We start from the raw sequence: 57333 nt of genomic DNA, 5'->3' as shown, positions 1-57333 counted from the left end.
CGACAGACTCGAGCCGATCACTGGGAATCGGGTCGGACCGGGACATCACCGTCTGGGAGGACGCTGCACCGCCTCGTGGATGACCGCGGTGAGAGCGGCGAGCGAGCGCTCGGGGCTCCAGGACGCCGCGACCACGGGCGCTTGCGCGCGCAGAGCGTCGAGCAGAGCGGGATCGCAGAGGATTCGGCGCAGCGCTTGGGCCAACTGCTCGATATCGCCATCGGGCACGAGGATGCCACCGCCCTCGCCCAGCACGTCGCGGATGCCGTAGCGCACGTCGTACGACACGACGGGCGCGCCGTGCATCAGCGCCTCGACGACCGAGAGCGGCTGCCCCTCGTAGGCCGTCGAGGTCACGACGACGGAGGCTCTGTCGAGGACTCGCCCCGGGTCGTCGGTGTATCCCGCGAGCGTCACCCGCGCCGTGGCGTCGAGATCTCCGATGAGCGCCTCCAGGCGATCCCGCTCGGGCCCGCCGCCCCAGATCTCCATCCGCGCCCCGGGGACGTCCGCAGCAAGGAAAGCCCGGATCGCCTGATCAATGCGCTTACCGGGAGCCATCCGTCCCAGCACCACCACGAGACCCGGCTCCCGCAGGTCGTCGCGGGGCGTGACGGGCGTGACGGGATTCGGCACGACGACGTGGTGCGCCTCAGTGCCGAACCGCGCGACCACGTCGTCGCGCTGCGTCGCCGTCGGCCAGATCACGGCGTCGAATCGGGGGGCCAGGTCGAACCAGCGCGTCCACAGCCCGTTCATCGGGGCATCCGGCGTGTACGGCGCCTCGACATGCATCGTATGGATGGTGTGGAGGGTGCGGACGCGAGGATCGCTCCAGTCGGCGATGAGCTCACCGAGTTGCCGCGACTCGCAGATGACGACGATCGGCCGTTCGTCGAACGCGTCGACCACATGCGCGAGCCAGGCACGGTAGAGGCCCTTGAAGCCGCGCACGGTGCCGACGACGTCACCGTCAGCGCCGTACACGAGGACCGGTGCGTCGCTCAGGTGCCAATCCGGGTTCCCCCCGATCACCGGAAGCCCGGCGAACGGCCTGCCCTCATCGTCGTGAAGCGTGCGGTACTGCGTGTCCGAGCGTGGCACGGTGGCGGCATCCGCAGCGGCAAGCAGCCATCGCGCTGCCCCCCCGCCGTCCGCGACCGCTTCGTCGAAGAGATTGCGCATGCGAGAGGCATCGACGACCGCCCCACGCGCGACGAAGGTCGCACGGTGCTCTGCGTGGGCCTCGGCCGTCCCGGGGTCGAAGGTGAGCAGCTGCGGGCCGGCACCGTCAGCCACCCCCGCTGCGGCCAGCTGCCGCGCGCGCGCGAGCGTCGCGATCGTGTAGCCGCCGTCCAGGTCAGGAATCAGCCGGCTGGACAGCACCAGATACTCGGCGTCAGGCAGAGCAGGCGGCTGCTCGTCCCCTACTCCCACTCGATGGTCCCCGGCGGCTTCGACGTCACATCGAGCACGACGCGGTTGACGTCGCGGACGCCATTCGTGATGCGGTTCGAGATCTTCCCCAGCACGTCGTAGGGCAGACGCGTCCAGTCGGCGGTCATGGCGTCTTCACTCGACACCGGCCGCAACACGATCGGGTGACCGTAGGTGCGGCCGTCGCCCTGGACTCCCACCGATCGCACGTCGGCGAGGAGCACGACCGGGCACTGCCAGATCTCCTGGTCGAGGCCGGCCTTCGTCAGCTCTTCGCGGGCGATGGCGTCGGCCTCACGCAGAATCTCGAGACGGTCAGCGGTGACCTCACCGATGATCCGGATGCCGAGACCGGGCCCCGGAAACGGCTGGCGCCCGACGATCGCCTCCGGGATGCCGAGCTCGCGGCCGATCGCGCGCACCTCGTCCTTGAACAGGGCGCGCAGCGGTTCGATCAGCTCGAAGTCGAGGTCGTCGGGCAGGCCGCCGACGTTGTGGTGCGACTTGATGTTCGCCGTGCCCGCGCCGCCGCCGGACTCGACGACGTCGGGGTACAGGGTGCCCTGCACGAGGAACTTGACGGGCGCGCCGCCCGAGGCCTTCGCCTCGGCGACCAGGTCGAGCTGCACCTTCTCGAACGCGCGGATGAATTCGCGGCCGATGATCTTGCGTTTCTCTTCAGGGTCGGTGACGCCCTTGAGGTGTCCCAGGAACGTCTCGGCGGCGTCGACGGTGATCAGTCGCACTCCGGTGGACTCGACGTAGTCCTTCTCGACCTGCTCGCGCTCGCCCTTGCGGAGCAGGCCATGGTCGACGAAGACCGCGGTGAGCTGATCTCCGATCGCCCGGTGCACGAGGGCGGTCGACACAGCGGAGTCGACACCGCCGGAGAGCGCCGAGATGACCCTCGCGTCGCCGACCTGCTCGCGGATGCGTTCGATCTGCTCGGCGATCACGTTACCGCTGTTCCAGTCGGAGGCGAGCCCCGCGCCCTTGTGCAGGAAGTTCTCGAGCACTCGCTGACCGTGGTCGGAGTGCTTGACTTCGGGGTGCCATTGCACTCCGTAGAACCGGCGGTCCTCGTTCGCGAACGCTGCGACCTTCGTCGCATCCGTCGTCGCGAGCACCTCGAAGCCCTCGGGTGCCTTGGCGACCTGGTCGCCATGACTCATCCACACGTTCTGCGCCGCGGGCTGGCCGCCGAGCAGTGTGCCTCCGTCGCCGGAGATGACGGCATCCGTCGCCCCGTACTCGCGAAGACCCGTGTGCGCGACCTCGCCGCCGAGCGTCTGCGCCATGTACTGGAAGCCGTAGCAGATGCCGAGGGTGGGGACGCCGAGGTCGAACACGCCGGGGTCCAGCCGCGGGGCTCCCTCTTCGTAGACGGAGGAAGGGCCGCCGGAGAGGATGATCGCCACCGGGTTCCTGGCTGCGATCTCCTCGGCGGTGGCGGTGTGCGGCACGATCTCGCTGTAGACGCCGGCTTCGCGCACGCGGCGCGCGATCAGCTGCGCGTACTGTGCTCCGAAGTCGACGACGAGCGCCGGGCGCTGCTGGGTCTCGGGCTGTTCGGTCAACGGATGCCTTCCGTGAGTGAGGACGATGCGGCCGCGGATCCCGTCGGGCCCGGTGTGGCCTCGCGGGCTGCGAGGTAGGACTTCACGTCGCGGGCGACGATCGTCTCCATGAAGAACGACAGCAGCGGGATGACGCCGCCGAGCGCGAGGAGCACGAGCCGCAGGAACGGCCAGCGCATCAGGCTCCACATGCGGAAGCATGCGAAAAGATACACGACGTAGAACCACCCGTGCGCGACCAGGATGAACAGCGACAGATTGAACCCGTCGCCGGTGGATTCGAGCCCCTCGGGTCCTTCGACCACGGGCGCGAACCATAGGGGGCCGCCGGAGCCGCCCGCGAAGAGCTCGAGGTGGATTGGCGTGTACTTGAGCACCATCTCGGCGACCAGCAGGAGCAGCATCACTCCGGTGATGATCGACGCGACCTGGTAGAACTTCAACGCACCGCGGATCGCCGGAAAGCTGGCGACTTTCGGTTCGGGCATGGCTCCAGTCTAGACGCCGCCGCACCACGCGGAATCAGCACTCCGACTGGCCCGGCATCCGCCCGCTCCCCTGACCGGAGATCTTCGCCCCCACTTCTGCGGCCAGTTCGAAGTTCTGCGGACCATACCCGCCGTTCTGGCCGCAGATGTTGCTATCGGCCGCGAAAGTTGCAGGGTTTTGGAACCCCAGACACGACGGAGGCCGCCGGAATCGCTCCCGGCGGCCTCTGTCGTGTCATCCAGCGAGTGGGGTCACCACCAACCGGTGATGAGGTCCCAGATCCAGTGGACGATGTCCTTGATGATGCTGCCGACACCGCCCGATCGGTTGACGGTGACCGTGGCCGTCGCCTCGTCGCCGTCGGCCTGCGACACCGCCACCGTGTACTTGCCCGGCTGCGTGTTCTTCGGCACGGTCACCGAGGTGCTGAACGTTCCATCCTCGGTGACCTGGGCCGTTCCCACCTCGATCGGCTGCCCCTTCTTCGGACGCAGCTCGACCATCACCGTCTCACCGGGCTGATACCCCTCACCGGTGATCGCCAGCTTCTTGCCCGCCGCGACCTTCGACGAGCCGAGGTCGATCGTTCCGGCGAATTCCGCCTCCTCGGCGATGGTGAACGGCACCTGCACGGTCATCCCGGTCCCCGGCACCGCGACGGTGAGCCGCTGCTCGCCGAAGACACCGGAGGGAACAGTGAAGGTCAGGCTCGCGCGGCCGGCTTCATCCGTCGTATCGACGACGGTCGGATCGATCGTCCCCGCGGCGAGTTGAGTGTCACCCAGCGAGAGGGTGACCTCTCCCGGCGCCGGCTCACCCGCGCTGAACGCGAGGGACGACAGCGACACGGTCACCTGATCGCCGGCACTGTAGCCGTCCGAATCCGCAGGGCTGACCGTCACCCCGACGGCGCGCTGCGCGTAGTCGGGAGTCGCCGTCTTGTTCGCATCGAACCAGTCGACCATGGACTGCAGGTCGATCTTGCCGGTGTCGCGCTTGCCCTCGCCCTCCTTGAAGGTGGCGAAGTTGTCGCCGCCCGCTGCGAGGAACGAGTTGGCCGCGACCGTATAGTCGCCGTTCGGGTCGATCGGCGTGCCGTCGAGGGTGATCGACGTGATCCGCGAGCCCTGAGCCGCGGTCGGGTCGTAGGTGTACACCAGACCCTCCGAGACGCCGAGCTTCAGGAACGGACGCGCGGCGCCAGCGGGCTGCCACTGCTCTTCGAGCACGCTCTTCAGCTGCTCGCCGGTGAGCGTCAGCGTCACCAGCGTGTTCGCGAACGGCTGGACCGTCGCCGCCTCACGGTACGTGACGTTGCCGTCGGGGTCGGATGGCCCCGACGAGGCGTACGTGAGGTTCGCACGCAGGCCACCCGGGTTCATCAGAGCGATGTCGGCGTCGGTCGCCCACTTCTGGACGTCGGCGACGAAGTTCCCGATGGTGGACTCACCACCCCGGTTCTCCGTCGTGCCGTCGCTCTGCCGTGCCCGGTTGAAGTCGGCGGTGATGTCGCCGACCTTCACGGCGCCCAGCACATCGGCATCCGCCTTGGCCTGCGCCACGATGGCGGCGACCTCGGGATCGGCCGGGTACAGCGGCTTGCCGGCCGACGTGAGGGGCTTGATCTCGTTGGTGATCGAGATCAGGTCCTTCGTCTCGGGGTCGACCTGGATGTTGAGCAGACCGACGTTCTCGCCGTACTGACCGGCCGAGAAGACCGGGCGCCCGTCGATGACGTGGTTGTACACCACGTGCGTGTGCGCCGACGCGATGGCATCGACGTCGTCATCCACGCCGAACACGACCTCGCCGAGCGGCGAGTCGGGCGTGATGGCGTTCACATCGGTGCTCTCCGAGCCCTCGTGCACCAGAAGAACCACGACATCCGCTTCACCGTTCGAGTCGTCTCCATCGCGGAGTGCGTCTGCCGAGGCGTTCACCGACTCCACGATGTCGCGGATCTCGAGTTCGGAGATGCCGTCAGGTGCGACCAGAGACTCGAGGTCCTCGGTCACGGCGCCGATGAAGCCCACCCGGACGCCCTGCAGCTCCTTGACCCATGTCGGTGCGAGTGCCGGCTCGCCGGTCTCGGCGACGACGACGTTCGAGGCGATGTACTCCCAGTCGGCGCGCTCCTGCACACGGTCGCGGAAATCCGCCCATCCCTGGTCGTACTCGTGGTTTCCGGCCGAGCTGACCTCCATCCCGGCCGCGTTGAGCGCGTCCATCGTGGGGTTGTCGTCGTTGATGAACGACGTGAACGTCGACGCTCCGATCAGGTCGCCGACACCGGCGAAGATCGTGTTCGGGTTCGCCGCCCGGAACTGATCGACGGCTCCGGCGAGCACGGCGGCACCTGCCGCAGCACCGTCGGCCTCGATGCGGCCGTGGAAGTCGTTGACCGTGACGACGTCGATGCTCACCGGCGGGATCTCCGCCGACACACCGACGAGGATCGGGTCGTGATCGCTGGAACGGAACGGCGTGCCCTCTTCGGTGGCTCCGAACGCGTAGCCGCGGTCGCTCCACTCCGGCGAGTTGATGCCCCAGACGCCCGCTCCGGTGATCGACGACACCAGCGACGGCGAGGCGATCACATGATCGAGCGAACCGAGCTCGCCGTCGAAGGTGTAGGTGTACTGACCGTCGGTCTTGTCTGCCACCAGATCACTCCACCCCTGCGAGGTGAAGACGTCGATCGGGTCTTCCTTGCCGTAGGCGTTGAAGTCGCCGATGAGCAGCATGTCGGAGCTTCCGGTGCTCTCCTCGATCTCCTCGGTGAAGGCGAGCAGCGACTGCGACTGCTTCACCCGGTCGGCGTTGAAGAAACCCTGACCGTCGGCGGGCTCGGCACCTGCGCCTTCGGGCGGCGACTTCGACTTGAAGTGGTTCGAGACGACGGTGACCACGCGACCGTCGATGTCGAACGCCTGCGCGATCGGCTCGCGCGCGTTGCCCCAGACCGACTCGTCGACGATGGTCTCGCTGTCACCGACGGTGTCGACGGCATCCTTCTTGTAGATGATCGCGTTGGTGATGAAGTCGGTCGTGGTCGCATCGGCGAGAGCAGCCGGTGTCGGCACATAGTCCCAGACCTCGCTGCCCGCGTCTGCGTTGAGGCCCGCGACCAGGTCCTTGAGCGCGGTGTCGACCGGCTTGCCGAGCTTCACCGAGTTCTCGATCTCCATGAGAGCGACGATCTCAGCGTCGAGTCCGTTGATGGCCGCGACGATCTTCGACTTCTGCACGGCGAACTGCGCGGCGTTCGCCGCACCCCGAGCGTCGGAATCCTCGGACTTCAGGGTGGTGAAGTAGTTGTACACGTTGAACGATGCCACCTGCACATCGCCGCCGACCTCGGGCGCCGACTCGGTGCGGGGGTTCGTCGCCTCGAAGCCGACCTTGAGCCCGGCATCCGACGCGTCGTCGATGGGCACGACCGGCTGCAGACGCCAGTCGTCGAAGCCCCACTGCAGCACATAGCCGTTGTCGCCGAAATCGACCGTGTCGCCGTTTCGGACGACCGCGTCTTCCGTGAAGTACGGCTGCTGGCCGGGGTGGCCGTTGTTGGTGACCTGGATGGACCAGCCGTCGTCGAGCAGGATGCGGTTGGCGCGGTTCGCCGCAGCGATCGCCGATGCGTCCGCGCCGGGACGCGTGGTCTCGGTGCTCTTGACGTTCAGCTCTGCACCTGCGTTCAGCCAGAGCGTGCCGAAGTTGTAAAGCTGGTGGCTGGAGGCGACGCGATACGTGCCCTCCGGCGCGACGTACATGTTCTCGTACTGCTCACGGTCGGCTCCGCGGACGGTGTCGGCGAGCGGGGTGACAGCGGGAACACCGGCGCCGGCGGTGAGCAGCTCGATGTCGGTGAGAGCTGAGGGGTTGATCTGCGTCTGACCGAAGTACTCGCTCACCGATCCCGTGACCGAGACGAGATCGCCGATGGCGAGCGTCGGGGCCAGTGCGTTCAGATAGACGAAGACGCCGTCGGATGCTCCGGGCGTCGCGTCGATCGCACCGCCGGAACCCTGCGTCTGAATGGTGATGCCCTTGTAACCGCCGATGCGGTAATCGCCGGTGACGACACCCTCCACCCGCACGACCTGACCGCTCAGCGGCGAGACGTCGGCGGTGCCCTGCACCTCGGCGATCGCGACCGCTGCGGGTTCGGGATCGGGATCGGGGTCGGGGTCGGGGTCCGGATCGGTTCCGCCGGACCCCTGCGGGGTGATCGTGGCCGACAGCGTGAAGTCGGCACTGTTGTTGTCAGTGTCCGCGCCGTTCGTGCGGTTCAACGACTTCACATCCGTGTTGCCTGCCGGAGGCGTGGCCGCAGCGGTCTCGAACGTGTTCGAGGTGCCGTAGCCGAGGACGTCGATCACGCCGTCGACGCCGACGACGGACCCGGGGGTCAGTGTGATCGCGGTCGTTCCCTCGACGAGCGCGAGCGTGCCGTTGGTGCCGCTGGGTGTCAAGGTGCTGACCACGTCGGGAGAAGGAAGCTCGGCGCCGTTCGCGCCGTTGCTGTTGCCCTGCACGAGGTAGTACCCGCCGGCGGGGATCTCGCCGGTCAGCGGCGCCACGCCGTTGGCGTTGCCGGTGCCGGTCGCCGAGCGGTACTGCAGCGACATGCCGTCGAGGGTGATCGGTGCGTCGGTCGGGTTGTACAGCTCGACGAACTTGTTCTTGAAGGCCGCGCCCGCGCTGCCTCCGGAGAGATACGCCTCGTTGATCACCACCCCCGTTCCGGTGGTGTCTGCGACGGCGGGCAGCGCGGTCAGCGAGCCGAGGCTCAGGGCTGCCACACAGGACACGGCGAGAGCGCCGATGCGCCCTCTGCTTCTGCGGTGCGAGACGGGAGCCATGCGGTCCCCGTACTCGGAAGCGGACATCATCGGTGCTGTCTCCTCGGTCGGTGGTGCGACATCTCTCATGAACTGCATCGGTGCGCCCCGGATGCCCAGCCCGCACACATGTTGCGAGCATACGTAGCGCCCCGGACATCCTCAATGGAGTTTCCCGTTTCGTCACCGACCGCTCACCCGATAGCCGCAGCGACCCCCGACGAAGGTCCATATCGGCGGTACGCTGCCGCGCACATGCGCACCAGGCGGCGCGCGCGTGCGCGTGAGATCAGGCGGATGCCGCTCCCCGCGCGTCCTCGAATTCCTCGACCTCGCGCTCCCAGGCGTCCTTGGCGAGGCGGTACCAGAGGTAGAACGCGAAGCCCGCGAAGATCGCCCATTCGGCGGCGTAGAAGATGTTCAGCCAGTTGATCGGGGATCGCTCCTCCGGCGCCGGCGAAGAGATGTCGACCAGTCCCTGCGGAGCCTCTTGAGAGGCCAGGTACGGCCGGTACACGTCGAGGCTCTCGGTGTCGTGCCAGCGACTCAGCAGTGCCGCCGGTGACATCCGGCTCATCCGGTCGGGCTCGCTCCGCGGGGGGACGGCCGGGCCCTCGTCGGAGATGATCCGGCCGGTGACGGTGACCTCGTCGGCTCCGGCATCCGCGTTCAGCTGCTCGATGGCCGCGTTCGCCGTCTCCCGGTCCGGTGCCCAGCCCAGGGCGACGGCGATCGACGTGCGCTCCGCGACGCGCAGCTGCCCGGTGACCCAGTACCCCTCGACGTCGTCGTTGAAACGCTGCGAGACGACCAGGAAGTCATCCGGCACCCACACGCCCGACGTCTCGACGCGCTGACCCACGAGGGGCTCGGGAAGGTACTCCCCCGGTTCGACGACATCCGTCAGTGAACGCACCTCCTCGGTGGCGCCCGGTGCCGGCGGATCGCTCTCGATCGCACGACCCAGCTGCCACTGCCCGAGCCACGCGAACACGCCCGCGACGATGAGGCAGAGCAGCAGCAGGCCGATCCAGCGACCGCGGAGCATGACCTCGCGGAGGGTGGGCGGGAACGGCAGCGGCGACGTCACGATGGGGTGCGCGAGCCTCAGGCCTCGTAGGGCGCGAGCACGACCTCGACCCGCTGGAACTCCTTGAGGTCGGAATATCCGGTGGTCGCCATGGACTTGCGCAGCGCGCCGATGAGGTTGGCTGTGCCGTCCGCGACCGGCGCGGGGCCGTAGAGGATGTCCTCCAGCGTGCCGATCCCGTCGACCGCCACACGGTGACCGCGCGGGAGCTTGGGGTGGTGCGCTTCGGGACCCCAGTGGAATCCGCGACCGGGGGCGTCGGTGGCCCGCGCGAGCGCCACGCCGAGCATCACGGCATCGGCGCCCATGGCGAGCGCCTTGACGATGTCGCCGGAGGTGCCGACGCCGCCGTCAGCGATGACGTGCACGTAACGCCCGCCGGACTCGTCGAGGTAGTCGCGGCGTGCGGCGGCGACGTCCGACACGGCGGTCGCCATCGGGGCGTGGATGCCGAGGGTCGCGCGCGTCGTGGACGCCGCTCCCCCGCCGAATCCGACGAGGACGCCCGCGGCGCCGGTGCGCATGAGGTGCAGGGCCGCGGTGTAGGTTGCCGCGCCGCCGACGATGACGGGCACGTCGAGGTCGTAGATGAACTTCTTGAGGTTCAGCGGCGAGGCCGTGCTCGAGACGTGCTCGGCGGAGACGGTGGTGCCACGGATGACGAAGAGGTCGACACCGGCGGCGGCGACGATGTCGTAGTACTCCTGCGTGCGCTGCGGCGTGAGGGATCCGGCGACGGTGACGCCGCCCTCGCGGATCTCGGCGAGACGACGGGTGATGAGCTCGGGCTTGATCGGCTCGGAATACAGCTGCTGCATCCGCACGGTCGCCTTGTCGTCGCCGAGCCCGGCGATCTCGGCGAGCAGCGGCTCAGGGTTCTCGTACCGCGTCCACAGCCCCTCGAGATCGAGGACGCCCAGGCCCCCGAGCTGACCGAGCATGATCGCCGTCTGCGGGCTCACGACGGAGTCCATCGGGGCGCCGAGAACCGGGATCTCGAACCCGAACGCGTCGATCGTCCAGGCGGTCGAGACGTCCTCGGGGTTGCGCGTGCGCCGCGAAGGCACCACCGCGATGTCGTCGAACGTGTATGCGCGACGCGCACGCTTTCCTCGGCCGAGCTCGATCTCCATGGTCACCCCTCCAGCCTACCGGGGCGCCGGCGGGGGCAACGGCTGGGAGACTGGGTTTCGACATCGGGAGGAAGCATGAGGGCGGATGCCGTCGACATCGCCGTCGTCGGAGGCGGCGTCATGGGTCTCGCGACGGCGTGGGAGCTCACGCGTCGTGGACACCGGCCGATCGTGCTGGAGCGTTTCGACCGCGGTCACCGGCAGGGCGCCTCCCACGGAGCGACGCGCAACTTCAACAACGCGTACGGCGAAGAGCACTATCTCGACCTGCTCACACGGGCGCGCGAGGGGTGGGATGCCCTCGGATCGGTCGACGGCGAACCTCTGCTGCGGCTGCACGGACTCGTCACCCACGGTGACCTGGACCTGCCGGCCGTGGCGCAGCGGCTCGCCGACCGCGGCATCCACGTCGAACTCCTCGACGGCGGCGAAGCGGCGACGCGGTGGCCGGGAATGCGCTTCGAGGAGACCGTGCTGTACTCCCGCGATGCCGGGGTGGCGCGAGCGTCGGCGGCTCTGGGTGAACTCGAGCGGAGGATCGTCGCGGGCGGCGGCGACGTGCGGTGGAACACCCCGGTCGACAGCATCCGCGAGACCGATTCCGGCGTGGAACTGGCGGTGGCTGGACGCACCGTTCGCGCCGACACGGTCGTGGTGACCGTCGGCGCGTGGACCGAGCGGATGCTGCCGGCGATGCCGCTGCCGCGGATGGTCGTCACCGAGGAGACCCCCGCGCACTTCCGCCCGCGCACCGACGTCGCATGGCCGTCGTTCAATCACTACGTCGAAACCGAGCGATACCCGGCGACCGTGTACGGGATGCCCACTCCGGGCGAGGGCGTGAAGGTCGGATTCCACCGCGTGGGCGACGATGTCGACCCGGACGCCCGGCCGCATCGGCCGACGCATCTGAGGGCTCTCGAAGAGTACGTCCGCGAATGGATGCCGGGGCTCGACCACCGATCGGCGGCGCCGATCAGCTGCACGTACACCTCGACCGACGACGGCACCTTCGTGCTCGATCGCCGCGGTCGCATCATCGTCGGCGCCGGCTTCTCGGGCCACGGATTCAAGTTCGCACCCGGAATCGGAGCAGTGCTCTCCGATCTCGTCCTCGATCCCGCCGCCAGGGCAGCGGAGCCGTTCCGTCTTGCGTGAGCCGGAACGGCTCCCCCGCGCATCTCAGCGTGCGCGCACCACCCGCCGCTCGTCCCACACCGGCGCATCGGACTCGTAGACCTCACCCTCCGACCCGAACACCAGGTAGCGGTCGAACGATCGGGCGAACCAGCGATCGTGCGTGACGGCGAGCACCGTGCCCTCGAAGCGGGTGAGGGCCTCCTCCAGCGCCTCGGCGGACTCCAGGTCGAGGTTGTCGGTCGGCTCGTCCAGCAGCAGCAGCGTCGCGCCGGAGAGTTCGAGCAGCAGCACCTGGAAGCGGGCCTGCTGCCCGCCGGAGAGCGACTCGAAGGTCTGCTGCGCCTGGCGCACCAGACCGTAGCGGTCCAGCGCCGAGCTGGCGGCATCCCTCGGCATCCCGTCTCGCCGCTCGTCACCGCGGTGCAGGATCTCGAGCAGTGTGCGTCCGACGAACTCGGGATGCGCGTGCGTCTGCGCGAACAGCCCCGGTACCACCCTGGCACCCAGCGCCGCACGCCCGGTGTGGGGCACCTCCTCCAGCAGCTCTCCGGTCGAGGTGACATGGCCGAGGGTGGGATCGGGGTCGCTGCCGCCCCTGGCCAGCAGCCGGAGGAAGTGCGACTTGCCCGAGCCGTTGGACCCGAGCACGCCCACGCGGTCGCCGTACCAGACCTCGGCGTCGAAGGGTCGCATCAGGCCGGTGAGCTCCAGCGCTTCGGCGACCACGGCGCGCTTCCCCGTGCGAGCGCCGCGCAGTCTCATGTCGAAGTCCTGCGCCGGCGGTCGCTCCTCCGGCGGTCCCGCCTCTTCGAATTTGCGCAGGCGGGTCTGGGCGGCCTGATACCGCGAGGCGAATCCGTCGTTCGCCGCCGCCTTGACCTTGAGGTTCGCCACGAGGATCCGCAGCTTCTCATGCTGCTCGTCCCACCTCCGGCGGAGCTCATCCAGGCGATCCATCCGATCGCTGCGTGCCTGGTGGTACGTGCCGAATCCTCCGCCGTGCACCCAGGCCGTCGCTCCCGCGCCGCCCGGTTCGAGTGTGATCAGGCGGTCGACGGCACGCGCGAGCAGCTCACGGTCGTGCGAGACGAGCAGCACCGTCTTGGGGGTCTGGCGCAGCTGCTCCTCGAGCCACCGCTTCGCCGGCACGTCAAGGTAGTTGTCCGGCTCGTCGAGCAGGAGCACCTCGTCGGGGCCGCGCAGCAGCGCCTCGAGCGCGAGCCGCTTCTGCTCCCCACCCGAGAGCGTGGTGAGTTCGCGGTACCGTGCGCGCTCGAAGGGAACACCGAGGGCGGCGACGGTGCACTGATCCCACACGGTCTCGTGCTCGTATCCGCCGGCATCCGCGTACTCCGCGAGCGCCGAGGCGTAGGCCATCTGCGTGTCGTGTTCATCGCGCTCGATGAGGGCGTTCTCGGCCGCCTCGAGCGCGCGCGCCGCTGCCCGGATCCGCCCCGGTGCGACGCGCACGAGCAGCTCGTGCACCGTCTGCCCGGTCTCGCCGTGGCCGACGAACTGATCCATGACGCCGAGGCCGCCGTCGATCGTGACGACGCCGCCGTCGGGCGCGAGCTCGCCCCGGGTGATCCGCAGCAGCGTCGTCTTGCCGGCGCCGTTCGGCCCGATCAGCGCACTCGTCGACCCCTGGCCGACGCGGAACGTCACCTCATCCAGCAGCGGTCTGCCGTCCGGCAGCGTCAACGAGACGCCGGAAACATCGATATACCCCACGGGTGCACGCCATCCTTCCGCCCGCATGGCGAGCCGACCAGGCTATCAGGTCGGGGACGACGGCGTGCGCCGTGGCTCGAGGACAGGAGAAATCCCCGGGTCAGGACGATTCGGCGGCAATCGTCCTGACCCGGGGACATCTCCTGAACCGGGATCAGCGAGGATGCCGGGGAGGCGGCGGAGTGTCAGGCGAGGACGCCGGCGGTGGGGACCGGGTTCGCGAAGAGATCGAGCACGGGGCAGTGCGCGTCGACGACCTGCCGAAGGTTCTCGTACTGCTCGGGGGTGTCCGGGCCGGTGATGTCGACCGTCACGCGGACGTCGTGGAAGCCGGCGCGGCCCGACTCGTCGATGCCGAAGAGCTTCCTCACATCGAGATCGCCCTCTGCGGTGATCTCGATCTCGTCGATCGTGAGACCGAGCGCCTGAGCGTAGAGGCGGAAGACGACGACCTGGCAGGAGACGAGGGCGCCCAGGGCGTACTCGACCGGGCTGGCGGCGGCGTCGTCACCGGCGAGCGCGCCGGGCTCGTCGACGAGGAAGCGATGCCTGCCCGCCTGGATCTCGGTGGCGACGGATCCGATGCCGCGGCCGGTGACCCGGTAGGTGAGAGCCGCGGTCGCCGGGTCGGCGGCGATCCGCTCGTTCCACGCCGTTCCCGCCTGAGTGAGGCGCTCCGCGCGCTGCTCTGCGGTGACGTCGGCGACGGCGGTGATCTGGTCCTGGAGAAGTGTCATGACGCGACGGTAGCGACGACCGGTCCGCCGCCGCCATGACCCTCGTCACCTCGCGTCATCCGCCGTCATCGAAGGCAACACGCAGCGTGGGGCGGATCGTTCAGGAGGCGGTTCGAGCGGCCCGCTTCTGCTCCTGGAAGACGCGGATGGCCTCGTAGCGCTCGGCCGAGCGGGCCTGGCGCTTGGCGGCCTCTTCCTGCCGGTTCTTCGGCGGAGCCGAGGTGACGAGCTCGTCGAGGAGGCGCCGGGTGGCCTGCGCGATCTCGGCGACGGCCCGGTCGAACGTCGCCTGATTCACCCTCGACGGAGCGTTCGCTCCCGAGATCTTGCGCACGAACTGCAATGCGGCATCGTGGCATTCCTCGTCGGTCGCGGCAGGGGCGAGATTGTTGAGCGGGACGATGTTTCTGCACATACCGGCACCGTACGCGGGAGCGTCGACAAGCGGAAGGGGGCGGATGCCGCAGCATCCGCCCCCTTCACGCAGCCGAGCTTCGGCTCACTTCTTGTAGTTGGGCGCCTCGACCACGATCTGCACGTCGTGGGGGTGGGACTCCTTGAGCCCGGCCGAGGTGATGCGCACGAACTTGCCGCGCTGCTTCAGCTCCTCGATCGTGCGAGCACCGACGTAGAACATCGACTGCCGAAGCCCTCCGACCAGCTGGTACGCGACCGCCGACAGCGGACCGCGGTACGGCACCTGACCCTCGATCCCCTCGGGGATGAGTTTGTCGTCGTTGGGCACGTCTGCCTGGAAGTAGCGGTCCTTCGAGTACGACGTCTGCTTGCCCCGGGTCTGCATCGCTCCCAGCGAGCCCATTCCGCGGTACTGCTTGAACTGCTTGCCCGACTGGAAGACGATCTCGCCCGGCGACTCGTCGGTGCCCGCGAGGAGTGAACCGAGCATCACCGCATCGGCACCCGCCACGAGGGCCTTCGCGATGTCTCCGGAGTACTGCAGTCCGCCGTCCGCGATCACCGGGATACCGGCCGGACGCGCTGCCAGCGAGGCCTCGTACACGGCGGTGATCTGCGGCACGCCGACGCCAGCGACCACCCGCGTGGTGCAGATGGAGCCGGGACCGACGCCGACCTTGACGGCGTCCACTCCCGCGTCGATGAGCGCCTGCGCGCCCTCGCGGGTGGCGACGTTGCCTCCGATGATGTCGATGTGCTCGAAGCTCTCATCGGCCTTGAGCCGCTTGACGAGCTCGATGACGCCCTGCGACTGCCCGTTCGCGGTGTCGACCACGAGCACGTCGACGCCCGCATCACGCAGTGCCTCGGCGCGCTCCCAGGCGTCGCCGAAGAAGCCGATGGCCGCTCCGACGCGAAGGCGCCCCTGGTCGTCCTTGGTGGCGAGCGGATACTTCTCGCTCTTGTCGAAGTCCTTGATGGTGATGAGGCCGGCGAGCTTGCCGTCTTCGTCGATGAGGGGAAGCTTCTCGACGCGGTGCTTCGCGAACAGTGCGATGACCTCGCCGGCGGCAACTCCCACTTTCGCCGTCACGAGGTTCTCGCTGGTCATGACGTCCTTCACGAAGGTCGTCTGCCGCTCGAAGCCCGACACGAACCGCATGTCGCGGTTCGTGATGATGCCGACCAGGCGGCCGTCCGGGTCGACAACCGGGAGACCCGAGATGCGGTACTGCGCGCAGAGCGCGTCGACCTCCTCGACGGTGGCATCGGGGTTGGTCGTGATCGGGTCGGTGATCATGCCCGACTCGCTGCGCTTGACGCGATCCACCTGCGATGCCTGGTCGGCGATCGAGAGGTTGCGGTGCAGGATGCCGATGCCGCCCTCACGAGCCATCGCGATCGCCATCCGGGCCTCGGTGACCGTGTCCATCGCGCTCGAGAGCAGCGGCGTCGCGACCGAGATGCGCCGAGTGACCCGGGAGGACGTGTCCGCCTCGCTGGGGATGACGTCGGTGTGCCCCGGCAGGAGCAGCACATCATCGTATGTCAGTCCGACGAAACCGAAGGGATCGGGCTGGTCCATGAAAGCTCCTCCTGCGCGAGACGCGCGAATCCGAGAACGTGTGGGGGCGACGTCGGCCGGTCCGGGCCGAAACCCGTATGCAGATTCTAAGCGAGACACGCCCGAGAACATTCCCAGAGGACTCACCCCGCGCCCGCATCGCACATTGCCAGATAGGAGAATCGCCGAACGCGCACTACGCTCAAGTGCGTCGTCCATCGATGCGGCGAACACCCGAAGCCGCAGAGACAGCACTCACAGTGGAGGTTGCGTGGGACCCACAACGATCGCCGTTCGGCGAGCGCGAACCTGGTCGGTCGCGTTCCTCGGCATCCTGATCGCGCTCGGTGCGATCCTGATGCAACCTCCGGCGCCAGCCTCAGCCGAGACCACCGATGACGGCCAGGAAGTCACCGACTTCTACTTCGCCGGCGTGATCACGTTCGACGATGAGCCCGTCGAGGGCGTCGAGATGACCGTCGAGGGCAACGGCTTCGACGGCGAGACCGAGACGGATGCCGAGGGCAAGTGGCGTCTGTACGTGCCCGAGAAGGACGTCTACACCCTCACCGTCGACGAGGACACACTGCCGGACGGCGTGATCGTCGATGCGTCGCTGCTGCCGGAGGGGATGCAGCCGGTGGCGGGGACGACGGCCTCCTTCGAGGTCGAGTTCGGTCTCACCGGAACGAAGATCGTGAACCTGTTCCTGGGCGAGGGGGTCCGTGACACGACCTCGTTCCTGGACCAGCTGCTGTCGCGGATCGTCGGCGGACTGAACTTCGGGCTGCTGCTGGCGCTCGCCTCGATGGGCGCGGCGCTGATCTACGGCACCACGCGACTGTCGAACTTCGCGCACGGTGAGATGGTCACCTGGGGCGGCGTCGTGGCGTTGATCGTCAGCTCGTTCTGGGATCTGCCGCTGTGGCTCGGCATCATCGCCGCCGTCATCTCCGGAGGACTGCTCGGCTGGGCCATGGACGCCGGGCTCTGGCGGCCGCTGCGTCATCGGGGACTGGGCATCGTGCAGCTCATGATCGTCAGCATCGGGCTTTCTCTCGCCCTACGCTACGGACTGCAGTTCATCATCGGCGGCAGCACCCATCAGCTGATCGGTGCGAGCCCGACGCCGATGGAATTCGGACCGATCTCGCTGTCTTACATCGACCTGATCGGTATGAGCGCCAGCCTCGTCATCATCCTGGCGATGGCGTTCTTCCTCACCCGCACCCGCCTCGGCAAGGCCACCCGTGCCGTCTCCGACAACCCGCAGCTGGCCGCGGCGTCCGGCATCGACGTCGACAGGGTGGTGCGGATCGTCTGGATCATCGCCGGCGTGCTGGCGGCCATGTCCGGCATCCTGTGGGCGTACTTCCGCCCCGGTGTGAAGTGGGACATGGGCATGCAGATGCTGCTGCTGATGTTCTGCGCGATCACCCTCGGCGGCCTGGGCTCGGCGCTCGGCGCTCTCATCGGATCGATCATCGTCGGCCTCGCGGTCGAGGTCTCGACGCTGCTCGGAGTCCCCTCCGACCTCAAATACGGCACCGCTCTCGTCGCACTGATCGTGATCCTGCTCGTGCGGCCGCAGGGCATCCTCGGACGCAGGGAAAGGCTGGGCTGACGCATGGACTTCGGCAGCATCCTCGGCAACACCGCCTCATACCTCTTCAGCCCCACCACGATGGCGTACGCGCTGGCCGCCACCGGCCTCGCCGTGCACTTCGGCTACACCGGGCTGCTCAACTTCGGCATGGCGGCGTTCATGGCCGTCGGCGGATACGGCTACGCCATATCGATCCTCACGTTCGGCTTCCCCTGGTGGACCGGCATGCTCGTCGGGCTGCTCTGCGGCGCCGTCTTCGCACTGATCCTCGGCATCCCGACCCTGCGCCTGCGCGCGGACTACCTCGCCATCGCGACCATCGCGGCGGCCGAGGTGGTGCGGCTGCTCTTCCTGACCGAGCTGTTCAAGGGGTGGACGAACTCCGCTGGCGGCCTGTCGGGCTATCACCAGAGCTTCCGCGAGATCAATCCGTTCCCGCCCGGCACCTACGGCTTCGGCCCATGGACCTACAACGAGAACGAACTGTGGGTGCGGGTGTTCGGCCTCGTCGTGCTCGCGCTCGCGGTGCTGTTCGTGTGGGCTCTGGTGCGCAGCCCCTGGGGGCGCGTGCTCAAGGGCATCCGCGAGGATGAGGACGCCGTGCGGTCCCTCGGCAAGAACGTCTTCGCTTACAAGATGCAGGCCCTCGTGGTCGGTGGCATCATCGGCGCTCTGGGCGGCATCGTCTTCGTTCTGCCGTCGGCGGTCATCCCGGGCAGCTACTCGACCTCGCTGACGTTCTTCCTGTGGACGATCCTGCTCCTCGGCGGGGCGGCGACCGTGTTCGGCCCGACCCTGGGCGCCGTGCTCTTCTGGGTCGTGTTCGCGTTCCTCGGAAGCCTTCTTCCGGCGATGGCCAACGCCGGCTACCTGCCGATGAGCAGCGCCCAGGCTGACGTCGTGCGCTACATCCTCATCGGGATCGTGCTGATGCTCATCGTGATCTTCCGGCCGCAGGGCATCCTCGGGAACAAGAGGGAGATGACCTTTGTCCACTGACAACGAGATGTCCGCCGCGGTGCCGAACAGCGCACCGCTGGGCGGCAGCGCACCGCGCGCCAAGACGACGGGGCTCGCCAAGGGCCCGGCCGTCCCCGGTGTCGCCAAGAACGATCCCATCCTGATCGCCGACGGCGTGCAGCGCCGTTTCGGCGGCCTCGTGGCGGTCGACGTCGATCACCTCGAGATCCCCAAGGGCGCGATCACGGCGCTCATCGGCCCGAACGGCGCCGGTAAGACGACGCTGTTCAATCTGCTCTGCGGTTTCGACAGGCCCAACACCGGCACGTGGTCGTTCGAGGGCAAGAGCCTCTCGGGCGTGCCGTCGTTCAAGGTCGCGCGGATGGGTCAGGTGCGAACCTTCCAGCTGACCAAGGCGCTGTCTCTGCTCACGGTGCTGGAGAACATGAAGCTCGGCGCTCCGTCGCAGCGCGGCGAGCGCTTCTGGCCGAGCCTGTTCCCGTTCCTCTGGCGCGACCAGGAGGCGGAGATCGAGAAGAAGGCCCGCGAGCTTCTCGCCCGGTTCAAACTCGACGCCAAGGAGAAGGACTTCGCGGCCTCCCTCTCGGGCGGGCAGCGCAAGCTCCTCGAGATGGCCAGGGCGCTGATGAGCGATCCCACGCTGGTCATGCTCGATGAGCCCATGGCCGGGGTGAACCCCGCGCTGACGCAGTCGCTGCTGGATCACATCCTCGACCTGAAGGACCAGGGACTGACCGTGCTGTTCGTCGAGCACGACATGCACATGGTGCGGCACATCGCCGACTGGGTGGTCGTGATGGCCGAGGGCCGCATCGTCGCGGAGGGGCCGCCCGAGGCCGTGATGGAGGACACCGCGGTCATCGACGCCTACCTCGGCGCCCACCAGGACGTGGATCTCGGCGCGGTGACCGGCCGGATCCCCGTCGCGACGACCGCCGAGGCCACCCGGCTGCGTCAGCAGATCGAGAACGAGGCCGAAGCCGAACTGCAGGCCGGGGCCACCGATGAGGAGAAGCCATGACCGATCCGTCGCCGCGCGCGGAGCATGAGTCCCCCGCCGCCGATGCTCGCGTCGTCGTCGAGCTGAAGGGGGTGCACGCCGGTTACCTCCCGGGAGTGAACATCCTCAACGGTGCGAACCTCGTCGCCCGCAAGGGCGAGCTGATCGGCATCATCGGCCCGAACGGCGCCGGCAAGTCCACGCTGCTGAAGGCGATCTTCGGAATGGTCAACGTGCGAGACGGCGACATCACCGTCAACGGTGAGAGCATTCTCGGCCTCAAGGCCGACAAGCTGGTCGCCCGCGGGGTGGCGTTCGTGCCGCAGACGAACAACGTCTTCCCGTCGCTGACCATCGAGGAGAACCTGCAGATGGGGCTCTACCAGAATCCGAAGATCTACGCGGAGCGGCTGGAGTTCGTCTCGGGCATCTTCGCCGAGCTCGGCTCGCGTCTCAAGCAGCGGGCGGGCTCGCTCTCGGGAGGCGAGCGCCAGATGGTGGCCATGTCGCGGGCCCTGATGATGGACCCCGCGGTCCTGCTGCTGGACGAGCCGTCCGCCGGTCTCTCCCCCGTCCGTCAGGATGACGCGTTCATCCGCGTCTCGGACATCAACAAGGCTGGCGTCACCACCATCATGGTCGAGCAGAACGCGCGGCGCTGCCTGCAGATCTGCGACCGCGGCTACGTGCTCGACCAGGGCAAGGACGCGTACGAGGGCACCGGCAGGGAGCTGCTGAACGACCCCAAGGTCATCGGCCTGTACCTGGGCACGCTCGGCACCGACGCCGCCTGAGCCGGCTTCGTCCTCGTCCGACACCGCGGACGATCGGCTGACGAGCGTCAACCACGACGAAGGGCTCCGGATGCCAGCATCCGGAGCCCTTCGGTGTTCGCGGTGTTACTTGATCCGCGAGGTGACGTTCTCAGCGTCGAACTCGTAGACGCCGATGGCAGCACCCTCGGGGTCGTGGTCCTCGTTGAACGTGATCTCTCCCGAGAACCCGTCGTAGTCGGCCGTGCCGCCGCCGTTGATGATCTCGGCGCAGTCAGCGTAGCTGGTGCACTTGTCACCCTCGCCGCTGCCGCCCGAGACCTCCTGCATCGCACCGGCGATGTCGGCGCCCTCGACGGAGCCCGCCTTCAGCGCAGCGAGCGCGATGAGGATCACCGCGTCGTAGGCCTCGGCCGAGTAGGTGAGAGCGTCGATCGGCTCGTTGCCGTCAGCCGTCCAGACCTCGTTGAGCTGGTCGATGAAGTCGTCGGGCAGCTCGGCGCCGGCACGGGTGCCCTTCGAACCCTCGAGGCTCACCGGGAGGTCCGGCCAGTCCTTGAGGTTGCCGTCGACCAGGTAGAGCGAACCGGTGCTGACGCCCGCGTTGCCCAGAAGCGGCGCGATCGTCGCGAACTGGTCGTACGACACGATGGCGACGGCATCGGGCTTCGCCGCGGCGACCGTCTCGACCTGGGAGTTGAACTGGCCGTCACCCTGGTTGTACGACGCCTCGGCGACGACCTGGCCGCCGGTGCCCTCGAAGGTCGCCTTGATGGCCTCGAACAGACCGGTGCCGTACGGGTCGTTCTGGTAGATGATGCCAAGGGTCTTGTGACCGTCCTCGGCGATCTCGTTCGCCAGCACCTCGCCCTGCAGGTTGTCGCTGGGAGCCGTGCGGAAGTAGAGGTCGTTGATGCCGGTGAAGTCGGCCGACGTGTTCGACGGCGAGACCATGAGGATGCCGGCGCCGGAGTTTCCGTCGAGGACCAGCTTGGAGACGCTCGACGACGCGGCACCGACCATCGCGGTGATGTCTGCGCTCTGCAGGTTCGTCATCGAGGTCTCGTATGCCTTGTTGTCGAGGTCGCCTTCGTCCTCGCTCGTGAGCTCGATCTGGACCCCGGAGTCGGCCTCGTTGACCTCTGCCACGGCGAGCTGGACGCCCGCTTCCATGGGCGCTCCGAGGAAGGAGAGGGTTCCGGTCGAGGGCAGCAGCGAGCCCAGCTTCAGCGTCAGGTCTGCGGCCGGCTTGTCACCCCCGCCTTCGGACGGCGTCGCTTCCGGCGTGCTTGCACAGCCGGCGATGACCAATGCGGATGCGCTGAGCAGCGCGATCCCCGCGAAGACCCTCGCGGTGCGCGAGTCCTTCAATGCGTTCATGATGCTCCCTTGCGTAACTGAACAGTGGATGTGACCACGGTCGGGTGCTCTAACCCTAGGGCTTCGCAGGAGCGAGAAGAGGTCGCAAGTGTTTCGTTGCGTTAACGATCCGGTACCGAGTGTGGCGCTGGGTGCGCTGACAGATCAGACGAGTTCGGGCCGCAGCCTGCGCTCGCGTCTGCCGGCGAACAGCAGGTCGATCACGAAGACGGCGATCGCGACCCACACGATGATGAAACCCGCCCATCGTTCGGCCGGCATCGGCTCGTGCAGGAACACGACTCCGATCACGAACTGCATCACCGGGGTGATGAACTGCAGCATGCCCACGACCGCGAGTCCGACGCGACGGGTGCCGGCGGCGAACATCAGCAGCGGCACGGCGGTGGCGATCCCGGCCAGAGAGAGCAGGACCGTATGCCACGTGCCGCCTGCTCCCATCGTGATGCCTGTCGTCATCGCGACCGCGACGAGCTGGATGATCGCGATCGGAATGAGCCAGAACGATTCGAGGGTCAGTCCGCTGACGGCGTCCACGGCGGGTCCGATCTTCTTCTTGATGAGCCCGTAGACGCCGAAGGATGCCGTGAGCGACAGGGCGATCCAGGGGAACTCCCCGTAGGCGACGATGATCACCACGACGGCGACGGCCGCGATGACGATCGCGGCCCACTGCAGCCGGCGGATGCGCTCGTGCAGCACGAAGACGCCCAGGAGGACCGTGGTGATGGGATTGACGAAGTAGCCCAGGCTGGTCTCGACGATGCGGTCGCTGAGGGTCCCGATGAGGAAGACCTGCCAGTTGACGTAGATGAGCAGACCCGCCAGCGCCGTCCACCACATCAGCGCCGGCTGACGCATGATCGCGCGGATCGCAGCCCAGCCTCGGGTGACGGTCAGCAGCACGAGGCAGAACACGAACGACAGCAGCACGCGCCAGGCCACGACCTCCCAAGGCCCTGTGGGCGCCAGCAGAAGGAAGTAGAGCGGGAGGAAGCCCCACAGGATGTATGCGCCACCCGCGTAGAACGCACCGGTCATCCGCGTCGCGCGGTCAGTGCTGTCGGGCGTCACCGCACAACCCTATGCGATCGCGGTCGGGGCTCGGGCGCGGGCAGGCAGAGGGGCCCGGATGCCGAAGCATCCGGACCCCTCGAGAGCTGCGCCGACTCAGCGGACGACGACCGCGAGCACGTCGCGGGCCGACAGGACGAGGTACTCGTCTGCGCCGAACTTCACCTCGGTGCCGCCGTACTTGCTGTACAGGACACGGTCGCCGACGGCGACGTCGATCGGAACGCGGTTGCCGTTGTCATCGATGCGGCCGGGGCCGACTGCGATGACCTCGCCCTCCTGGGGCTTCTCCTTGGCAGTGTCGGGGATGACCAGGCCACTAGCGGTGGTCTGCTCGGCCTCGACCTGCTGGATGACGATGCGGTCCTCGAGCGGCTTGATGGAAACCGACACGGTCTACCTCTTCTTTCTTGACGCTGACACGAAAGACTTGTTCGCACTCTCAACCCGAGAGTGCTAATCCAGTCTATGCGCTCGGCTGGCACTCATGCAATGCGAGTGCCAGCCCAGCGCCACTCGCCGCCCGGAGCGGCAAATAGGCTGGCGGGATGGAGATGTCCGAACTGCGCGCCCTGCTCACCACCGAGGGCCTGTCGCTGCTCGAGGGCTCGGGGCCGATCGAGTCCACGACGGACGTCGCCCGTGCCGTTTCTCGACTGCGAGCGGCAGGGCATCCTCCCGAGCTGGTGTCGGCTGTCGTGGGTCAGACGCGACTTCGCGCGCGGGCCGCCGCGAAGTTCGGCGAGTTCGCCCGGCGGATGCTGTTCACCAAGGCCGGCCTCGAGCAGGCGACCCGGCTCAGCGTCGCCGCGCGTCATGCCCAACGGCTGCGCAGCGCGGGCATCGGAACCGTGGCGGATCTCGGATGCGGCATCGGAGGCGATGCGCTCGCCTTCGCCGGAGCGGGCCTCGGCGTCGTCGCCGTCGACGCCGACGAGGTCACCGCAGCCATCGCCGCGTACAACCTCGCCCCGTTCGGCGACGACGTGAGCGTCCGGCACGGCACAGCGGAGGAGACAGACCTCGCCGGTGTCGACGCGATCTGGATGGATCCGGCCCGCCGCACCTCCGGGCACGGGGAAACGCGCCGGGTCGACCCCGCGGACTACTCCCCCTCACTGGACTGGGTGTTCGACGCGGCCTCCCGCATCCCCGCCGGCATCAAGCTCGGCCCCGGCCACGACCGCGACGCGATCCCCGCCGACGCGGAGGCCCAGTGGGTGAGCGCCGACGGCAGCGTGGTCGAGCTGGTGCTGTGGACAGGCGTACTCGCGCGGGAGGGCGTGCGCCGGGCCGCGCTGGTGATCAAGGGGGACCGCTCGTTCGAGCTCACCGCCGGCGCGGACGCCGCCGATGCGCCGGTCCGCGAACTCGGCACCTACCTGCACGAACCGGACGGCGCCGTCATCCGCGCGCGCCTCATCGGCGACGCCGCGCGGGGTCTGGAGGCGGGCATGCTGGACGAGCACATCGCCTACCTGACATCGGATGCCGCGCTCACCAGCCCCTTCGTGCAGTCATTCCGGGTGCGGGAGACGATGCCGGCGAACCCGAAGGCGATCAGTGCGATCCTCCGCGCCAACGGAATCGGAACCCTCGAGATCAAGAAGCGCGGCATGGACATCGATCCGGCGGCCTTCCGCAAGAAGCTGACGCTCCGGGGTGAGAACGCGGCGACGCTGTTCCTCACCCGCATCGGCGACCGGCGGATCGCGATCCTCGCCGACCGCGTGCACGCGGCGGCGTGACCGCACTCGCGACTACGGTTCGGTCCCGACCTCGATCGGGTCGCCGTGCTCTCCGCCGAGCTCGAGGCGTTGTCCCTGGTCGGTGAGCTCATCGGCATCGCCGTCGTAGCGATCGTGCGACTGGTCGAGCCATCCTCCGCCCGCCTGCGTCGACACCCGCTGGATGCTCGCCATCGGGGCCCCCTCCGTGGAGTGGAGCACGACAGCGTGCACCTGCTCGCTCTCACCCGATTCGGCCCCGCGCACCGTCGTCGACACGAACACGGATATACCCTCGGCGCGCACCGCGGCCGTGGGAAGGCATCGCTCGCTGGACCTCTCGCCGACATCGAGGACGACGCAGGTGGTCTCGCCGCCCTCGCGAGTCGCGTACCAGAGCAGCGCGTCCTCGTCCTGACCGATCGCCCGCACCGACCCCGCGTCGTACCCTTCGTCGCCGTAGAGCGCTGACCGTCGGTCCGTCTGTGCGTCGGTGAGCGGCAGGGCATCATCGGTTGCCTGCCCGAAGAGCAGCCAGCCGACTCCGAACCCTGCCAGCACAAGGGTTGCTGACGCCGCTGTCAGCGGTCGCCACCACCGGCGGAACGCCTCTGCCGCCGAGACCGCGGGCGCCGCGGGATCCGCGGTGCTGACCGGCGGCCCGGTGCGCTGGGCATCCGAGTCCGGCGGGCTCTCGACCGGGGCCGTCGCGCCCCGCTCCGAGTTCCACCGAGGCAGTCCGTCGACGAGCACCCGCGCCGTCGCACCCGTGTCCCGGCCGGACACCGGGGTTGTGCGTCCCGGTGAGACCGCCGCGACGGTGTCGGCATCCCTTCGCCGCCGCTCGAGCTCCCGCATCCGCGCGCCCTCAGCGGGAGTGAGCGCGCCGTCGCGGGCGTACGCCTTCTCGTGCAGGGTGCGGAGCTCGCCCGTCTCCGCCGCATCGAGGCTCATGCCGCACCGCCGTTCCTGGTGATCACGAGGTACTGCGGACCGCTCGCCGCGTAGTCGATCTCGGTCACCGCGCCGGTCGCGGGATCCACGATGCTCAGCGTGATGCTCTCGCCGCCGGGCACGAGGTCGGAAGGCTCCTGGCAGGCAGTGAGCGGATCCGGCGTCGAGCCGTCGTAGATGAGGCACATCTCCTGCGTCTCCACGCGCGTCGCCGTCCAGATCGGCACGTCGCCGTCGTACCCCGCCACCCAGATCGAATTCGGCTCGTACCCCAACTCCGAGAGGTTAGCGGCGATCCGCGTCTCCTCCTCGGTCGCATAAGTCATCGTGACAGACCACGCGTCCAGCGCATGCTGATCGATGCGCACGGCCGGCTCTCCCTCCCCCGTGAACAGCACCTGCGCGACGACCTCGATGCGGATGTCGTTTCGGTCGATCGTGTAGTTGCCGTGCAGCCCCTGGTCCTGCGCCTCCTCGACCCGACTGCAGAAGGGCACGGGGCGCTCGCCGGCACTCATGACGAGACAGGTTCGCTCCTCGCCGTCCTTCGTGGCGATCCAGACGACCACACCACCGGCCTCTCCGACCGCCCGGAGGGAACCGGAATCGTATCGGCCGTCCGCGACGATCTCGTTCTGCCACTGCTGTTGCTCCGCGGTGAGCTTCAGCGACGCGGCGCCACCGCGTCCGAACAAAAGCCATCCGAGTCCCACGCCGAGCGCAACGATCAAGACGATCACAGCAGTGACAGGCAGCCAGCTGACCCGACGTGACGGGCGAACCGCTCGTGGGAGCGATGCGGTCGACGCATCTTCTGTCAGCATCAAATCAGAAGCGGTCCGTTCCGCAGCGGTCGCTTCGCCCCCGAAGGATGCAGACGACTCCGACCCTCGACCCGCCGGGCTCTTCGGCTGCGGATTCGAAGGCTCAGAGCCGGGATCGCGCGGCGGACTCGCTTGGGCCTGCCGCCGCCTCTCGAGCTCTCGCAGACGAGCAGCGTCGGTCCCGCTCAGCGTTCCGTCTCGCCCATAGGCGCGCGCCTGAAGTTCGCGCAGTTCCACGAGCTCGTCGGCGGCCAGCATCCGGCTACCCGAGCCTCTCGAACTGCATGCCCGCCCAGACCAGCCAGCCCAGGCTGTAGACCGTCGCGCACAGACCGAGGATCAAGGCCCACCGGGCGATCGCCCGGCTCTCGAGCGGGCGGCGCAGCGACATGATCGAGGCGATCACCGCCACGATGGCGACGGGGATCCCCCAGCCGACGAAGAACGACGTGCCCAGCGCGACGATCGCAGCGAGCAACGCCCACGGTGCGAGCCGGGTGTCATCGACGGCAGTGGAATCGGTCGACGGCTCCCACGAGGTGCCCGGAGCCCCGACCGCGTCCGCGTCGGGTCCGCTGACGACGACCGGCTCGACCCCGACCGGCCCGGTCGGAAGCTTCGTGTAGCCCTCCCGGCGTGCGCCGGGAATGCGCGCGGCACCTGCGGGCCGCTCCACCTCGCCGCTGGGACGATCGACGCTGGCGTGCACCGCGGCCTCGCGACCTCCGACGGCACTCGTCGCGTCCGCGCTCGCCTGCTCGGCTCCCTCGCCTCCCGGTGCAGGACGTGGAACGTCACTCATGACGTCACCGTCTCAGCTTCCTGGATCTCCGCCACCTGGATCTCGGTGACGGGAAGCGTCGAGTCCGCCCCGAACGCGAGGGTCGACGGCTGCCGCCCCGATGAGATCAGTTCCGCGGCGAGGGCCGCGATCATCGCGCCGTTGTCGGTGCAGAGCGACAGCGGCGGGATCCGCACCGTGACGCCGGCCTCTGCCGCCCGCGCCAGCGCCACCTCGCGAAGTCGCCGGTTCGCGATGACACCGCCGCCGAGCAGCAGCCGGGGAACCCCGAGGTCGGTGCAGGCGGCGAGCGCCTTGGTCACCAGGACGTCGACGACCGCCTCGCGGAAGCTCGCCGCGACATCCGCCACCGGCACGTCCGACCCATCGGCCTCACACCGCTCGACCCATCGTGCGACGGCGGTCTTCAACCCGGAGAAGGAGAAGTCGTAACGGTGCTTCGCCATGTCGGACGCCCGCGACAGCCCGCGCGGGAACCGGATCGCGTCGGGGTCTCCGGCGGCCGCCGCCCGATCGATCTCTGGGCCTCCCGGGTAGGGCAGCGACAGCAGGCGCGCCACCTTGTCGAAGGCCTCCCCCGCCGCATCGTCCATCGTCTCGCCGAGCAACTCGACGTCACCGGTGAGATCGCGCACATGAAGCAGCGAGGTATGGCCGCCCGAGACCAGCAACGCTATCGTCGGGTATTCCAGCGGGTCGGAATCGGCGGTGAGGATGTCGGCGGCGATATGCCCGACGAGGTGGTTCACGGCATACAGCGGCTTGCCGAGCGACACGGCGAGCCCCTTCGCGGCGCCGACGCCCACCATGAGAGCGCCGGCGAGGCCGGGACCGCTCGTCACCGCGACCGCGTCGAGATCGCCGAGCGTGACGCCGGCCTCACCAAGCGCCTTCTCGATCGACGGCTGCAGCGCTTCGAGGTGCGCACGGGCCGCGACCTCGGGCACGACGCCCCCGAAGCGTGCGTGCTCATCCATGCTCGAGGCGATGGTGTTCGACAGCAGTGTGCGCCCGCGCACGATCCCGATGCCGGTCTCGTCGCAGCTCGTCTCGATGCCGAGCACCAATGGGGCACTCATGCGCTCTTCTCCTTCGCCGGCGAGTCGGACCCCGGCGTTCCGCTCGTGTTCTTCAGGTTCGCCCGCATCACGATCGCATCCACGCCGTCGGGCTGGTAGTACCGAGGCCGTCTGCCGATCTCCTCGAAGCCCTCGGAAAGGTACAGTCCCGCAGCCACCGGGTTGTCGGCTCTGACCTCGAGGAAGACCTCGCGAGCGCCGCGCTCCGCCGCAGCATCCAGCAGCGCGCGAAGCAGCAGTCGGCCCCGGCCGGCACCACGGTGGGCGGCGTCGTACGCGATCGTCTGGATGTCGGCATCCGTCGCGCCCGGAAGGGATCGGATGCCGCCGTAGCCGATGACGACGCCGCCGACCTCATCGACGAGGTAGATCCCGTGCGGGCCGGTGATCTCGGCCGCCATGAGCTGCTCGCTCCAGGCGTCGGTCGGGAAGGAGCGACGCTCGATACCCATGATGGCCGCGAGGTCTGCGGAGGTCGCCTCACGGAGGGTCATGAGCCGACCCGCTTCGGAATGCCGGGAAGGGTCACGTCGGGGTGGCGGAGGTACAGCGGCTCGGCTCCGGCGAGCGAGCGTCCCGCCTCGAGCGCGCGCGCGCCGACGCGCGCGAGGTCGACGGCGCTGAGCGCGTCGACATCTCGGCGATCGATGCCGGCGAGATGATCGTCGGCATCGGCACGAGGCACGAGGACCGTCTCGGCGACGATCCGTGGGATGCCGTCGTCGTCGATCCCGTCGAACACGGTGATCGCCACCTCGCGTCGGCGGGCATCGGTGACGATCGCGAACGGCCCGGGGGCCGCATCCGTCTCGATGGCGGTGAGAGCTGCCGCGACATGGCTCGGGACGGGGATGACGGGAACGGCTCTTCCCAGCGCGAACGTGCGGGCGGCGGCGATGCCGATACGAAGCCCGGTGAAGGGGCCAGGACCCATTCCTGCCACGACGTGCGTGATGTCACCGGCGCCCGCATCGTGGACGACCTGTTGAAGCAGCGCGCCGATGACCTCGGCATGTCCGAGCGGGTCGTGGGCCGCCGCATCCGCCCGCGGCGAGCCGTCGGCGTCGATGAGCGCCACGGCGGTGCCCAGGGAGGTGTCGACGGCGAGGATCACCTCTCCAGGGTAGTCCGCCTGCAGGGATCAGGAGGTGCGGGTCGCAGACCTGCACAGCGGCATGCGCGGGCTGCCGGGCCGCCGCGCCGGTTCAGCGCGTGGTGCGGGAGATCGTGACGATGCGGGGCGCGTCGGCGTCGAGTCCTGACGGCTCGAGCGGATCGTCGGAACCGGCGCCCACCGGGCGCTCGAACTCGATGTCCCACCAGGCATCGGCGAGTTCTTCCGCCATGCCGCGCCCCCACTCGACCACGATCACCGACCGTGCGACGTCGAGGTCGAGGTCGTCGAGCTCGGAGGCCGAGCCCAGCCGGTAGGCATCGACGTGAACGAGCGGCGCGCGTCCGGTGAGAGAGGGATGGGTGCGGGCGATCACGAACGTCGGACTCTGCACCGGGCCGCGCACGCCGAGCCCGTCCGCGAGGCCCCGCGTGAAAGTCGTCTTGCCCGCGCCGAGAGGACCGGTGAGGATCAGGACGTCGCCGGCCTGCAGCTGCTCGCCGATGCGGAAACCGAGCTGCTCCATGTCCTCCGCCGTCGCGATCGTCCGGCGGCCGAGGAAGGCGGGGTCCACGCTCACGATGCCCGCCGGGGCACCCGGTGACCGATGCGGGTGACGATCTCGTAGTTGATCGTGTCGGCGGCATCCGCCCAATCGGTCGCGGAGGGCAGGCCGAGCGTGGGATCGCCGAAGAGCACGACCTCGTCGCCGACCGAGATGGCCGTATCGCCGACGTCGACGACGAACTGGTCCATCGCGATGCGGCCAACGTTCCGGTACCACCGGCCGGCGATGGACACCTGCGCCTTCCCCGATGCCTGCCGCGGGATGCCGTCGGCATAGCCGAACGGGATGAGCGCGAGCGTCGTGTCGCGCTCGGTGCGGTGGACGTACCCGTAGGAGACGCCCGTTCCGGCCGGCACCCGGCGAACGGCGGCGACAGCGCCGCGCAGGGTCATCGCCGGGCGAAGGCCGAGTTCCGCGGAGGTGCGGTCGTCGAAGGGAGACAGGCCGTAGAGTCCGATCCCGATGCGGACGGCATCGAGACGCATCTCGGGGCGATCGATGGCGGCGGCGGTCGCGGCGATGTGACGCAGTTCCGGGCGGATGCCGAACGACGCCGCGGCCGCGACGCCATCCTCGAACTTCGCCAGCGCCGCCCTGTCGTCGTCGAGGGAGGTGTTGGAGAGGTGGCTGAACAGCCCGACGATCCGCAGTCGCCCGATCCGCTCCAGCCTGGCTGCCTCGGCGAGCACGCGGCCCCAGTCGGCCGGCGCGATCCCGTTGCGAGACAGCCCGGTCTCGAGCTTCAGGTGCACTCCGACCGGGCGCTCGACGTGCGCGGCCGCAGCGGCCGCTTCGAGCTGATCGAACGACGACACGCCCACCTCGATGCCTTCGGCAGCGGCCTGCTCGAAGCGCTCGCCCGGTGCGTGCAGCCAGGCCATGATCGGCGCGTGCACGCCCTGCCGACGCAGCTCCAGCGCCTCGGGGATCTCGGCGACGCCGATGCGCGTGGCACCGGCGGCGAGGGCGGCGACGGCGGCGGTCGCGGCGCCATGCCCGTAGGCGTTCGCCTTGACGACGGCGATGACCTCGACGCCGGTGAGGCGGCGGAAGTGGCGGGTGTTGTCGGCGATCGCGTCGAGATCGATGGCGGCTTCGCGGAACGGCACGCTCACAGCGGTTCTCCTTCGGCGACGACGAACGCAGCGGCGAGGCCCGCATCGTGCGAGAGGGTGAGGTGCAGTTTCGTGATGCCGCGCTCCTCGATGACGGCGGCGGTGGACCCGGAGAGCACGAAGTGCGGGCGTCCGGACGCTTCGGAGGCGATCTCGATCTCGGTCCAGTGCACGCCGTCCGAGCCGCCCAGCGTCTTGATGAGCGCCTCCTTCGCGGCATAGCGCGCCGCGAGCGACGGCAGGCGCAACGTCCGCTCTGCCGGGGCGAAGAGCCGCTCTCGCAGACGCGGCGTGCGCTCCAGGGTCCGCTCGAACCGCGGGATGTCGACGAGGTCGATTCCGGTCCCGATGATCACCCGCTCAGCCTACCTTCGGTGCCCCGACGTCTCTCCGCAGCCCGCCCGCAGGAACCCACACTCCGCGCCGAAACCCACGCCGAACTGCGCCCGCGATTGCGGGTCTGGGCCCGAAGTGCGGGTCTGCGCGAGGGAGCCTACCCTCGCCCAGCGACGTGAGAGCCGCGCGGCTACTCGACCGTGACGGACTTCGCGAGGTTTCGCGGCTGGTCGACGTCGAGCCCCTTCGCGGTGGCGAGTGCCATCGCGAAGATCTGCAGCGGGACGACGGCAAGCAGCGGCTCGAACATCGCGCCGGCGAGCGGGATGCGGATGACCTCGTCGGCGAACGGCAGCACGGCCGCGTCGCCCTCCTCGGCGATCACGATCACGCGGGCGCCGCGGGCACGGATCTCCTGGATGTTCGAGACGACCTTCGCATGCACGAGAGCGGAGTGGCGAGGCGAGGGCACCAGCACGAACACGGGCTGGCCCGGCTCGATCAGTGCGATCGGGCCGTGCTTGAGCTCACCCGCGGCGAAGCCCTCGGCGTGGATGTACGAGATCTCCTTGAGCTTCAGCGCGCCCTCGAGGGCGATCGGGTAGCCGACGTGGCGGCCGAGGAACAGCACCGACCGCGTGTCGGCCATCCAGCCGGCGAGCTGGGTGACGTGCTCCTGCTCCTCCTCGAGCACCTTGGCGATCTTGTCGGGGAGGGCGGCGAGCTCGGCGACGTCGTCACCGGCATCGCTCACGCTTCCGCGTACCCGTCCCATGTGCAGTCCGAGCAGCAGCAGCGCGGTGATCTGGGCGGAGAACGCCTTCGTCGACGCGACGGCGACCTCGGGACCCGCGTGCGTGTAGACGACGGCGTCCGACTCCCGCGGGATCGTCGCGCCCTGGGTGTTGCAGACCGAAAGGGTTCGGGCACCGCGCTCGCGGGCGTACTTGACGGCCATCAGGGTGTCCATGGTCTCGCCGGACTGGCTGATCGAGATGACGAGGGTGTCGTCGCCGATGACGGGGTCGCGGTAGCGGAACTCGTGGGCGAGTTCGACGTCGACCGCGACGCGCGCCCACTGCTCGATCGCGTACTTGCCGACGAGGGCGGCGTAGGAAGCGGTGCCGCAGGCGGTGATGATCACGCGGTTGATGCCCATGAAGAGCTCGTCCAGGCTGTCGAGTTCCGGGATGACGACCTGATCGCCCTGGATGCGGCCGCGGATGGTGTTCGCGACGGCCTCGGGCTGCTCCGCGACCTCCTTCGCCATGAAGCTCGACCAACCGCCCTTCTCGGCGGCCGCGGCATCCCAGGAGACGTCGAACGGTTCGGCCTCGACGGGAGTTCCATCGAAGTCCGTCACCATGACGGCATCCGGGGTGATCGAGACGATCTGGTCCTGACCGATCGCGAGAGCCTTGCGCGTGTGCTCGACGAAGGCGGCGACGTCGGAGCCGAGGAAGTTCTCGCCCTCGCCCAGGCCGATGACCAGCGGCGAGTTGCGGCGAGCGCCGACGACGAGTCCCGGCTTGTCCTGATGCATGGCGAGCAGCGTGAAGGCGCCCTCGAGGCGGTTCACGACATCGCGGAAGGCGCGCTCGAGGTCGCCGCCGTTGCCGGCGTACTCACGGCCGAGGAGAGCCGCGGCCACCTCGGTGTCGGTCTCGCTGCGGAAGACGACGCCGTCAGCCAGCAGCTCCTCGCGGAGGGCGGAGAAGTTCTCGATGATGCCGTTGTGGATGACGGCGAGCTTGTCGTCATCGGCGAGGTGCGGGTGGGCGTTGACGTCGGTCGGGCCGCCGTGCGTCGCCCAGCGGGTGTGCCCGATCCCCGTGGTGCCATCACCGAGGGGCGCGTCGGCGAGCGAATCGCGCAGCATGCTGAGCTTTCCGGCCTTCTTGCGCATGCCGAGAGCGCCCGCCCCATCGATCACCGCGACGCCCGCGGAGTCGTAACCGCGATACTCCAGTCGGGCGAGACCGGCGAGAAGGATGTCCTGGCTGGGGCGCGGGCCCACGTATCCGACGATTCCACACATGAGATCAAGGGTAAGCGGGAGTTTTTGCGAGGGTTCCGAACGAAAGCGCGGAGGCGGGGAAGCCCCGGCGCGCGGCCGCTCAGAGCTTGCGCAGCAGCACGCTCTCGACGTCGTGATCGGCGCCCTTGTTGAGCACGAGCCGTGCGCGGTGCTTGGTGGGCAGCACGTTCTCGACGAGGTTCGGCATGTTGATCTCGTTCCAGTAGCCGAGTGCCGTCGCGATCGCCTCGTCGTCGGTGAGATGCGCGAACACGTTGAAATACGACGAGGGGTTGCTGAACGCCCCCTGGCGGAGGGCGAGGAACCGGTCGACGTACCACTTCTCGATGTGGGACGTGTCGGCGTCGACGTAGATCGAGAAGTCGAACAGGTCGCTCACGGCGACGTCGTGCGGCGCCGGCGGTGGCGAGAGCACATTGAGCCCCTCGACGATGACCACATCAGGCCGGCGCACCACGACATGCGCGTCGGGCACGATGTCGTACCGCATATGCGAGTAGAAGGGCGCCCGCACCTCGTCGGCACCGCTCTTGACCTTGGTGAGGAACTCGATGAGCGCGCGACGGTCATAGGACTCCGGGAAGCCCTTCCGCTCCATGAGGCCGCGCCGCTCGAGTTCGGCGTTCGGATACAGGAAGCCGTCGGTCGTGACGAGCTCGACCCTGGGCGTTCCGGGCCATCGGCTCATCAGTTCGCGCAGCAGCCGGGCGATCGTCGATTTGCCCACGGCGACCGATCCGGCGACTGCGACGACGAAGGGCGTCGTGGTGTCGTCCTCCTGCAGGAACGAACTGGTCGCGGCGCCCAGGCGCTTGGTCGCGGTGGCGTAGAGGCTCAGCAGACGGCTCAACGGCAGGTACACCTCACGCACCTCCGTGAGGCTCAGCCGGTCGCCGATTCCGCGGATCTCGACGACTTCCGTCTCCGACAGCGGCTGGTCGAGGTCGGCGGCGAGGCGCGCCCATTCGGCTCGATCGATCTCGCGGTACGGCGAGAGCGGCAGTGTCGGGTCGACGGTGGTCACGGCATCCATCGTATCCGCGCACGAGTAGTCTCTAGCCGTGCGCTTGGGAGTCATCGACATCGGGTCGAACACCGTCCATCTGCTGGCAGCCGACGTCCGCCCCGGCGGCCGGCCGCTGGCGACCTCGAGCGACCGCAGCGTGCTGCGCCTGATGCGCTACCTGACCCCCGACGGTGCGATCTCCGAGGAAGGGGTGCAGGCGCTGGTGGCGGCGGTCGAGCAGGCGCGCGTCGTCGCCGAATCGGAGAAGGTCGATGCCCTCCTCGCCACGGCGACCAGTGCGGTGCGCGAGGCGCGCAACGGCGACAACGTCATCGCGCGCATCGAAGCCGCCCTCGGACACCCCCTCCAGGTGCTCGACGGCGAGACGGAGGCGGAGCTGACCTTCCTCGCCGTGCGTCGCTGGTTCGGCTGGGCGGCAGGTCAGCTTCTGCTGCTCGACATCGGAGGCGGCTCCCTCGAGATCGCCGCCGGGGCGGATGAAGTGCCCGATGCCGCGGCATCCGTGCCACTGGGCGCGGGACGCATGACCGTGCAGTTCCTCCCCAGCGATCCGCCCGGCGTCGACGAGGTCGACAGGCTCCGGGCGCACGCCGTCGAGACTCTCGCCGAGGTGATCCCGCGGTTCGCCGCCTTGCCGAAGCCGGATCACGTCGTCGGGTCATCGAAGGCGATCCGGTCACTCGCCCGGCTCGCCGGCTCCCCCGCTCCGGGCTGGTCGGGGTCGGAGCGGATGCTGCTGCAGAGATCCGCGCTGGGATCGTGGATCCCGCGGCTGGCCAAGCTCCCGGCATCCGCCCGGCAGGAGCTGCCGGGGATCACCCCGGATCGAACGTTCCAGATCGTGGCCGCGGCGGTCTCGCTGCACGCAGCGATGAAAGCGCTCGACGTCGATGAGCTCGAGGTGTCGCCGTGGGCGCTGCGGGAGGGCGTGCTGCTGCGCTACATCGAGGCGCTCGATGGGGGCGGCGCGCAGCGGTGAGCCGCGACGCCGCCCGCAGATCTCGCGTCAGAGTGCCAGTCGCTCGCTGACGACCGCGGCGAGCCGCTCCGCGTGCCGCTGGACCGACTCTGCATCTGCAGCCTCGACCATCACGCGCACCAGCGGCTCAGTGCCGGATTTGCGCAACAGCACACGACCGGTGTCGCCGAGCTCGGCCTCGACGTCGCGGACGGCCAGCTGCACGTGCTCATCGTCGGCCAGGCGATCCTTGTCGACCCCGCGCACGTTGATCAGCACCTGCGGGTAGACCGTCATCACCGATGCGAGCTCGGCGATCGGCTTCTGCTGTCTCGCCATCTCGGCGACCAGGTGGAGACCGGTGAGCAGGCCGTCTCCCGTCGTCGCATACTCGCTCATGATGACGTGGCCCGACTGCTCGCCGCCGAGCGCATATCCGCCCGCGGTCATGTCCTCGAGCACGTAGCGATCGCCGACCGCGGTCTGGCGCACCGTGATGCCGTGCTCGCGCATGGCGACATGCAGTCCGAGGTTGCTCATCACGGTCGCTACGAGGGTGTCATCGGTGAGGCGACCGCGCTCCTTCATCGAGACTGCGAGGATCGCCATGATCTGATCGCCGTCGATGACCCTGCCCGAAGCGTCCACCGCGAGGCACCGATCGGCGTCGCCGTCGTGCGCGATGCCGATGTCGGCGCCGAGGCGGACGACGGCCTCTGCCAGATTGTCGAGGTGCGTGGAGCCCACGCCGTCGTTGATGTTCAGGCCGTCGGGGTCGGCACCGATGACGGTCACCTCGGCGCCGGCGTCGCGGAACGTCTCGGGCGACACTCCGGATGCCGCGCCGTGCGCGCAGTCGAGGACGACCTTGATGCCGTCGAGACGGTTGGGCAGCGACGCGAGCAGGTGCATGACGTAGCGATCCTCGGCATCAGAGAACCGATCGATGCGGCCGACGCCCGCCCCGGTGGGCAGGAGTTTCTCGCCGGACATCGCCGCCTCGATGCGCGCCTCGACGATGTCGGGCAGCTTCACGCCGCCGCGGGCGAAGATCTTGATGCCGTTGTCGGGCGCCGGGTTGTGAGACGCCGAGATCATGACGCCGAAGTCGGCATCGCGGTCAGCGACGAGGAAGGCGAGGGCGGGCGTCGGGATGACGCCCGCTTCGAGAACGTCCACACCGGAGGAGGCGAGTCCAGCGGACACCGCAGCGGTGAGGAAGTGACCGGAGACGCGGGGGTCGCGGGCGACGACGGCTGTGAGCCGCTTGCCCTCGGCCTTGCGTGCCTCCGCCGTACGCCCCTGGCCCAGGACGACAGCAGTCGCCTGGGCCAGGGAGAGCGCCAGGTCGGCGGTGAGGATGCCATTGGCGAGTCCTCGTACACCGTCCGTGCCAAAGATCGGCATCGGAAGGGCGGACCTTAACGCTTCGAGTACTGAGGCGCCTTGCGGGCCTTCTTGAGACCGGCCTTCTTGCGCTCCTTGACGCGGGCGTCGCGCGAGAGGAAGCCGGCCTTCTTCAGGGTCGGACGGTTGTTCTCCTCGTCGATGCCGTTGAGCGAACGGGCGATGCCCAGACGCAGCGCGCCGGCCTGACCCGACGGGCCACCACCGGAGATGCGGGCGATGACGTCGTAGGAACCGGCGAGGTTGAGCACGGTGAACGGGTCGTTGATCAGCTGCTGGTGCAGCTTGTTGGGGAAGTAGTCCTCGATCGTGCGGCCGTTGACCGTGATCGTGCCCGAACCGGGGACGATGCGCACGCGGGCGATGGCCTGCTTGCGACGGCCGACAGCGGCGCCGGGAACGCTGAGCACGGGGCGGGGAGCCGCCTCGACCGCTTCGGTCTCCGGGGTCGACGTCGAGAAGTTCTGGAGGTTTTCGGTGGTGTCCTGGATGTCAGCCACGAGTATGTCCTTAAGCTTTCAGTGCGGCGCTTACTGGGCGACCTGGTCGAGGGTGTACGGCTGGGGCTGCTGCGCGGCGTGCGGGTGCTCTGCACCGACGTACACCTTGAGCTTCGACAGCTGCTGACGGCCCAGGCTGTTCTTCGGGAGCATGCCACGGATGGCCTTCTCCACGGCGCGGACCGGGTTCTTCTCGAGGAGCTCGGCGTAGGTGACCGACTTCAGGCCGCCCGGGTAACCGGAGTGGCGGTAGGCCAGCTTCTTCTGGAGCTTCTGACCCGTGAGCGCGACCTTGTCGGCGTTCACGATGATGACGAAGTCACCCGAGTCGATGTGGTTGGCGAAGGTGGGCTTGTGCTTGCCACGCAGAAGCGTCGCCGCGTGGGAGGCGAGGCGACCGAGAACGACGTCAGTGGCGTCGATGACGACCCAGTCACGCTGGACCTGCCCGGCCTTCGGGGTGTAAGTGCGCGTCACGATAGTGCTGCTTTCTTGTTCGAACGGAGAAGTTCGTGAATCCCACTCCGGGGTGGTTCATCCCGAGGGGGAGGAACACGCCAGTGGAGGGCTCACGTTCGGATGATGGCCTCATCTCGCAGCTCCGGAGAGCGCGCGGACACGGGCACCAAAGATCCAGCATACGCCATCCGAGACCCATCCCCAAACGTGGCTCAGCCGATCGCGATCCGCTCCCCCGGCGGCAGGATCCGCAGACGGTCGGCCCGGCCGGCGAATTCGAACATCAGGCGCAGCCGATCGAGCGTCTCCGAGAAGTGGAACCATCCCTCGGCGTGCACCGGCACGATCACCGCGTCCCCCAGCACCTGCGCCGCCTCCAGGGCGGTGCGCGCGTTGAGCGTGAGGTCGACATCGCCGAAGCGGCCGACGTTCGCGGCTCCGGCGAACAGCACGGCGACGTCGATCCGCGGGAACCGGGCGGCGATCTCACGCACGAGGTCGACCGAGGCGTTGTCGCCCGAGACGTAGACCGTCGGCTCCCCCTCGCTCTCGAGGACGAAGCCGGTCACAAAGCCGCTGAGCGCCTCGGCTCCCTCGGGCCCGTGCAGCGCGGGGACGGCGGTGATGGTGACGACTCCAGCCCGGTACTGCTGCCAGGGTGCGAGCCCCGTGAGGTGCGGGATCCGGGTCGCGGAGTCCTCCGTACCCAGCACCACCGGCACGTCGGGCAGCAGCGCGCGCCCGGCGTCGTCGAGGTTGTCGAAGTGCTGGTCGTGTGAAAGCAGGACGACGTCGATCGGTCCGAGTTCCGACGGCTGGACCGCGGGCCCGGTGAACTTGCGAAGGGTCACGGGACCGGGGTACGCGCCGGGCTCGTCGAAGGTGGGGTCGGTGAGGAAGCCGAGTCCTCCGTAGGTGAAGTGAAGGGTGGGTCCGCCGACGAGAAGAGCGCTGAAACTGGTCATGGAATGAGTGTTCCGCACCGACGGTGGGCACCCCAGTGGCCCGGAAGCCCTCTTTCGATAAGATCGGGCCATGACAGAGTCATCGTGGCGCGGTCGTGTGGCGGTGCTCGCTTTCCCGCAGATCAGTCCGTTCCATCTCTCGGTTCCGACACTCGTGTTCGGCGGTGCCGGGCTCGACAGCGTGGACGGGCTGTACGACGTCACCGTGTGCGCCGAGGAGCCGGGATCGATGCCGACGGGGGCCGGCTATACGATCCAGGTCGACGCCGGGTTGGAGGCCATGGCCATCGCCGACATCGTCGTGATCCCGAGCTGGCGAAACGGGTGGACACCGTCCCCCGCCCTCCTCGACGCGGTGCGTGCCGCGCATTCCCGCGGCGCCCGCATCGTGGGCCTGTGCCTGGGCACATTCGTCGTGGCGGCATCCGGCATCGCCGACGGCCGGGAGGTCGCGACGCACTGGGCCGCCGCCGAGCGGCTGACGGGAGAGCAACCCCAGGTCGGCGTCCGCGAGGACGTGCTCTGGTCTGATCTCGGCGACGTCATCACGTCGGCCGGGGCCGCAGCCGCCCTGGACTGCTGCCTGCACATCGTGCGCTCCGATCACGGCAGCGCGACGGCGGCCCGGCTGGCTCGGGCCCTCGTGCTCGCCCCGCACCGGACCGGATCTCAGGCACAGTACATCCCGGCGCCCGTCGTCGCTGCGACCGCCGACGACCCCATCGGCCGCGCGATGCTGTGGGCGCGGAAACGGATCGCCGACCCCGTCGACATCGACCGCTGGTCGAGTGCTGTGCACCTGTCGCGCCGCACCTTCACGCGGCGTTTCCGTGAGCGCACTGCCACCAGCCCGCAGCAGTGGCTCCTCGATCAGCGAGTCGACCTCGCACGCGAACTGCTCGAGAGCACGACGGATACGATCGAGCGGATCTCCGAGCTGTCCGGCTTCGGCAGCCCCGTCTCGCTTCGGCTGCATTTCCGCCAGCGTCTGGGGGTGAGTCCGGCGGCGCACCGGGCCGCCTTCCGGACAGTCGCCGCGTGACGTCACGATCGAGCCGGTGACCGCCGCGCCGGTCAGTCCGGCCGCACGGTCACCAAAATCGGCCGGTGATCGCTCGATCCCTGCGGCAGCGTCGTGATGCGCTCGATGTCGAAGCCCACCGAGGTCGCGAAATCGTAGTGGCCGCGGAAGACGCGGTAGCGGGTGTAGGTGTGGTCATCGCTCAACGTCATCGTGTAGCCGTGATCGCGCACCGTCTGCCCGAGGTTCTCTTTGAAGACGGGATAGTTGTAGTCGCCGACCATCAGCACCGGGAGCCCCTCCCCCAGCATCTGCAGCTCGGTCAGCGCCGCGCGGATCTGGTGTCGACGAAGCCGGTTCAGCGCGGTCAGCGGTGCGGCGTGGAAGGAGGCCACGATGAGGTCGCGACCCTGATCGATGTCGCGCAGACGCACCCCGAGCACTCGTTCATGCGCGGGCTTGAGCAGCCGGTCGTGCAGCGACTTCTTCAGGCCGATGGTGCGGATCTGCTGTACCTGGAAGGTGTTCGAGCGGTAGTAGAGGGCGAGTCCGAGACGGTTGCCCTGCGTCGCCTGCGCCATCACCAGGTCTCCGACGCGCTCCGGCAGATCCTGCACGTCGCACTCCTGCAGGCACAGGATGTCGGGGGCGTGCTCCGCCTCCAGGGCGACGAGTTCCACCGCCGCCCGGTGCTTGCGGAGGTTGTAGGAGATGACTTTCATCGTCGCCACGCTACCGGCATCACCGGTGATGGGGTGGGGCGTTGACACGCCACGGTCGGCTGTCCAGAATCCCGAGCCGAGGCGATGAGGGCGGCCTTCGGAGTCACTCGCTCGTCGACTGACCGTCACGGCGAGCCCGGGTCTGCGCGGCGCGTCCGGCGAGCAGGTCATCGGCGGGATAGCCGACCTCCACGAGCGTGAGCCCGCGCGCCGCGAGCACCTTGAATTCGCTCGTACGCTCCAGCGCATCGCGCAGCACCACCGGATCCCCGACGTCGAGTCGCCCCTCGCCCACCGCTGCGCACGCTCCGACGAGCGCACGCACCATGCTGTGGCAGAACGCGTCGGCTTTCACCTCTGCCACGAGCACGCCGTCGGCATCTCGCTCCCACCGGTAGTCGAGCAGAGTGCGGATGGTCGTCGCCTCCTCGCGAGGCTTGCAGTAGGCGGCGAAGTCGTGCAGCCCGATGAGAGAGCGTGCCGCGGCATCCATCGCCGTCTCGTCCAGCGCTCCCCGGAGCCGTGTGGTGTCGTGTCGACGTAACGGATCGAACCCCGCGCCGTCGTCGGCCAGTCGGTAGCGATACCGGCGCCAGACGGCGGAGAAACGGGCGTCGAAACCTTCCGGAGCCTCGCACGAACGCTGCACCGTGACATCGGGATATGCCCCGAGCACGCCGCGGATGCGGCTTGCGATTGAACCGGCCGGGTCGTGCGCGGCCTTGCCGTGGCGGGTCTGGATGCGCGACCATTGCCCTTCGTCGAGGTCGACGTGAGCGACCTGGCCTGCGGCGTGCACCCCGGCATCCGTTCGTCCGGCGACCACCAGCTGCGCCTCGGAGCCGATGATGCGGGCAAGAGCCGCCTCGAGGGTCCCCTGGACCGTGCGGAGTCCCGGCTGCTTCGCCCACCCGCGGAAGTGGGTGCCGTCGTAGGCGATGTCGAGCCGGATGCGCACGGAGCAAGCCTAGGACACCGCGGGCGTCCCGCCGCGGAGCGGTGCGGATACCGCGGGCGTCCCGCGGCGGAGCGGTGCGGATACCGCCCGTCGACTGCTCGCCGAGGTTCAGATCCCGCCGTCGATGGACCGGATGAATTCGCCGGGCTCGTCGGGCACCATGACCTCCGTGTCACGGTTGAGGCTCTCACCCCGGAAGAACCGCTTCGACCGTGGGAACAGATACCAGATGAACATCAGCACGATGCCGACGGCGAGCGAGCCCACTCCGACGACGAACGTGCCACCGATCCCGAACAGCACAGTGTAGCCGTAGTCGACGTCCCACATGTCGATCGCCGACTGGATGAACGCATAGGTGAGCATCAGAGCGCCCAGCAGCGGGAACAGCCCTTTGAAGAAGAACGCGTGCGCGGACCGGAAGAGTTCGTCACGGAAGTACCAGACGCAGGCGAAGCCAGTGATCGCGTAGTAGAACGCGATCGCGAGGCCGAGCGAGAGGATCGAATCCTGCAGGATGTTGTCGCTGATCAGTGTCATGCCGACGTAGTAGGCGATCGCGACCACGCCCATGACGAGGGTGGAGAACGACGGCGTCCGGTACTCGGGGTGCACCTTCTTGAACCTCTCCGGGAGCGCCCGGTACACCCCCATGGCGAGCGTGCCGCGGGCGGTCGGAAGGATCGTCGTCTGCGTCGACGAGATCGCCGAGAGGATGACGGCCACGACGAGCGCCCACCCGAAAGGACCGAGCAGGCCGTCCTTGATCGCGAGGAAGAAGTCGTCGGCGTTCGCCTCGTTGCCGAGGCCCGTGCTGTCGTCGCCGAGGCCCGCGTACATCATCGCGGCGATCGTGACGGAGACATACGTGACGAGCAGGATGACCGTCGTCAGCAGTGCTGCCCGGCCCGGGATGCGCTTGGGGTCCTTGGTCTCCTCGTTGAGGGCGAGGCAGGTGTCCCAGCCCCAGTAGATGAACAGGGCGAGCAGGATGGCCTCGATGAACCCCGACCATTCGGTGAACGCGAAGGGGTTGAGCCACTCCCAGTCGAACGGCGTCGGGTTCGGCGCGGTGCCGGCGGCGAACTGCCAGAGGGCTGCGACCACGAAGATGCCGAGCGCCAGATACTGGATCGCGAGCAGGACGTTCTGGATGCGCTCGCCGATCTCGACCCCGCGCCAGCTGACCCACGTCATGGCCGCGATGAAGGCGACGGCGAGGGCGACGACGCGCAGGTCGTTGTTCTCGAGGTCCATGCCGAACAGCGACCAGAAGTACACCGATGCGATCTGCGCGAGGTTCGCCAGCACCACCATTCCGGCAACCGCGACTCCCCAGCCGCCCATCCACCCCACCCAGGGTCCGAACGCCTTGGTGCCCCAGGTGAACGTCGTGCCGCAGTCGGGCACCGCGTTGTTCAGCTCTCGGTACGCGAAGGCGATCAGCAGCATCGGGATGAACGCGATGATGAACGCGATGGGTGCCTGCGCTCCGACCGCGAGCACCACCCAGCCGAGCGTCGCGACCAGTGAGTACACCGGTGCGGTCGAGGCCAGGCCGATCACGGTGGACCCCCAGAGGCCGAGGGTGCCGGTGGCGAGGCCCTTGCCTTCAGGGCGTTGCAGATGAATGGGCGTCGTTGCCATGTTGTGAACAGTAGGCCCACTGCCGTTCTCGGGTCAAATGTTTCTTATTCTCAACCGAATCGTTTGATTACGACCCGAAAACGATGGAATCCGTTGCTCCCGATACGCGACTTCGCGTCGCGCTTCGGCTGCGGCAGCGTGGGGCGCTCTTGACATACATACAACTCTGTTCGTATGTTCGCTCCATGGGAGCGCCGGAGTGACACCCCGCATCGCCACCCGAAGCGCCACCCGCGATGCCATCATGGCCGGGGTTTGGCTCGTGATCGGCACACTCATCGCGATCACCCTCGTCTTCGCGGGCATCCGTGTCGCGACCGATCTGCCGATGATCCTGAGCGGACAGCCACCGGAGTCCGACGACTTCGAGGCCAGGTACGTCGCAGCGAGCTGGCTTGCGTACCTGCACATCATCCCGGGCGTGATCTACCTGGTGGGGGCGCCGATCCAACTGCACCGCGGATTCCGGCAGCGGCACCTCTCAATCCACCGAGCACTGGGCCGCGTACTCCTTCTCTGCGGACTCATCAGTGGCGTGTTTGCGCTCGCCTTCGGCATCCCCTTCTCGTTCGGCGGTGCCTTCCAGTCGCTGGCCACCGCCGTCTTCGGCTCGTGGTTTCTGGTGTGTCTTGTTCGTGCCTACACGGCAATACGCCGCAGAGATGTGCAACAGCACCGACGGTGGATGATCCGAGCCTTCGCGGTCGGGCTCGGTGTGGGCACCATCCGACTGTGGGTCGGTCTCTTCGTCGCAGTGGACGCCATGCCGCTCAGCGACAGTTTCGCCGTCGCCTTCTGGCTCGCCCTCGGCATGCATGTGATCGCCGGGGAGGTCTGGCTGAGGTGGGCGCCGAGCGCGCCGCGGGGCGCGCGCAGCTCGTCGACTGGTTGAGCGCTGTCAGCGCGAGCGGCCCAGCATCCCGTCGGCGTTGTGCGCCACCCATTCGATCAGCGGCAGCATGCGCTCCATGAGGTCGCGCCCCAGCGGAGTCAGACTGTACTCGACGTGTGGCGGCACGGTCGGAAGGGATTCTCGATGCACCAGCCCGTCGGCGGCGAGCGTGCGCAGCGTCGAGGCGAGCATCTTCTCGCTGATGCCGTCGACCTCACGTCGGAGCTCGCCCCAACGTCGGGTGCCGTCCGACAGCGAGGCCAGCACGAGCACACCCCACTTGCTCATGATGTGGTCGAGCACCACTCGAGTGCCGCACCCTTGATCGAAGATCTGGGGTGACGACTCTCTTATTCCCGCAAAACTAACCATGGCGTATGTACCTTACATCAAAGTGGGTACCTGTCACGTGGAAGGTTTGGCAACCGGCGCCGGTTGTCCCCGACGATCATCCACGAAAGGACTTCGCCATGACCATTCTCATCACCGGTGCGACCGGTCAGCTCGGTCGCCTCGTTATCGACAGCCTGCTCGCGCGCGGCGTCGACGCGAGCGACATCGTCGCCGGAGCGCGGGAGGTCGGCAAGGGCAATGATCTGGCAGCCGGCGGTGTACGCGTCGTCGAACTCGACTACGACCGGCCTGAGACCGTCACGGCCGCCGTCGACGGTGCGGCGAGCGTGCTGCTCATCTCGGGCTCGGAGGTCGGCAAGCGCGTGCCGCAGCATCGCGCGGTGATAGAGGCTGCGGCCGAGGCCGGCGTCTCGAAGCTCGTCTACACGAGTGCGCCGAAGGCGACGACCAGCGATCTGATTCTGGCGCCCGAGCACAGGGCAACGGAGGAGCTAATCGCCGCCTCCGGTCTTCCCGCGGTGATCCTGCGCAACAACTGGTACACCGAGAACTATGCGGCGGCCGTCGCGCAGGCGACGCAGTCCGGGGTGCTCGCGGCAAGCGTGGGTGAGGGCAGGGTCGCCTCGGCCAGTCGCCGGGACTTCGCGGATGCCGCCGCGGTCGTGCTCCTCGAAGACGGCCACATCGGCGCTGTGTACGAGCTCGCCGGCGACGTCGCCTGGGACTTCGATGATCTCGCGGCCGCCATCACCGAGGTGACCGGCGCGCCCGTCGCGTACACGTCGCTTTCGACAGAGGAGCACGCACGGATGCTGGAGGCGGCGGGTCTCGATGAGGGAACGATCGGGTTCGTGACGGCGCTGGATGCCGGCATCCGAGGTGGCGCACTCGGCGATACCGACGGCACGCTCTCCCGCCTCATCGGCCGCCCAACCACGCCCCTCGCCGAAGGGCTGCGCGCGATCGTGTAAGGGGCGGCCGCGCAGCCGCCGGGGGCTTTCAGGACAGCTGCAGGCCGAAGTGGTGTGCGTCGATGTCCAACCGCTCCCGGAGATAGAACCGATGGGCGGAGTGACGGTGGACGGCCGAGTTCAGCTCGACGCGCCCGCATCCGAGATCTCTCGCCCGGTGGATGAGCGCGTTGAGGAGCGTCGAACCGTACCCCTTGGAGCGTTCGCCCGAAGCGGTTGCGAGATCGTCGATGTGCAGCTTCCGCAGCACGTGCGTCGTGACCAGTACACGCCACCCCGCGACCGCGACACAGCGATCTCCGTCGAAGACGGCGGTGAATCGCAGACCCTGCGCAGTCCCCTCGGCGAGCACCTGCCGTAGCAGTTCTTGCGTCAGGTGCGGGCGGAGCTCCTGCAGCACCGGAAACGCGAGCGCCCAGCGTTCGTCGTCGGTGTCGAGATCGATGAGTGTCATGTCCGTGTTTGGCATAGGTCATTGTTAGCAGACGCCAGGCGAGGTGTCCACGAGACCTTCTGCCTCAATCCCCCGCGCTTCGCGGGAGGACGTCGCGCTCCGACCTGACCGTTGCGCTATCGATGCGTGGGTCGTTACGCAGCTGCCGGAAGATGGGCAGCTCGGCGGCGACGATGAGCGAATCCGGATACAGCCGACTGCCCCATACGAGGCGCCCGGCGGAGTCCCACGCGAACTCCGGGACTCTGCGATCCGGGCGCACATCGTCAGGGCCGAGGTCGGCCTCGAAATAGTCCTCGTCGAACACGCGGGTTGCCGGGGAATCAAGCGGAGTTTCGCCATAGCCCACCCATCGGAGGCAGCGCATCGCGATGTCGCCGATCGCGTCGCGGAGCGCGGCTGCGGTGGAAGCGTCCAGTTCGCCCATGCATGAGGTCAACTCGCGGACGCCGGAATCTTCATCGGCGATGTGAGCGGTGGCTTCAAACCAATCGACCGACGCTGGCTGTTCCTCGACGTCGACGTACCGCGACCAGCGACCCAGCTCTGTGTCGACATCGGCTGCGCCATCGTGGAACGGAAGATACAGCCGCAGCATCGGCAGATGTCGGTGGGTTTGAGGAATGAAGTCCCTCGCGAACTTCCCCCAGCCCGACTTTGAAAGTCCGCCGCTCTCGTCATCCATGTTCAAAGCGTAGCGACGGAGCTGTTGGCGGCTGCTGCCCGATTGTTCGGCCTGTGTCCGATCTGGTCGTTTCGAACGACCTATGGTCTGCGTGAAGACCTGTTTCGGCCAGCGTGTCCGCGAAGCTTCTCAGCGGGGCCTTATCCCTCGCATGAGACGCCAGTATGACTATGTCGGTTTCCACCGACCGCGGGCACTCCTCATCGGTATGAGGGACTTTCTTGCGACCCGGAACCCGCAGACGATCGCCGAACTCTGCCATCCGCCGACCAGTGCGGGCGAGTGGGCGCATTGGACACTCTGGCTCATCATCGCGATCCTCGAATAAAGGGTGCGATGCTGCGGCCGGCGGAGCCAGAAAAAGCCCCGGACGAATCCGGGGCTTCATCAACACTTCTGTAGCAGGAGCGGGGCTTGAACCCGCGACCTCACGATTATGAGTCGTGCGCTCTGACCAGCTGAGCTACCCTGCCGCGAGGCATCCGTCCCATGAGAAGAATGCTTGCGAGCCCCGAGTCAGGATTGAACTGACGACCCCTTCCTTACCATGGAAGTGCTCTGCCACTGAGCTATCGGGGCGTGCTGCCCCTCGCGGGGCAACCACACGAGAATACCATCACTCCGGCGTTCTCATGAAACCGAGGCGGTCAATACGAGTATCGACCGGCGTTCTTGTTGAGCCACGGCATCGGGTCGATCGTCGACCCGTTGACGATGAGCTCGAAGTGCAGGTGAGCGCCGTAGGAACGGCCGGTGTTGCCGGTCAGACCGACGATGTCGCCGACCTTCACGGTGTCGCCGGCCTTGACCTTGAGCGAGCCGTACTGCATGTGCGAGTAGTGGCTCGTGATGACCTGTCCGTCGATCACGTGATCGATGTAGACCGTGACGCCGTAGCCGCCGCCCTGCTCGGTCGCCGTGCGCACGGTGCCGTCGGCGATCGCCTGGATTGGAGCGCCGTTACCGGGCACGAAGTCAATGCCGGCGTGAAGCCGCCCGTCGCGCATGCCGTAGCCCCAGGTCATTCCGACGCCGACCATGAACGGCCACTGGATCGCGGCCTCGGGGTCGTTCGTGTAGACGTCGCTCGAGAACTTGATCCCCTGCTCGGCGGCGATGTCGAGCAGCGACACCGTGGTGAACTCCTCGGCGCGCGCGAGCGATTCGTTCTGCACGTCGGACGACGCGACGTAGGCCTGGATCTCCTCGTCGCTCGCTCCGCTGCGGCCGTCGACCTTGGATGCGGTGACGAGTGAGGTCGCGGCGGCGGCCTGCGGATCGCTCGCAACCGCCAGCGCCTCCGCCGGGAGTGTCATTGACACTGCGAGGAGACCCGCGATGCTCATGACACCGAGGGTCGCGCCGATGGTGACGAAACGGCGCGTGCCACCCGAACGCCGCGGAGCGACGTGCACGGGTGCGGCGGCAGTCTCCGTCGTCTGAGGCTCGGGGGCAGCAGCAGCCTGGGCGGGCTGCTCACCGATGCGGAATGCACGGGCAGCCTCTTCGAAGGCGTCGATCTCCTCAGAGGTCGGCATCCCGGCGACCGGGGTCTCGGCGACCGGAGTGTCCGCGGTCGGAGCCTCGGGCGCGACAGCATCCGCCGTCGCGCCGGTTGAACCGGCGGGCTCGGGGGCGACCGACTCGCCCGGCGTCGTCTCAGACGCGGCGGCGGCCGCGCGGAGGCGGGCGGCGCGGCGGGACATTACGAACGCGGATGCCGAGGACTCTGAACCAACGGGGGCGGGGGCCGGCGCGGCGAAGCCGGCTGCCGTCGTTCCCGCCGCAGGGGCCTCTGCGGCCGCGTTGCGGAGTCGGCTGGCACGGCGCGTGGGCGCAGGGGCAGCCTGGGAATTCTCGAAGGGCAAAACTGTTCTCTCGGGGTCGTACGTCAAGCTCAGGGGCGCTTACTCAACTCTCACCTCTCGGGAAGGCGAAAGTAACGATCGGATAAACACTACCCTGCTCGTGCTGGGAATGCCATGAGCGCGCTCATGATTCCTCGGCGAGCAGGTTCAGAAGGCGACCATGCACGAGCGTACCGCCCGCGACCAGCATCGGCCGCGGCGACTCGACGTCGAGCAGCGACACTCGTCCGCCCGCCTCCTCGACCAGAAGAGCCCCGGCCGCCATGTCCCACGGCTTCAGCCCGCGCTCGAGATAGCCGTCGAGCCGCCCCGCGGCGACATACGCGAGGTCGAGCGCTGCAGCGCCCATCCGGCGAAGATCGCGCGCCATGGTCATCACGCGTCGTACCGTCAGCAGATCGCCGTCGTGCGTCTCCGGGTCGTACCCGAAACCCGTCCCGAGCAGGGCGCCGGCCGGCACCTCGGTGGAGACCGCGAGACGGACCCCGTCGAGCCATGACCCCTCGCCGCGGGCGGCGGTGAAGAGTTCTCCCAGAGCGGGAGCGACGACGGCCGCGGCCAGTGCTTCCCACGACCCGGGTTCGACGACTCCGCGCACGGCCGCGATGCTGACGTTGTACAACGGGATGCCGTAGGCGTAGTTCACCGTGCCGTCGATGGGATCGACGACCCAGGTGATGCCGGTCTCGCTGCTCGCCGCGCCCGACTCCTCGCCGAGGAAGCCGTCTCCCGGGCGCTCGGCGCGCAGTCGCGTGCGGATCAGCTCTTCGACCTCGCGGTCGGCCTCGGTGACGATGTCGGAGAGCGTCGTCTTGGTCGCGGCCAGACTCACGCCCTCCTGGCGTCGCCGGCGAGCGAGCTCCCCCGCCTCACGTGCGATGTCGGCGGCGAGATCCCGCAGGTCGAGTTCGAGACTCACTGCTGCGCGGAAGGGGCCGCGGGCGGAGGAGGCGGGAACGCCGTGTGATCACCCGCGGCGGGAGCCGGCGGTGCGGGTGGCACCGGAGGCGCGTCGGGAGCAGCGGGCGCCGGCGGTTCCGCCGACACAGGTGCCTCGGGCGCCGGCGGCACGGCCGCGGGAGCGGCTGCGACGGGAGCCGCCGGAACGGTCGGGAACTGCGGAGCCGGTGCCGCTGGAAGCGACTGCTGCTGCGGTGCCGTCGGGTAGCCGGTGTAGTACGCGTTCCAGTCGGGCTGTCCGTCCGCGAGCACGGGAAGCGGAGTGAACCCGTCGGCGTACGTCGGCCACGACGGAGCGCCAGTGGGCGCGCCCGCGGCGGCGACCGGCCGCTTCTTCGGGGCGAACAGCGCGTTCAGCAACGGCACGAGCGTCGTTCCGACGGCGGCGAGGATGGTCAGCGCGACGACGATGCGCCAGTACAGCTCGACGTAGTCGAAAGTATGCGGGAAGGTCAGGAAGAAGACGAGCATGGCGACGAGCGCGACCAGGAACACCAGCGTGACGATGTAGATCACCCGGGTGAAGGTCGTGACGTGGCGCTTTGCCGCCGGGGTGTACAGCCGCACGTGCAGCAGCGCCAGCTGCAGGATGCCGACCACCAGCAGCAGCTGGAAGAACCGCTCCGCTCCGCCGAAGTAGTCCTCATCATCCGGGAGCCAGATCTTCACCGCGCCCACGAGGAGCGCGACGATCCACGACACCATGCTGGCCAGAGCCAGCCAGTCGGGCCGATTGGGCGCGAGCCCCGCCTCGAGGATCGCGATCCCGGCGAATGCGGCCAGGAGCAGGATCGTCAGGAACGCCCGGGCGATCAAGCCGTCCTGATCGCCGACCAGCACCCAGATGACGCACACGATGGCAGCCGCGATCAGCGCGCCGATCGCGATCCAGATGGCGCCTCTGATGAGCAGGGACGTGTTCTTCTTCTCGGCCTTCGCGGTCTCCGGCTGGGACATGGCGATCCTCTCGTTGAGCGGCGGTGCCTTCATACTGCCACGCGCAGGGGTCGAACCCGTGTCGGCCCTGCCGCCTGGGGAGAGTTCGCCGCTGCGCGGCATCCGCTCAGCTCTTCCTGGACTGCGCCGCGAAAGCGGCGATGCGTGCCTGCGCGTCGGGAGTCTCCATGAACGCACCGATCGAGCGGGCCTCTTCGCTCAGCTGCTCCGCGAACGTCCGCTGCGGCTGCGACCGCACGAGCTGCTTCGCCTTGCCGTACGCGTCGGCTGCTCCCGCGAGCCAGAACCGGGCGATCTCCTCGCCGCGGGCGCGCACGAGATCGGCTTCAGAGACGGCATCCGTGCCCTCGACGACCTCAGCGACCAGCCCCCAGTCGAGAGCCTCCTGCGCGGTGAGGAGGCGGTCCTGCAGCACGAGCTGCAGGGCGCGGCGCTCACCGACCGCGCGGGCGAGCTGGGCTGACACCGACAGGTCGGGCGTCAGGCCGATATTGGCATAGAGACTGCCCAGGCGCGAGCGCGACCCCACAACGGCGTAGTCGCTGCACAGCATGATGCCGAGCCCTCCCCCGGCGGTCGTGCCGTATGCTGCGGCGACGACCGGGATGGCGGACTCGGCGAGCGAGCGGATGCCGGCATTGATCACCTCGGCGAGCGCGGTGATCTCGGCTCCCGAGCCGGTTCGCGCCGCCATGTCGATGACATCACCGCCCGCGCAGAAAGCGGGACCGGCAGCGTCGAGGAGGATTGCTTTCACATCGGACCGTGACGTCGCCTCCGCGGTCGCGTCGCGCCACGCGTGGGCGAGATCGGCGTTGAAGGCGTTGAGACGCGTGGGGCGGTTCAGCGTGAGCCGCGCCATCCCCTCGGTCACAGACAGCAGGATGGCATCGCTCACGGCTTCTCCTTCGAGCACAGGACGGATGCCCCCAGACTAACCGCGATCAGGCGTGCTCCAGCGCGCGGACGAGGAACGCCTCCATGCGTCGCCGGGTGCCGTCGAGTCGGGAATCGACCTGGCCGGCCGCGCGGATCTCGTTCGGGGCGAGCGGGTGGGCGAGACGGACGTTCTCATGGCACGACAGATCCGCGCACATGTAGGTGCCGACGGAGTCGCCGCGCGCTCCAGCGCTGCCTGCTCGGCGGGCGGACAGCAGGGCCACCTGGTTGCCGGGCTGCATGGTGTGGCAGATGTTGCACATGCCCGAACGGCCGCGCCCTGGCTCCGAGATACGCAGGACGACGCCGATCACGCGGCCCTCGTGTTCGATGAGCACGTAGCCGCGCCGGCCGGCACTCGGATCGCGCCAGGCGAAGAAGTCGAGGTAGTCCCAGTCGACCAGCATGAAATCGTGCGGCATCTCCATGACCCGGAGCTCGGCTTCGTCCGCATTGACGAACGAAGCCCGGACATCGGCTTCGGTGAGCGCTCGCATCGCTCCAGTCTATGAACTCCGCCGGTGACGACATTCCATCGGATCCGTCGTGCGGAGTGCGTAGGCTCGGATCACATCTCATCACGAGGAGAGAGCACATGATCACTCGCACGCTCGGCGACGGCCTCGAGGTCTCGGCCATCGGTTTCGGATGCATGGGTCTCAGCCACAGCTACGGACAGGACATCGGTCGGGCCGAAGCGATCGACGTGATCCGCCGCGCGGTCGACCTGGGGGTCACCTTCTTCGACACCGCCCAGGTGTACGGGCCGTTCACGAACGAGGAGATCGTCGGCCAGGCGCTCGCACCCGTGCGGGACCGGGTGGTCATCGCCACCAAATTCGGCTTCGATTACGACGGCGTCACCTCCTCGGGCCTGAACAGCCGGCCGGACTACATCAGGCAGACCGTCGACGCATCACTGCAGCGGCTCGGAGTCGACCGCATCGACCTGCTCTACCAGCACCGTGTGGACCCGGACGTGCCGATCGAGGACGTCGCCGGCACCGTGAAGTTGCTCATCGACGAGGGCAAGGTCGCCCGCTTCGGACTCTCGGAGGCGGGAGCGGCGACGATCCGCCGGGCGCACGCCGTGCAGCCCGTCACCGCCCTGCAGAGCGAGTATTCGCTGTGGTGGCGCGAGCCGGAGGCCCAGATCCTGCCGACGCTCGACGAGCTGGGCATCGGGTTCGTGCCCTTCAGCCCACTCGGCCGCGGGGTGCTCACCGGCGCCATCGATGCGTCGACGACCTTCGGCGACGACGACACGCGTTCGACCCTCCCCCGCTACACGCGGGAGAACCTGCGGTCCGGTCAGAGTCTCGTCGACGCCCTGACGCGGATCGCGCGCGGCCGCGATGCCTCGCCCGCGCAGGTCGCGCTGGCCTGGCTGCTCGCGCAGCGACCGTCCATCGTCCCCATCCCGGGCACGACGAAGCTTCAAAGGCTCGAAGAGAACGCCGGCTCCGTCGAGATCGAGCTGGATGCCGGTGAGATCGCAGAGCTCACGGAGGCATCCGACCGGCTCGACACCTCGGTCGACCGCTACCCCGAGCGGATGCAGGGCTGGATCGACCGCTGATCAGCCGACGGCCGGCCGATCGGCCGGCGCTGTCTCGACGGCAGTCGGGGTGCTCGCGGACCGATCGCGGATGAGGAAGCCGAAGCCGAACGCGACGAAGAACATCAGCACACCGTAGACAGCCGCGGGCAGGCTAAGCTCCACCGACCCCAGCACCGATTGCGCGATCACAATCGCCAGCGTGGCGTTGTGGATGCCGATCTCGAACGACGACGCGATCGCCTGCCTCTTTCCCACTTTCAGCAGTCGTGGCATGAAGAATCCGACAGCGAGACTGATGAGGCAGAACAGCAGGGTGATGAGCGCCAGCCGGGCGAAGTTGTCGACGAGCAGCGCCCAGTTCGAGGCGACCGCACCTGCGATGACGACGATGAGGATGACGACCGAGGCGATCCGCACCGGCTTGTCCATCGCATCGGCGAAGCGCGGCTTGAACCGCCGGATCAGCATGCCGACGGCCACAGGCAGCAGCACGATCGCGAACACCTCGAGCGCCTTCGCCCACTGCAGGCCCAGTCGATCGTCGAAGGGCCGGAAGTACGCGATGGCGAGGTTCGTGATGATCGGCAGCGTGATGACCGCGATCACCGAGTTGACGGCGGTGAGTGAGATGTTCAGGGCGATGTCGCCGCGGAACAGGTGACTGTAGAGGTTCGCCGTCGTGCCACCGGGAGACGCCGCGAGCATCATCATGCCGACGGCCAGCACCGGCGGCAGCTGGAAGAGCAGCACCAAGCCGAAGCAGATCGCCGGCAGCAGGATGAGCTGGCACGCCAGCGCGATGATCACCGCCTTCGGCTGCTTCAGCACCCGCGCGAAATCGGCGAGGGTGAGGCTGAGCCCGAGGCCCAGCATGATGATGCCCAGTGCGACAGGCAGTCCGATGGTGGTCAACGCTGATCCCATGGGACTCAGTGTGGCGGATGCGGGGCCTCGGTGTCACGCATTCCGACGGCTTCGGAGTGGGACGACGAAGGGCCCCGCGCTGCGGGGCCCTTCGTCGAGTGTGGTGGCGAGTGAGGGATTCGAACCCCCGAAGGCTGAGCCGTCTGATTTACAGTCAGATCCCTTTGGCCGCTAGGGTAACTCGCCAATGCGCACCCGTCCGACTTGAACAGCCAACCGGGGGCACGAAGAATCATCATACCCGCCCCGGGCAGGTGGATGAAATCGAGCCTCAGCTGCCGAAGACGCCGCGCTCGGCGTCTTCGAGCGACTCCGGAGTGCGCAGCAGACCGCCCTCGCCGCGGCACGTCGCGGCAGCGACATCCATCGCTCGGCCGAGGAGCGATCCCCACTCCTCCAGGTTCTGAGGAGACGCGTCGACGAGCCCCGCGGCCACCGCCGCCAGCGTCGCATCGCCCGCTCCGACCGTGTCGACTACGGCGCCGGGCAGCACCGAGATGGGAGCTTCGACCGTGCCGGCATCCGTCTCGATGATCGCTCCGTCCGCGCCCGCCGTGGCCAACACGGCCCCGGCGCCGAGAGACCGCAGCCGCGATCGCAGCGCGTCCAGTTCGCTGCCGTACAGCAGCGTGGCGTCATCCGCACCGACCTTCACCAGGTCGGCGCCGGCCGCGACCCGCTCGAAGCCCCGCACGAATTCCTCCCTGTCGGCGAGCATGCCCGCTCGCGGATTCGGGTCGATCGCCAGCCGTGCACCCGTCACGGCGTCGGCGAGAGCATCGACCTCAGCCGGTACGTCGAAGGGGAAGCAGCTGACGGCGACGACACCGGCACCAGCGATGGCCCGCTTCGCCTCGTCGGAGTACCGGATGCTCCGCTGCTGCGCCGCCTCGTTGAAGACGTACTCGGGCTCGCCGTTCGACGTGCGCTGCACGATCGCGCGGGAGGAACCGGCGGGCGCCGCGCTCGAGATGAGCTTCACGTCGTGATCTCGCAAGTACTCGCGGATGTGATCGCCCGCCTCATCATCGCCGACCATGGCGATCAGGGTGCTCGAGACGCCGAGACGCCGCAGGCCCACCGCGACGTTCAGCGCCGCGCCGCCGACGAGTTCGCGCACGCCGGCGTGATCGCGGATCTCATCGATGAGGGCGTCGCCGATGACGACGACGCGGGAAGCAGGCTGCGGGAGACTCATCCGCCGAGACTATCGCGACGCGCTGCCGGGCCCTATCCCCCGCCAGTTCCGGGAGCGGTACGGTGTGCCCATGAATGCACGAGTCTCCGCAGGTGCTGTCGCACTGCTGCTCAGCGTCGTCCTCGTCGGCTGCGGCACCCAGGCGCCGGGCGGAGTGGATCCGAGCGGGTCGCCGAGCGCGACATCGACGCCGTCACCGGACCCGGAAGAATCGGCATCCGCGACCCCGAAGCCGACCGCGACGAACAAGGCCACAGACCTTCCCACCGACTGCCGCGCCATCCTCTCGGAGGACGTGCTCGCCCAGCTCGACGGCGTGCCGCTGAACGACGCCGCCTTCGGCCCGTCGGGCGTGGGATCCGACGGAACGCTCACCTGCGTCTGGGCAGACCCCCGCGCAGACACGACCCGTCTCGTCACGACGATCTCGGCGATGAACCGCGGGCCGGCGCTCGACATGCTCAACGCCCTGGCCGACGACGAGGGCTTCTCCTGCTTCACCCCCGACGGCGGCACGCGCTGCGAGAAGACCTGGCCGAACGAGCAGTATCCGGTCACCGACGGGCGCACCCTGTTCTGGCGCGACGACGTGCTGATCGACACGCGCTATTCGAACCTGTCACCGTCGGGATACACCTCCAGCATCGTGGAGCACCTCTTCGAGTAGCGCCGACCGGGCTCGCGCGCGACGCCGGCCAGGCTCCCGCGCGACGCCGAGTGCACGGCATCCTGCCGAGTGCACGCGTTATAGACGCGAATTTGGCGCGCACTCGGCGACATCGCGTGAACTCGACGACGCAGACGCGAGACCGACGCCGCAGACACGAGACCGACGCCGCAGACGCGGGACCGACGACGCAGACGCTAGACCGACGCGCCACGCGGCATCCCCGAGAACACGAAGAAGGCCCCGGGGCGAACCCCGGGGCCTTCGTCACGTCGTCACACCTCAGTTATAGGTACCGGGGGTGATGTCGTCGGTCGAGAACGCGTCGAAGTCGACGTAACCGAAGTCGCCGTCGGCGTACGCACCGTCGGATGCGAAGATCCGGTTCGGGTAGCGCTCGCTCTTGGCTTCCTCGGTCGCCTCCACCGTGACGTTGCGGTACTTCGCAAGGCCCGTTCCCGCGGGGATGAGCTTTCCGATGATGACGTTCTCCTTGAGACCGACCAGCGGATCGCGCTTGCCCTGCATGGCGGCCTCGGTGAGCACGCGGGTCGTCTCCTGGAAGGAAGCGGCCGACAGCCACGACTCCGTCGCGAGCGACGCCTTCGTGATACCCATCAGCTCGGGACGACCCGACGCCGGGCGCTTGCCCTCGGCCACGGCCTCGCGGTTGATCGCCTGGTAGCGCTTGAGGTCGACCATCTCACCCGGGAGCAGGGTCGTGTCGGCGTGATCGACGACGGTGACCTTGCGGAGCATCTGACGGACGATGACCTCGATGTGCTTGTCGTGGATCGGCACACCCTGCGAGCGGTACACGCCCTGGACGCCGCCGACGAGGTAACGCTGCACCTCGCGGGCGCCCATGACGCGCATGATCTCCTTCGGGTCGAGCGTTCCGACCAGGATCGGCTGACCGACCGTGACGTGCTGACCGTCCTCGACGAGAAGCGTCGCACGCTTCAGCACCGGGTAGACCACTGCCTCGTCGCCGCTGTCGGGCGTCAGGATGACCTTCTTGCCCTTGTCGGTCTCGTCGATCGTGATGCGACCGTCTGCCTCGGCGATCGGCGACGCGCCCTTGGGAGTACGCGCCTCGAACAGCTCCTGCACACGGGGCAGACCCTGGGTGATGTCATCCGCCGATGCCGAACCGCCGGTGTGGAAGGTGCGCATCGTCAGCTGGGTACCGGGCTCACCGATCGACTGGGCCGCGATGATGCCGACGGCCTCGCCGATGTCGACGGTCTTTCCGGTGGCCAGCGAACGGCCGTAGCACTGCGCGCAGACACCGACGGCCGAGTCGCAGGTCAGCACCGAGCGCACCTTGATGCTCTCGACGCCCAGGGCGACCAGCTTGTCGATGAGCACGTCGCCCACGTCGTCGCCGGCAGCGGCGAGAACCTCGCCGGCGTCGTTCACGACGTCGGAGGCGAGCGTACGGGCGAACACCGAGTTCTCGACGTTCGCGTCGCGCACCAGCTCACCCTGCGAGTTGGGAGCGGCGATCGGGAGCGCGAGGCCCTTCGACGTGCCACAGTCCTCTTCGCGGATGATGACGTCCTGCGAGACATCCACGAGGCGACGGGTCAGGTAACCCGAGTCGGCGGTACGCAGAGCGGTGTCGGCCAGACCCTTACGGGTACCGTGCGTCGCGATGAAGTACTCCGCCACCGACAGACCCTCGCGGTACGAGGAGATGATCGGAC

General features: G+C 68.4%; 53 protein-coding genes, 3 tRNA genes and 1 pseudogene. 12 read left to right on the top strand and 45 right to left on the bottom strand.

Annotated elements, in window-relative coordinates; genetic code table 11:
* Positions 1–45: 45 nt before the first annotated feature.
* The 6 genes from RIN18_RS11815 to RIN18_RS11790 form a co-directional block, all read right to left on the bottom strand.
* Positions 46–1437: a glycosyltransferase gene (locus RIN18_RS11815; RefSeq protein ID WP_309104169.1), complete on the bottom strand. Its 1392-nt coding sequence runs from the start codon at positions 1435–1437 to the stop codon at positions 46–48.
* Positions 1428–3014, bottom strand: coding sequence for a glutamine-hydrolyzing GMP synthase (gene guaA, locus RIN18_RS11810; RefSeq protein ID WP_309104168.1), 1587 nt, complete (start codon positions 3012–3014; stop codon positions 1428–1430). Before guaA ends, RIN18_RS11815 begins: the two co-directional genes overlap by 10 nt.
* Positions 3011–3502: a DUF3817 domain-containing protein gene (locus RIN18_RS11805; protein ID WP_309104167.1), complete on the bottom strand. Its 492-nt coding sequence runs from the start codon at positions 3500–3502 to the stop codon at positions 3011–3013. Before RIN18_RS11805 ends, guaA begins: the two co-directional genes overlap by 4 nt.
* A gap of 252 nt (positions 3503–3754) precedes the next feature.
* A complete protein-coding gene (locus RIN18_RS11800) occupies positions 3755–8368 on the bottom strand; it encodes an ExeM/NucH family extracellular endonuclease (RefSeq protein ID WP_309104166.1) in 4614 nt (1537 codons plus the stop codon).
* Positions 8369–8636: 268 nt separating this feature from the next.
* On the bottom strand, positions 8637–9395 hold the full coding sequence (locus RIN18_RS11795; RefSeq protein ID WP_309104191.1) for an SURF1 family cytochrome oxidase biogenesis protein: 759 nt from the start codon (positions 9393–9395) through the stop codon (positions 8637–8639).
* Positions 9396–9454: 59 nt separating this feature from the next.
* Positions 9455–10570 carry a GuaB3 family IMP dehydrogenase-related protein gene (locus RIN18_RS11790; RefSeq protein WP_309104190.1) on the bottom strand — a complete coding sequence of 372 codons (1116 nt, stop codon included), beginning with the start codon at positions 10568–10570 and terminating at the stop codon, positions 9455–9457.
* Between the two features lie 75 nt (positions 10571–10645).
* Here RIN18_RS11790 and RIN18_RS11785 point away from each other — a divergent pair, with 75 nt between their 5' ends.
* Positions 10646–11728, top strand: coding sequence for an FAD-dependent oxidoreductase (locus RIN18_RS11785; RefSeq protein ID WP_309104165.1), 1083 nt, complete (start codon positions 10646–10648; stop codon positions 11726–11728).
* A 24-nt stretch (positions 11729–11752) separates the two neighbouring features.
* Here RIN18_RS11785 and RIN18_RS11780 read toward each other — a convergent pair whose 3' ends face one another.
* The 4 genes from RIN18_RS11780 to guaB form a co-directional block, all read right to left on the bottom strand.
* Positions 11753–13441 (bottom strand): ATP-binding cassette domain-containing protein, encoded by a 1689-nt coding sequence (locus tag RIN18_RS11780; RefSeq protein ID WP_309104164.1) that lies wholly within the window; start codon positions 13439–13441, stop codon positions 11753–11755.
* 185 nt (positions 13442–13626) lie between these two features.
* Positions 13627–14178 carry an OsmC family protein gene (locus RIN18_RS11775; protein ID WP_309104163.1) on the bottom strand — a complete coding sequence of 184 codons (552 nt, stop codon included), beginning with the start codon at positions 14176–14178 and terminating at the stop codon, positions 13627–13629.
* 100 nt (positions 14179–14278) lie between these two features.
* Positions 14279–14593 carry a DUF2277 domain-containing protein gene (locus RIN18_RS11770; protein ID WP_309104162.1) on the bottom strand — a complete coding sequence of 105 codons (315 nt, stop codon included), beginning with the start codon at positions 14591–14593 and terminating at the stop codon, positions 14279–14281.
* 84 nt (positions 14594–14677) lie between these two features.
* The gene (gene guaB, locus RIN18_RS11765; RefSeq protein WP_309104161.1) at positions 14678–16180 is read right to left on the bottom strand and encodes an IMP dehydrogenase; all 1503 of its coding nucleotides are present in this window, start codon (positions 16178–16180) and stop codon (positions 14678–14680) included.
* A gap of 250 nt (positions 16181–16430) precedes the next feature.
* On the opposite strand from guaB, the gene RIN18_RS11760 reads away from it, so the two are divergent.
* Genes RIN18_RS11760 through RIN18_RS11745 form a run of 4 tightly spaced genes read left to right on the top strand, consistent with a single transcriptional unit; the run spans position 16431 to position 20540 of the window.
* Positions 16431–17783, top strand: coding sequence for a branched-chain amino acid ABC transporter permease (locus RIN18_RS11760; RefSeq protein ID WP_309104160.1), 1353 nt, complete (start codon positions 16431–16433; stop codon positions 17781–17783).
* Between the two features lie 3 nt (positions 17784–17786).
* Positions 17787–18764 carry a branched-chain amino acid ABC transporter permease gene (locus RIN18_RS11755; RefSeq protein ID WP_309104159.1) on the top strand — a complete coding sequence of 326 codons (978 nt, stop codon included), beginning with the start codon at positions 17787–17789 and terminating at the stop codon, positions 18762–18764.
* Positions 18765–18771: 7 nt separating this feature from the next.
* Entirely contained in the window at positions 18772–19767 is a 996-nt protein-coding gene (locus RIN18_RS11750; protein WP_309104189.1) for an ABC transporter ATP-binding protein, read from the top strand.
* On the top strand, positions 19764–20540 hold the full coding sequence (locus tag RIN18_RS11745; protein ID WP_309104158.1) for an ABC transporter ATP-binding protein: 777 nt from the start codon (positions 19764–19766) through the stop codon (positions 20538–20540). Before RIN18_RS11750 ends, RIN18_RS11745 begins: the two co-directional genes overlap by 4 nt.
* Before the next feature lie 105 nt (positions 20541–20645).
* On the opposite strand, the gene RIN18_RS11740 is transcribed toward RIN18_RS11745, so the two are convergent.
* The 3 genes from RIN18_RS11740 to groES form a co-directional block, all read right to left on the bottom strand.
* Positions 20646–21899, bottom strand: a complete 1254-nt coding sequence (locus RIN18_RS11740) for an ABC transporter substrate-binding protein (protein ID WP_309104157.1) — start codon at positions 21897–21899, stop codon at positions 20646–20648.
* Positions 21900–22043: 144 nt separating this feature from the next.
* Positions 22044–22973 carry an EamA family transporter RarD gene (gene rarD, locus RIN18_RS11735; protein WP_375163526.1) on the bottom strand — a complete coding sequence of 310 codons (930 nt, stop codon included), beginning with the start codon at positions 22971–22973 and terminating at the stop codon, positions 22044–22046.
* Positions 22974–23069: 96 nt separating this feature from the next.
* The gene (groES, locus tag RIN18_RS11730; protein WP_046012430.1) at positions 23070–23366 is read right to left on the bottom strand and encodes a co-chaperone GroES; all 297 of its coding nucleotides are present in this window, start codon (positions 23364–23366) and stop codon (positions 23070–23072) included.
* A gap of 155 nt (positions 23367–23521) precedes the next feature.
* Here groES and RIN18_RS11725 point away from each other — a divergent pair, with 155 nt between their 5' ends.
* Positions 23522–24721, top strand: coding sequence for a class I SAM-dependent methyltransferase (locus RIN18_RS11725; protein ID WP_309104156.1), 1200 nt, complete (start codon positions 23522–23524; stop codon positions 24719–24721).
* A gap of 12 nt (positions 24722–24733) precedes the next feature.
* Here the strand turns inward: RIN18_RS11725 and RIN18_RS11720 are convergent, their stop codons facing one another.
* From RIN18_RS11720 to coaA, 11 genes are all read right to left on the bottom strand, one after another.
* Positions 24734–25654, bottom strand: coding sequence for a hypothetical protein (locus RIN18_RS11720; protein ID WP_309104155.1), 921 nt, complete (start codon positions 25652–25654; stop codon positions 24734–24736).
* Positions 25651–26385 carry a hypothetical protein gene (locus RIN18_RS11715; RefSeq protein WP_309104154.1) on the bottom strand — a complete coding sequence of 245 codons (735 nt, stop codon included), beginning with the start codon at positions 26383–26385 and terminating at the stop codon, positions 25651–25653. The genes RIN18_RS11720 and RIN18_RS11715 overlap by 4 nt, the downstream gene beginning before the upstream one ends.
* Positions 26386–26740: 355 nt before the next feature.
* Complete coding sequence (locus tag RIN18_RS11710; RefSeq protein ID WP_309104153.1) at positions 26741–27280, bottom strand: hypothetical protein; 540 nt, start codon at positions 27278–27280, stop codon at positions 26741–26743.
* The gene (tsaD, locus tag RIN18_RS11705; protein ID WP_309104152.1) at positions 27277–28359 is read right to left on the bottom strand and encodes a tRNA (adenosine(37)-N6)-threonylcarbamoyltransferase complex transferase subunit TsaD; all 1083 of its coding nucleotides are present in this window, start codon (positions 28357–28359) and stop codon (positions 27277–27279) included. Before tsaD ends, RIN18_RS11710 begins: the two co-directional genes overlap by 4 nt.
* The gene (gene rimI, locus RIN18_RS11700) at positions 28356–28853 is read right to left on the bottom strand and encodes a ribosomal protein S18-alanine N-acetyltransferase (protein ID WP_309104151.1); all 498 of its coding nucleotides are present in this window, start codon (positions 28851–28853) and stop codon (positions 28356–28358) included. The genes tsaD and rimI overlap by 4 nt, the downstream gene beginning before the upstream one ends.
* Positions 28850–29473, bottom strand: a complete 624-nt coding sequence (gene tsaB, locus RIN18_RS11695) for a tRNA (adenosine(37)-N6)-threonylcarbamoyltransferase complex dimerization subunit type 1 TsaB (protein ID WP_309104150.1) — start codon at positions 29471–29473, stop codon at positions 28850–28852. The genes rimI and tsaB overlap by 4 nt, the downstream gene beginning before the upstream one ends.
* Positions 29474–29564: 91 nt before the next feature.
* Positions 29565–30053 carry a tRNA (adenosine(37)-N6)-threonylcarbamoyltransferase complex ATPase subunit type 1 TsaE gene (tsaE, locus tag RIN18_RS11690; RefSeq protein ID WP_375163525.1) on the bottom strand — a complete coding sequence of 163 codons (489 nt, stop codon included), beginning with the start codon at positions 30051–30053 and terminating at the stop codon, positions 29565–29567.
* Positions 30050–31156 carry an alanine racemase gene (alr, locus tag RIN18_RS11685; protein ID WP_309104149.1) on the bottom strand — a complete coding sequence of 369 codons (1107 nt, stop codon included), beginning with the start codon at positions 31154–31156 and terminating at the stop codon, positions 30050–30052. Before alr ends, tsaE begins: the two co-directional genes overlap by 4 nt.
* Positions 31153–31512 (bottom strand): holo-ACP synthase, encoded by a 360-nt coding sequence (locus tag RIN18_RS11680; protein ID WP_309104148.1) that lies wholly within the window; start codon positions 31510–31512, stop codon positions 31153–31155. The genes alr and RIN18_RS11680 overlap by 4 nt, the downstream gene beginning before the upstream one ends.
* 170 nt (positions 31513–31682) lie before the next feature.
* Entirely contained in the window at positions 31683–33530 is a 1848-nt protein-coding gene (gene glmS / locus RIN18_RS11675; protein ID WP_309104147.1) for a glutamine--fructose-6-phosphate transaminase (isomerizing), read from the bottom strand.
* 79 nt (positions 33531–33609) lie between these two features.
* Positions 33610–34563, bottom strand: coding sequence for a type I pantothenate kinase (gene coaA, locus RIN18_RS11670; protein WP_309104146.1), 954 nt, complete (start codon positions 34561–34563; stop codon positions 33610–33612).
* 28 nt (positions 34564–34591) lie between these two features.
* Here coaA and RIN18_RS11665 point away from each other — a divergent pair, with 28 nt between their 5' ends.
* A complete protein-coding gene (locus RIN18_RS11665; RefSeq protein WP_309104145.1) occupies positions 34592–35536 on the top strand; it encodes a Ppx/GppA family phosphatase in 945 nt (314 codons plus the stop codon).
* Between the two features lie 27 nt (positions 35537–35563).
* On the opposite strand, the gene glmM is transcribed toward RIN18_RS11665, so the two are convergent.
* The 4 genes from glmM to RIN18_RS11645 all read right to left on the bottom strand — a co-directional run bounded on the left by glmM (position 35564) and on the right by RIN18_RS11645 (position 38846).
* On the bottom strand, positions 35564–36922 hold the full coding sequence (glmM, locus tag RIN18_RS11660) for a phosphoglucosamine mutase (RefSeq protein ID WP_309104144.1): 1359 nt from the start codon (positions 36920–36922) through the stop codon (positions 35564–35566).
* Between the two features lie 14 nt (positions 36923–36936).
* Complete coding sequence (rpsI, locus tag RIN18_RS11655; protein WP_309104143.1) at positions 36937–37422, bottom strand: 30S ribosomal protein S9; 486 nt, start codon at positions 37420–37422, stop codon at positions 36937–36939.
* Positions 37423–37452: 30 nt separating this feature from the next.
* Positions 37453–37899, bottom strand: a complete 447-nt coding sequence (gene rplM, locus RIN18_RS11650; protein ID WP_309104142.1) for a 50S ribosomal protein L13 — start codon at positions 37897–37899, stop codon at positions 37453–37455.
* Positions 37900–38093: 194 nt separating this feature from the next.
* Complete coding sequence (locus RIN18_RS11645; protein WP_309104141.1) at positions 38094–38846, bottom strand: MBL fold metallo-hydrolase; 753 nt, start codon at positions 38844–38846, stop codon at positions 38094–38096.
* A gap of 70 nt (positions 38847–38916) precedes the next feature.
* Between RIN18_RS11645 and RIN18_RS11640 the strand changes: the two genes are divergently transcribed.
* A complete protein-coding gene (locus RIN18_RS11640; RefSeq protein WP_309104140.1) occupies positions 38917–39888 on the top strand; it encodes a helix-turn-helix domain-containing protein in 972 nt (323 codons plus the stop codon).
* A gap of 32 nt (positions 39889–39920) precedes the next feature.
* Here the strand turns inward: RIN18_RS11640 and RIN18_RS11635 are convergent, their stop codons facing one another.
* From RIN18_RS11635 to RIN18_RS11625, 3 genes are all read right to left on the bottom strand, one after another.
* The gene (locus RIN18_RS11635; RefSeq protein ID WP_309104139.1) at positions 39921–40589 is read right to left on the bottom strand and encodes an endonuclease/exonuclease/phosphatase family protein; all 669 of its coding nucleotides are present in this window, start codon (positions 40587–40589) and stop codon (positions 39921–39923) included.
* Positions 40590–40692: 103 nt separating this feature from the next.
* A complete protein-coding gene (gene truA / locus RIN18_RS11630; protein WP_309104138.1) occupies positions 40693–41547 on the bottom strand; it encodes a tRNA pseudouridine(38-40) synthase TruA in 855 nt (284 codons plus the stop codon).
* Positions 41548–41655: 108 nt separating this feature from the next.
* Entirely contained in the window at positions 41656–43194 is a 1539-nt protein-coding gene (locus tag RIN18_RS11625) for an APC family permease (RefSeq protein ID WP_309104137.1), read from the bottom strand.
* Between the two features lie 199 nt (positions 43195–43393).
* On the opposite strand from RIN18_RS11625, the gene RIN18_RS11620 reads away from it, so the two are divergent.
* Positions 43394–44086: a DUF2306 domain-containing protein gene (locus RIN18_RS11620; protein ID WP_309104136.1), complete on the top strand. Its 693-nt coding sequence runs from the start codon at positions 43394–43396 to the stop codon at positions 44084–44086.
* Between the two features lie 6 nt (positions 44087–44092).
* Here the strand turns inward: RIN18_RS11620 and RIN18_RS11615 are convergent, their stop codons facing one another.
* Positions 44093–44458: a helix-turn-helix domain-containing protein gene (locus tag RIN18_RS11615; RefSeq protein ID WP_309104135.1), complete on the bottom strand. Its 366-nt coding sequence runs from the start codon at positions 44456–44458 to the stop codon at positions 44093–44095.
* A gap of 98 nt (positions 44459–44556) precedes the next feature.
* Between RIN18_RS11615 and RIN18_RS11610 the strand changes: the two genes are divergently transcribed.
* Positions 44557–45411 carry an SDR family oxidoreductase gene (locus tag RIN18_RS11610; RefSeq protein ID WP_309104134.1) on the top strand — a complete coding sequence of 285 codons (855 nt, stop codon included), beginning with the start codon at positions 44557–44559 and terminating at the stop codon, positions 45409–45411.
* A gap of 28 nt (positions 45412–45439) precedes the next feature.
* Here RIN18_RS11610 and RIN18_RS11605 read toward each other — a convergent pair whose 3' ends face one another.
* From RIN18_RS11605 to RIN18_RS11565, 9 genes are all read right to left on the bottom strand, one after another.
* Complete coding sequence (locus tag RIN18_RS11605) at positions 45440–45880, bottom strand: GNAT family N-acetyltransferase (protein ID WP_309104133.1); 441 nt, start codon at positions 45878–45880, stop codon at positions 45440–45442.
* A 49-nt stretch (positions 45881–45929) separates the two neighbouring features.
* Positions 45930–46550 (bottom strand): hypothetical protein, encoded by a 621-nt coding sequence (locus RIN18_RS11600; protein ID WP_309104132.1) that lies wholly within the window; start codon positions 46548–46550, stop codon positions 45930–45932.
* A 399-nt stretch (positions 46551–46949) separates the two neighbouring features.
* Positions 46950–47023 (bottom strand) — tRNA-Met (locus RIN18_RS11595).
* 34 nt (positions 47024–47057) lie between these two features.
* Positions 47058–47129 (bottom strand) — tRNA-Thr (locus RIN18_RS11590).
* 68 nt (positions 47130–47197) lie between these two features.
* Positions 47198–48256, bottom strand: coding sequence for a M23 family metallopeptidase (locus RIN18_RS11585; protein ID WP_309104131.1), 1059 nt, complete (start codon positions 48254–48256; stop codon positions 47198–47200).
* Between the two features lie 286 nt (positions 48257–48542).
* Complete coding sequence (locus RIN18_RS11580; RefSeq protein ID WP_309104130.1) at positions 48543–49337, bottom strand: inositol monophosphatase family protein; 795 nt, start codon at positions 49335–49337, stop codon at positions 48543–48545.
* Complete coding sequence (locus RIN18_RS11575; protein ID WP_309104129.1) at positions 49334–50335, bottom strand: hypothetical protein; 1002 nt, start codon at positions 50333–50335, stop codon at positions 49334–49336. The genes RIN18_RS11580 and RIN18_RS11575 overlap by 4 nt, the downstream gene beginning before the upstream one ends.
* Positions 50336–50441: 106 nt before the next feature.
* On the bottom strand, positions 50442–51233 hold the full coding sequence (locus RIN18_RS11570) for an enoyl-CoA hydratase/isomerase family protein (RefSeq protein ID WP_309104128.1): 792 nt from the start codon (positions 51231–51233) through the stop codon (positions 50442–50444).
* A 46-nt stretch (positions 51234–51279) separates the two neighbouring features.
* A complete protein-coding gene (locus tag RIN18_RS11565; protein WP_309104127.1) occupies positions 51280–51771 on the bottom strand; it encodes an FBP domain-containing protein in 492 nt (163 codons plus the stop codon).
* Positions 51772–51869: 98 nt separating this feature from the next.
* Between RIN18_RS11565 and RIN18_RS11560 the strand changes: the two genes are divergently transcribed.
* Positions 51870–52853, top strand: a complete 984-nt coding sequence (locus RIN18_RS11560) for an aldo/keto reductase (protein ID WP_309104126.1) — start codon at positions 51870–51872, stop codon at positions 52851–52853.
* Here the strand turns inward: RIN18_RS11560 and RIN18_RS11555 are convergent, their stop codons facing one another.
* From RIN18_RS11555 to RIN18_RS11545, 3 genes are all read right to left on the bottom strand, one after another.
* On the bottom strand, positions 52854–53747 hold the full coding sequence (locus tag RIN18_RS11555; RefSeq protein WP_309104125.1) for a bile acid:sodium symporter family protein: 894 nt from the start codon (positions 53745–53747) through the stop codon (positions 52854–52856). It lies immediately after the preceding gene.
* Positions 53748–53860: 113 nt separating this feature from the next.
* Positions 53861–53945 (bottom strand) — tRNA-Tyr (locus RIN18_RS11550).
* 85 nt (positions 53946–54030) lie between these two features.
* Entirely contained in the window at positions 54031–54957 is a 927-nt protein-coding gene (locus RIN18_RS11545) for a PfkB family carbohydrate kinase (RefSeq protein ID WP_309104124.1), read from the bottom strand.
* Between the two features lie 70 nt (positions 54958–55027).
* On the opposite strand from RIN18_RS11545, the gene RIN18_RS11540 reads away from it, so the two are divergent.
* Positions 55028–55624 (top strand): hypothetical protein, encoded by a 597-nt coding sequence (locus RIN18_RS11540; protein ID WP_309104123.1) that lies wholly within the window; start codon positions 55028–55030, stop codon positions 55622–55624.
* 282 nt (positions 55625–55906) lie between these two features.
* Here RIN18_RS11540 and RIN18_RS11535 read toward each other — a convergent pair.
* Positions 55907–57333: pseudogene (locus RIN18_RS11535) on the bottom strand (DNA-directed RNA polymerase subunit beta'); the annotation flags it as partial.

It is taken from the genome of Microbacterium sp. (assembly GCF_031179285.1).
Lineage (GTDB): Bacteria > Actinomycetota > Actinomycetes > Actinomycetales > Microbacteriaceae > Microbacterium.
This window is presented reverse-complemented; position numbering and strand designations above follow the sequence as displayed.

Excerpts from the sequence above, each read along its gene's own strand:
- RIN18_RS11635 (WP_309104139.1), bottom strand. The coding sequence starts at position 40,589 with ATGAAAGTCATCTCCTACAACCTCCGCAAGCACCGGGCGGCGGTGGAA.
- guaB (WP_309104161.1), bottom strand. The coding sequence starts at position 16,180 with ATGGACCAGCCCGATCCCTTCGGTTTCGTCGGACTGACATACGATGAT.
- RIN18_RS11600 (WP_309104132.1), bottom strand. The coding sequence starts at position 46,550 with ATGGATGACGAGAGCGGCGGACTTTCAAAGTCGGGCTGGGGGAAGTTC.
- RIN18_RS11745 (WP_309104158.1), top strand. The coding sequence starts at position 19,764 with ATGACCGATCCGTCGCCGCGCGCGGAGCATGAGTCCCCCGCCGCCGAT.
- RIN18_RS11775 (WP_309104163.1), bottom strand. The coding sequence starts at position 14,178 with ATGACACTTCTCCAGGACCAGATCACCGCCGTCGCCGACGTCACCGCA.
- RIN18_RS11750 (WP_309104189.1), top strand. The coding sequence starts at position 18,772 with ATGTCCGCCGCGGTGCCGAACAGCGCACCGCTGGGCGGCAGCGCACCG.
- RIN18_RS11625 (WP_309104137.1), bottom strand. The coding sequence starts at position 43,194 with ATGGCAACGACGCCCATTCATCTGCAACGCCCTGAAGGCAAGGGCCTC.
- RIN18_RS11785 (WP_309104165.1), top strand. The coding sequence starts at position 10,646 with ATGAGGGCGGATGCCGTCGACATCGCCGTCGTCGGAGGCGGCGTCATG.
- RIN18_RS11615 (WP_309104135.1), bottom strand. The coding sequence starts at position 44,458 with ATGGTTAGTTTTGCGGGAATAAGAGAGTCGTCACCCCAGATCTTCGAT.
- RIN18_RS11740 (WP_309104157.1), bottom strand. The coding sequence starts at position 21,899 with ATGAACGCATTGAAGGACTCGCGCACCGCGAGGGTCTTCGCGGGGATC.
- RIN18_RS11645 (WP_309104141.1), bottom strand. The coding sequence starts at position 38,846 with ATGACCAGTTTCAGCGCTCTTCTCGTCGGCGGACCCACCCTTCACTTC.
- RIN18_RS11795 (WP_309104191.1), bottom strand. The coding sequence starts at position 9,395 with ATGCTCCGCGGTCGCTGGATCGGCCTGCTGCTGCTCTGCCTCATCGTC.
- coaA (WP_309104146.1), bottom strand. The coding sequence starts at position 34,563 with ATGGATGCCGTGACCACCGTCGACCCGACACTGCCGCTCTCGCCGTAC.
- RIN18_RS11725 (WP_309104156.1), top strand. The coding sequence starts at position 23,522 with ATGGAGATGTCCGAACTGCGCGCCCTGCTCACCACCGAGGGCCTGTCG.
- RIN18_RS11710 (WP_309104153.1), bottom strand. The coding sequence starts at position 27,280 with ATGAGTGACGTTCCACGTCCTGCACCGGGAGGCGAGGGAGCCGAGCAG.
- RIN18_RS11605 (WP_309104133.1), bottom strand. The coding sequence starts at position 45,880 with ATGCCAAACACGGACATGACACTCATCGATCTCGACACCGACGACGAA.
- RIN18_RS11575 (WP_309104129.1), bottom strand. The coding sequence starts at position 50,335 with ATGTCCCAGCCGGAGACCGCGAAGGCCGAGAAGAAGAACACGTCCCTG.
- rimI (WP_309104151.1), bottom strand. The coding sequence starts at position 28,853 with ATGACCCTCCGTGAGGCGACCTCCGCAGACCTCGCGGCCATCATGGGT.
- RIN18_RS11800 (WP_309104166.1), bottom strand. The coding sequence starts at position 8,368 with ATGGCTCCCGTCTCGCACCGCAGAAGCAGAGGGCGCATCGGCGCTCTC.
- RIN18_RS11640 (WP_309104140.1), top strand. The coding sequence starts at position 38,917 with ATGACAGAGTCATCGTGGCGCGGTCGTGTGGCGGTGCTCGCTTTCCCG.
- RIN18_RS11560 (WP_309104126.1), top strand. The coding sequence starts at position 51,870 with ATGATCACTCGCACGCTCGGCGACGGCCTCGAGGTCTCGGCCATCGGT.
- RIN18_RS11585 (WP_309104131.1), bottom strand. The coding sequence starts at position 48,256 with ATGTCCCGCCGCGCCGCCCGCCTCCGCGCGGCCGCCGCCGCGTCTGAG.
- RIN18_RS11610 (WP_309104134.1), top strand. The coding sequence starts at position 44,557 with ATGACCATTCTCATCACCGGTGCGACCGGTCAGCTCGGTCGCCTCGTT.
- RIN18_RS11770 (WP_309104162.1), bottom strand. The coding sequence starts at position 14,593 with ATGTGCAGAAACATCGTCCCGCTCAACAATCTCGCCCCTGCCGCGACC.
- glmS (WP_309104147.1), bottom strand. The coding sequence starts at position 33,530 with ATGTGTGGAATCGTCGGATACGTGGGCCCGCGCCCCAGCCAGGACATC.
- glmM (WP_309104144.1), bottom strand. The coding sequence starts at position 36,922 with ATGCCGATCTTTGGCACGGACGGTGTACGAGGACTCGCCAATGGCATC.
- RIN18_RS11720 (WP_309104155.1), bottom strand. The coding sequence starts at position 25,654 with ATGAGCCTCGATGCGGCGGAGACGGGCGAGCTCCGCACCCTGCACGAG.
- RIN18_RS11790 (WP_309104190.1), bottom strand. The coding sequence starts at position 10,570 with ATGGAGATCGAGCTCGGCCGAGGAAAGCGTGCGCGTCGCGCATACACG.
- tsaD (WP_309104152.1), bottom strand. The coding sequence starts at position 28,359 with ATGAGTGCCCCATTGGTGCTCGGCATCGAGACGAGCTGCGACGAGACC.
- RIN18_RS11755 (WP_309104159.1), top strand. The coding sequence starts at position 17,787 with ATGGACTTCGGCAGCATCCTCGGCAACACCGCCTCATACCTCTTCAGC.
- RIN18_RS11545 (WP_309104124.1), bottom strand. The coding sequence starts at position 54,957 with ATGAGTCTCCCGCAGCCTGCTTCCCGCGTCGTCGTCATCGGCGACGCC.
- RIN18_RS11565 (WP_309104127.1), bottom strand. The coding sequence starts at position 51,771 with ATGCGAGCGCTCACCGAAGCCGATGTCCGGGCTTCGTTCGTCAATGCG.
- RIN18_RS11540 (WP_309104123.1), top strand. The coding sequence starts at position 55,028 with ATGAATGCACGAGTCTCCGCAGGTGCTGTCGCACTGCTGCTCAGCGTC.
- RIN18_RS11805 (WP_309104167.1), bottom strand. The coding sequence starts at position 3,502 with ATGCCCGAACCGAAAGTCGCCAGCTTTCCGGCGATCCGCGGTGCGTTG.